This window comes from Cohnella kolymensis, from assembly GCF_000829465.1.
In the GTDB taxonomy this organism is placed as follows: domain Bacteria; phylum Bacillota; class Bacilli; order Paenibacillales; family Paenibacillaceae; genus Cohnella; species Cohnella kolymensis.
In genome coordinates, this window is sequence record NZ_JXAL01000021.1 from 57672 (window position 1) to 105220 (window position 47549).

General features: G+C 50.6%; 44 protein-coding genes, 4 pseudogenes and 1 riboswitch (1 of these 49 only partly in view). Of the genes and pseudogenes, 24 read left to right on the plus strand and 24 right to left on the minus strand.

All coding sequences use genetic code 11. The features are described 5' to 3' along the window. From SD71_RS13310 to SD71_RS26255, 12 genes and pseudogenes are all read left to right on the plus strand, one after another. Positions 1–363: the 3' portion of an ABC transporter permease gene (locus SD71_RS13310; protein ID WP_407637548.1), read on the plus strand. 636 nt of this gene lie to the left of the window's left edge; only the last 363 of its 999 coding nucleotides appear in the window; the start codon falls outside the window, past its left edge; its stop codon occupies positions 361–363. Between the two features lie 84 nt (positions 364–447). Beyond that, entirely contained in the window at positions 448–1458 is a 1011-nt protein-coding gene (locus SD71_RS13315) for a substrate-binding domain-containing protein (protein ID WP_052476239.1), read from the plus strand. A gap of 125 nt (positions 1459–1583) precedes the next feature. Then, positions 1584–3818 (plus strand): glycoside hydrolase family 20 zincin-like fold domain-containing protein, encoded by a 2235-nt coding sequence (locus tag SD71_RS13320; protein WP_041063973.1) that lies wholly within the window; start codon positions 1584–1586, stop codon positions 3816–3818. 16 nt (positions 3819–3834) lie between these two features. Beyond that, positions 3835–4380: a M20 family metallopeptidase gene (locus SD71_RS22305; protein WP_052476240.1), complete on the plus strand. Its 546-nt coding sequence runs from the start codon at positions 3835–3837 to the stop codon at positions 4378–4380. Next, the gene (locus SD71_RS23645) at positions 4377–4982 is read left to right on the plus strand and encodes a M20 family metallopeptidase (RefSeq protein WP_152619457.1); all 606 of its coding nucleotides are present in this window, start codon (positions 4377–4379) and stop codon (positions 4980–4982) included. The genes SD71_RS22305 and SD71_RS23645 overlap by 4 nt, the downstream gene beginning before the upstream one ends. Before the next feature lie 34 nt (positions 4983–5016). After that, positions 5017–5418 carry a RidA family protein gene (locus tag SD71_RS13330; protein WP_041063975.1) on the plus strand — a complete coding sequence of 134 codons (402 nt, stop codon included), beginning with the start codon at positions 5017–5019 and terminating at the stop codon, positions 5416–5418. Next, complete coding sequence (locus SD71_RS13335; RefSeq protein ID WP_041063977.1) at positions 5418–6155, plus strand: MBL fold metallo-hydrolase; 738 nt, start codon at positions 5418–5420, stop codon at positions 6153–6155. The genes SD71_RS13330 and SD71_RS13335 overlap by 1 nt, the downstream gene beginning before the upstream one ends. 40 nt (positions 6156–6195) lie before the next feature. Beyond that, positions 6196–7341 carry an aminotransferase class V-fold PLP-dependent enzyme gene (locus SD71_RS13340; protein WP_041063979.1) on the plus strand — a complete coding sequence of 382 codons (1146 nt, stop codon included), beginning with the start codon at positions 6196–6198 and terminating at the stop codon, positions 7339–7341. Positions 7342–7343: 2 nt separating this feature from the next. Beyond that, on the plus strand, positions 7344–8363 hold the full coding sequence (locus tag SD71_RS13345) for a galactitol-1-phosphate 5-dehydrogenase (protein WP_041063982.1): 1020 nt from the start codon (positions 7344–7346) through the stop codon (positions 8361–8363). Between the two features lie 12 nt (positions 8364–8375). Next, positions 8376–9377, plus strand: a complete 1002-nt coding sequence (locus SD71_RS13350) for a Gfo/Idh/MocA family protein (protein WP_041063984.1) — start codon at positions 8376–8378, stop codon at positions 9375–9377. A 19-nt stretch (positions 9378–9396) separates the two neighbouring features. Beyond that, positions 9397–10260 carry a fumarylacetoacetate hydrolase family protein gene (locus tag SD71_RS13355; protein WP_041063986.1) on the plus strand — a complete coding sequence of 288 codons (864 nt, stop codon included), beginning with the start codon at positions 9397–9399 and terminating at the stop codon, positions 10258–10260. Between the two features lie 69 nt (positions 10261–10329). Beyond that, positions 10330–10425 (plus strand): annotated as a pseudogene (locus SD71_RS26255) (hypothetical protein); the annotation flags it as partial. A gap of 274 nt (positions 10426–10699) precedes the next feature. On the opposite strand, the gene SD71_RS22315 reads toward SD71_RS26255, so the two are convergent. Next, positions 10700–11398, minus strand: coding sequence for a DUF3105 domain-containing protein (locus tag SD71_RS22315; RefSeq protein WP_052476242.1), 699 nt, complete (start codon positions 11396–11398; stop codon positions 10700–10702). Between the two features lie 405 nt (positions 11399–11803). Between SD71_RS22315 and SD71_RS13365 the strand changes: the two genes are divergently transcribed. Then, positions 11804–12316 (plus strand): C40 family peptidase, encoded by a 513-nt coding sequence (locus SD71_RS13365; protein WP_052476243.1) that lies wholly within the window; start codon positions 11804–11806, stop codon positions 12314–12316. Between the two features lie 42 nt (positions 12317–12358). Here the strand turns inward: SD71_RS13365 and SD71_RS24010 are convergent, their stop codons facing one another. Continuing rightward, positions 12359–12529: a hypothetical protein gene (locus SD71_RS24010; RefSeq protein WP_161793391.1), complete on the minus strand. Its 171-nt coding sequence runs from the start codon at positions 12527–12529 to the stop codon at positions 12359–12361. Between the two features lie 112 nt (positions 12530–12641). Continuing rightward, a riboswitch (cyclic di-AMP (ydaO/yuaA leader) is annotated at positions 12642–12782 on the minus strand. 187 nt (positions 12783–12969) lie between these two features. Between SD71_RS24010 and map the strand changes: the two genes are divergently transcribed. From map to SD71_RS13380, 3 genes are all read left to right on the plus strand, one after another. After that, positions 12970–13716, plus strand: coding sequence for a type I methionyl aminopeptidase (gene map, locus SD71_RS13370; protein ID WP_041063988.1), 747 nt, complete (start codon positions 12970–12972; stop codon positions 13714–13716). Positions 13717–13823: 107 nt separating this feature from the next. Beyond that, the gene (locus SD71_RS13375; RefSeq protein WP_041063990.1) at positions 13824–14843 is read left to right on the plus strand and encodes a Bug family tripartite tricarboxylate transporter substrate binding protein; all 1020 of its coding nucleotides are present in this window, start codon (positions 13824–13826) and stop codon (positions 14841–14843) included. Positions 14844–14862: 19 nt separating this feature from the next. After that, complete coding sequence (locus SD71_RS13380) at positions 14863–15639, plus strand: class I SAM-dependent methyltransferase (protein WP_041063992.1); 777 nt, start codon at positions 14863–14865, stop codon at positions 15637–15639. Positions 15640–15691: 52 nt separating this feature from the next. On the opposite strand, the gene SD71_RS13385 is transcribed toward SD71_RS13380, so the two are convergent. The 7 genes from SD71_RS13385 to SD71_RS13415 all read right to left on the minus strand — a co-directional run bounded on the left by SD71_RS13385 (position 15692) and on the right by SD71_RS13415 (position 24874). Next, entirely contained in the window at positions 15692–16396 is a 705-nt protein-coding gene (locus tag SD71_RS13385) for a response regulator (RefSeq protein ID WP_041063994.1), read from the minus strand. Beyond that, the gene (locus SD71_RS13390; protein ID WP_326998748.1) at positions 16393–17976 is read right to left on the minus strand and encodes a sensor histidine kinase; all 1584 of its coding nucleotides are present in this window, start codon (positions 17974–17976) and stop codon (positions 16393–16395) included. Before SD71_RS13390 ends, SD71_RS13385 begins: the two co-directional genes overlap by 4 nt. 166 nt (positions 17977–18142) lie before the next feature. Further along, positions 18143–20809, minus strand: coding sequence for an aconitate hydratase AcnA (gene acnA, locus SD71_RS13395; protein ID WP_326998749.1), 2667 nt, complete (start codon positions 20807–20809; stop codon positions 18143–18145). 30 nt (positions 20810–20839) lie between these two features. After that, positions 20840–21742: a methylisocitrate lyase gene (prpB, locus tag SD71_RS13400; protein WP_041064000.1), complete on the minus strand. Its 903-nt coding sequence runs from the start codon at positions 21740–21742 to the stop codon at positions 20840–20842. Between the two features lie 24 nt (positions 21743–21766). Next, positions 21767–23152, minus strand: coding sequence for an MmgE/PrpD family protein (locus SD71_RS13405; protein ID WP_041064002.1), 1386 nt, complete (start codon positions 23150–23152; stop codon positions 21767–21769). A 24-nt stretch (positions 23153–23176) separates the two neighbouring features. Then, positions 23177–24319 carry a PrpF domain-containing protein gene (locus SD71_RS13410; RefSeq protein WP_200889601.1) on the minus strand — a complete coding sequence of 381 codons (1143 nt, stop codon included), beginning with the start codon at positions 24317–24319 and terminating at the stop codon, positions 23177–23179. Positions 24320–24385: 66 nt separating this feature from the next. Next, on the minus strand, positions 24386–24874 hold the full coding sequence (locus SD71_RS13415; protein ID WP_235427110.1) for an arsinothricin resistance N-acetyltransferase ArsN1 family A: 489 nt from the start codon (positions 24872–24874) through the stop codon (positions 24386–24388). A gap of 208 nt (positions 24875–25082) precedes the next feature. Between SD71_RS13415 and SD71_RS25610 the strand changes: the two genes are divergently transcribed. From SD71_RS25610 to SD71_RS13425, 3 genes are all read left to right on the plus strand, one after another. Beyond that, entirely contained in the window at positions 25083–26081 is a 999-nt protein-coding gene (locus SD71_RS25610) for a S8 family serine peptidase (protein ID WP_268747743.1), read from the plus strand. Next, positions 26002–27558, plus strand: a complete 1557-nt coding sequence (locus tag SD71_RS24995) for a S8 family peptidase (protein ID WP_268747744.1) — start codon at positions 26002–26004, stop codon at positions 27556–27558. The genes SD71_RS25610 and SD71_RS24995 overlap by 80 nt, the downstream gene beginning before the upstream one ends. A 156-nt stretch (positions 27559–27714) precedes the next feature. Further along, on the plus strand, positions 27715–28350 hold the full coding sequence (locus SD71_RS13425; protein WP_041064005.1) for an FMN-dependent NADH-azoreductase: 636 nt from the start codon (positions 27715–27717) through the stop codon (positions 28348–28350). 79 nt (positions 28351–28429) lie between these two features. Here SD71_RS13425 and SD71_RS24015 read toward each other — a convergent pair whose 3' ends face one another. Continuing rightward, entirely contained in the window at positions 28430–28591 is a 162-nt protein-coding gene (locus SD71_RS24015) for a hypothetical protein (protein WP_161793392.1), read from the minus strand. 79 nt (positions 28592–28670) lie between these two features. Next, complete coding sequence (locus SD71_RS13430; RefSeq protein ID WP_052476244.1) at positions 28671–30170, minus strand: outer membrane protein assembly factor BamB family protein; 1500 nt, start codon at positions 30168–30170, stop codon at positions 28671–28673. A 116-nt stretch (positions 30171–30286) separates the two neighbouring features. Here SD71_RS13430 and SD71_RS13435 point away from each other — a divergent pair, with 116 nt between their 5' ends. After that, positions 30287–31708 carry a sigma-54 interaction domain-containing protein gene (locus SD71_RS13435; RefSeq protein WP_052476245.1) on the plus strand — a complete coding sequence of 474 codons (1422 nt, stop codon included), beginning with the start codon at positions 30287–30289 and terminating at the stop codon, positions 31706–31708. Positions 31709–31840: 132 nt separating this feature from the next. Beyond that, positions 31841–33250, plus strand: a complete 1410-nt coding sequence (gene kamA / locus SD71_RS13440) for a lysine 2,3-aminomutase (RefSeq protein ID WP_041064007.1) — start codon at positions 31841–31843, stop codon at positions 33248–33250. Between the two features lie 110 nt (positions 33251–33360). Here kamA and SD71_RS13445 read toward each other — a convergent pair. From SD71_RS13445 to SD71_RS13460, 4 genes and pseudogenes are all read right to left on the minus strand, one after another. Then, positions 33361–34604, minus strand: a pseudogene (locus SD71_RS13445) (peptidase). Positions 34605–34617: 13 nt separating this feature from the next. Continuing rightward, a pseudogene (locus SD71_RS13450) lies at positions 34618–35309 on the minus strand (3-oxoacid CoA-transferase subunit B). Next, positions 35249–35971, minus strand: a complete 723-nt coding sequence (locus tag SD71_RS13455) for a CoA transferase subunit A (protein WP_052476246.1) — start codon at positions 35969–35971, stop codon at positions 35249–35251. Before SD71_RS13455 ends, SD71_RS13450 begins: the two are co-directional and overlap by 61 nt. After that, positions 35968–37302 (minus strand): aspartate aminotransferase family protein, encoded by a 1335-nt coding sequence (locus SD71_RS13460; RefSeq protein WP_041064009.1) that lies wholly within the window; start codon positions 37300–37302, stop codon positions 35968–35970. Before SD71_RS13460 ends, SD71_RS13455 begins: the two co-directional genes overlap by 4 nt. Positions 37303–37403: 101 nt before the next feature. Between SD71_RS13460 and ablB the strand changes: the two genes are divergently transcribed. Then, positions 37404–38270, plus strand: a complete 867-nt coding sequence (ablB, locus tag SD71_RS13465) for a putative beta-lysine N-acetyltransferase (RefSeq protein WP_041064011.1) — start codon at positions 37404–37406, stop codon at positions 38268–38270. On the opposite strand, the gene rpoN is transcribed toward ablB, so the two are convergent. After that, the gene (gene rpoN, locus SD71_RS13470; protein WP_041064013.1) at positions 38254–39537 is read right to left on the minus strand and encodes an RNA polymerase factor sigma-54; all 1284 of its coding nucleotides are present in this window, start codon (positions 39535–39537) and stop codon (positions 38254–38256) included. The genes ablB and rpoN overlap by 17 nt on opposite strands. A 175-nt stretch (positions 39538–39712) precedes the next feature. On the opposite strand from rpoN, the gene SD71_RS23655 reads away from it, so the two are divergent. Beyond that, on the plus strand, positions 39713–39826 hold the full coding sequence (locus SD71_RS23655) for a YjcZ family sporulation protein (RefSeq protein WP_152619458.1): 114 nt from the start codon (positions 39713–39715) through the stop codon (positions 39824–39826). Positions 39827–39946: 120 nt separating this feature from the next. Here the strand turns inward: SD71_RS23655 and SD71_RS13475 are convergent, their stop codons facing one another. The 8 genes from SD71_RS13475 to SD71_RS13510 all read right to left on the minus strand — a co-directional run bounded on the left by SD71_RS13475 (position 39947) and on the right by SD71_RS13510 (position 46811). Next, positions 39947–40558 (minus strand): alpha/beta hydrolase, encoded by a 612-nt coding sequence (locus SD71_RS13475; RefSeq protein WP_041064015.1) that lies wholly within the window; start codon positions 40556–40558, stop codon positions 39947–39949. Continuing rightward, positions 40555–41505: a ring-cleaving dioxygenase gene (locus SD71_RS13480; RefSeq protein WP_041064017.1), complete on the minus strand. Its 951-nt coding sequence runs from the start codon at positions 41503–41505 to the stop codon at positions 40555–40557. The genes SD71_RS13475 and SD71_RS13480 overlap by 4 nt, the downstream gene beginning before the upstream one ends. An 11-nt stretch (positions 41506–41516) precedes the next feature. Continuing rightward, positions 41517–41744, minus strand: a complete 228-nt coding sequence (locus tag SD71_RS13485) for a LexA family protein (protein ID WP_041064018.1) — start codon at positions 41742–41744, stop codon at positions 41517–41519. Positions 41745–41799: 55 nt separating this feature from the next. Next, positions 41800–43161, minus strand: a complete 1362-nt coding sequence (locus tag SD71_RS13490) for an MFS transporter (protein ID WP_041064020.1) — start codon at positions 43159–43161, stop codon at positions 41800–41802. 32 nt (positions 43162–43193) lie between these two features. Further along, the gene (locus tag SD71_RS22320) at positions 43194–44672 is read right to left on the minus strand and encodes a PAS domain-containing sensor histidine kinase (RefSeq protein ID WP_052476247.1); all 1479 of its coding nucleotides are present in this window, start codon (positions 44670–44672) and stop codon (positions 43194–43196) included. A gap of 85 nt (positions 44673–44757) precedes the next feature. Then, complete coding sequence (locus SD71_RS13500) at positions 44758–45450, minus strand: LrgB family protein (protein WP_041064023.1); 693 nt, start codon at positions 45448–45450, stop codon at positions 44758–44760. Beyond that, a complete protein-coding gene (locus SD71_RS13505) occupies positions 45438–45791 on the minus strand; it encodes a CidA/LrgA family protein (RefSeq protein WP_041064076.1) in 354 nt (117 codons plus the stop codon). The genes SD71_RS13500 and SD71_RS13505 overlap by 13 nt, the downstream gene beginning before the upstream one ends. A 195-nt stretch (positions 45792–45986) precedes the next feature. After that, a complete protein-coding gene (locus SD71_RS13510) occupies positions 45987–46811 on the minus strand; it encodes a carbohydrate ABC transporter permease (protein WP_041064026.1) in 825 nt (274 codons plus the stop codon). A 407-nt stretch (positions 46812–47218) separates the two neighbouring features. Here SD71_RS13510 and SD71_RS26365 point away from each other — a divergent pair. Beyond that, positions 47219–47549 (plus strand): annotated as a pseudogene (locus SD71_RS26365) (IS110 family transposase); the annotation flags it as partial.

Below are 47549 nucleotides of genomic sequence, written 5' to 3' on the forward strand. Positions count from 1 at the left end.
GGAGGAAATGAAAGCGCGGCCAAGGCGTCTGGAGTTAATGTTAACAGGGTTAAAATCGGCGTTTATCTGATCAATGGTTTATTGGCGGGTCTTGCCGGTGTTCTGCTCGCTTCCCGAATCAGCTCCGGACAGCCCAACAGCGGCATGGGTTATGAGCTTGATGCTATTGCGGCTGTCGTCATTGGTGGCACAAGCCTTTTCGGTGGTGTCGGCACCATTACCGGAACGATCGTAGGTGTTCTGATTATCGGAGTTATTAATAACGGACTCAATCTATTGGACGTTTCTTCTTATTATCAGCAGATCATCAAAGGACTGATCATCGCCATAGCAGTCATTCTGGATCAACGCTCAAAAAGGTGAGACAGCCGTTCTCAAAATCGGTATACCGCCCGAATGAGGGCCGCGTATATACAACCATTTCAGAAAGGGGTTTTTGCAGTGTCAATGAGAAGACCGCATCACAATTTATTTAAGGCGTCACTCCTAGTTCTCTTACTCGCTCTGATTGTAGGTTGTTCCAGCAAGAACGGAAACAATGCCGGCTCCACTAACAACGGGGATGCCGCTTCGCCGGTAGCAGCGGCTGCAACGAAGTCAGGTTCCTCGGAGAAATACAAAATCGGCGTAGCGGCGCAAGGCTTATCCCACGAATTTATCAAAGCTCTCATTGAGTCGATGCAGTCCAAAGCTGACGAGCTCGCAGTCGAGCTGGTTGTCATGGACAGTCAGGACAAAATCGAAACACAGCTTAGTCAAGTAGACACACTCGTAGCTCAGAAAGTAGACGCGCTAATTCTCAACTCCGTTGATTTCGTCGGATCCGGACCTGCCGTGGACAAAGCGAAAGAAGCGGGCATTCCCGTCGTCGAAGTCATCACTTTCACGAAAAACGAGAATTACGACGTGTTCGTCGGTACCGATCCGAAACAGTCCGGAATCATGATGGGCGAGTTCCTTGCTAAAGCTCTGAATGGAAAAGGTAACGTAGCCCTGCTGCAGGGGCAAATCGGGCACTCCGCTGAGATTACCCGGGGAGCCGGACTTAAAGAATCGCTTTTCGACAAGTATTCGGACGTGAAGCTGGTCACCGAGCAGACGGCAAACTGGAACCGTGATGAAGCTCTTCGCATAACCGAAGACTGGCTCCAGCGTTTCCCTGAACTGAATGCCATAGCAGCGCAAAACGATGAAATGGCGATGGGAGCTCTGCAAGCGGTGGAAGCTGCGGGGCGGAAGGATGTCATTGTAGCAGGAATTGACGGGATCCCTGATGCTCTGAATGCGGTCAAAGACGGCCGGCTTGGCTCCACCATACTGGACAACGTTACGGCAGAAGGGAAACGTGCCGTAGAAGTGGCCGTCGGACTCATAAAGGGTGAAAAATTCGACAAAAAAGAATTGGTAGACTATGTCCCAATCGATAAGAGCAATGTTGACCAGTATTTGGGCAAATAATCCCTAAAAACATAGAATCTTTCAACAGACATGCCGAAATCGTGCATCCCGCTAGTTTAAGGCGCCATCGGCGGCATGTCTGTTGGTAATAAAAACAGGTTCAGAACTTTACAGGGAGGATAAATATGAAAACTCCTGAAACACTTTACCCTTTCCCTCTTCTACCTACTGCAAAAAACTTAAGTTTGACGGGAATCACTCGAACAATTAACCGTTCATCTTTGAAAGTCCGTCTAGAAGAACCGTTCCTCTCGATTCAAAAAGTTGTAGTTGAAGAGCTGCAGAAGCTTCAATTTTCATCAATTGTATGCGACACCTCAGGACCGAACTCCTCATCACAGCTGATTTTCCTGGCAAGTGAATCTCTTGATCCGGAAGACCGGCTCTCACTTCAGCAAGAGAATGTTCCCGAGCAGTCCTATGTGCTTGAAATTAATGAACGTCAAATCCGCATCGGAGCATTAACAGCCCATGGCGCTCTTTACGGATTAGCCACTCTGGCGCAAATGCTCAGCTATGACTCGAATTCGCAAATCCCTTGTTTGAAAATCATTGATGGCCCCGATGTTCCGGAGCGGGTCATTTCTCCTACTTTGACTTGGTATGCCGGATTTGCCCGTATAGGGTTCGGCATGCAGCTGTGGGACGGCGAACGCTGGAAGCGTTTCGTTGACTGGTGCTTCATCCACAAAATAAATTCCTTAAACATCGTGATGTACGGGTTTTGGCCGTTTGAATTTCCGGAGTACCCGGAGACGGTACTGAGGAACATATCGGTTAAAACATGGTCCAAAGAAACCCGGGATTGGCTCGACGTTTCGTTCACGCACCCCAATTTGATTAAGCCTTTTCTTAGCGACATTATAAATTACGCCAATCGGCGGGGCATTTCGATGTATGCCTATATTGGGCTGAATTCGTACAGCGGAGGATACCCGGTCGTCCATCCGGAAAGCAGGGCCGTTCTTTCGGATGAGTTGCAAAGCAAAGGCCATGTCAACAGTTATGACTCGATGTGCCCTTCTCGGCCGGAGGTGCGTGAGTATCTGATCAACAATGTCAAAAGGATCGAGGAGCTGGGCTTTAACGGCCTCGTATTCGAGGAAAGCGAAGAAGTGCAGTGGTTTTGCCAGTGTGAAGAATGTCAGTTGAAGTATGGGCATCTTGCCCCGAACGACGCAAAGCACACGGTTTCCGTCGAACTGCTTCAGGAATATTCCAAGGTTCTTAGCCCAGTTACACTCATGGGCGTACGTTGGCTGCGGGAGCCTCCTATTGTGAAGTCGGAAAGCTATTTGCAAGATTGGGCGAACAAGCTGCCGAAACACGTGAAACTGTTCTGGGCTCCCGGCCTCGAAGACGACGACCGGGAATTTCTAAAATGGATCGGAATCTTCGGCAAGGACCGTATTTATTCCCGCAACTGCGAAGGCAGCGGCTTTGCGGCAAGTTTGGGCCGAATCCCCTACCTGATTCCCGATACTTTCCCGGATACGCTCAAGAACTATGCTTTCCAGCATTTATGGAACGACATCTCCCAATTTCAAGGGGCCGTAAACCAGAACTGTACGGGCATTAACGGATACGGGTTCGAGTGGTATGGGCATGAGCACTATTTTATGGCGGCGGCTCAATACGGTTGGGACTGCTGGAGGTTCGGACACGACGACTATCTCACCCACGGCTCCCGTCACCTGTTCGGCGAGGAAAACGGGGCACGGTATGAAAGAATCGTACGAAACATTCCTTGCATTCACGAGACGCAAATTTGCGAGAAGCTGCCGTCATTTCCTTTTATGCCTAATAAGTACGTCGGCGATGAAGGTTCCGCCTATCTCGGCTTAATGGCGGATCAAGCGGAACTGGTACTCACTGACTTGCAGGCCATACTCCAAACCCCGGGGCTTACCGACATTCAGTCTGAATGCGCTGAAGCTACTCTGCTAATGGCCAAACGAATGCAAGCGGTGATCCGAGCCGGGCTTTACTATAACCACTTCCTGACTGCGATGAAGAATGGGACCCGCGACTTAACAATTCTCCGTCATTACGCGAAAAAGTCGCTTCATTACGCTGAGGAGAATTACAGCATCATTAAGGAAAACTACTTCGATTCTCATGATCATACTTGGACTGGAGTCGCAATCGGCGAATATTACATTCCGCTCGTTATCAATGAATATAAAAAGGTATTTTCGAGCGTGCTCGGGGACGAGTTCGCACCTGATCCTTCTATAGCACCGATCGTCGGCGGGGAAAGCCTGCCTTGGGAGTGGCTGCTTGAGTGGGGGCCGAGAATTGCCAAAGCAAAGCCGACTGCCGCTATTCGTGAAGGCAACGTATCCATTAGGGTGCCATAAGGAGGCTGCTAAACCGGTGAAACCGCTAGTACTCGGCATTCTGGAAGACCTGATTCGAATCGAGAGCGTGAATCCCCATTATGAAGAAGGTGCTCAAGGCGAAACCGAGGTAACCCGCTACATTGAGCATTTTTGCATAAACGCCGGACTTCCGTGCTATCGGCAGCCGGTATTGCCGGGACGCGACAATCTGATCGTCGAATTGACAACCGGTCACCCCGATCGTGTGCTGCTCTTTGAAGCCCATATGGATACCGTATCCGTCGGCAGCATGACTGACCCGTTTGCGCCCCGTTACGATGGCAACCGTCTGTATGGACGCGGATCTTGCGATACGAAAGGTTCCTTGTCCGCCATGCTGGCTGCCCTTGAATTCTGTGCCCGTAATAGAGACCGGTTCGGCTGCGATATCGTACTGTGTGCCTCTGTAGACGAAGAATATGCCTATCGGGGACTGACGGCCTTTATGGATTTGAATATGAACATTCATGGAGCGGTTGTCGGCGAGCGACTAATCTCGATATCGTCGTCGCTCATAAAGGCTGCGCGCGGTTTGCCGTGACAACTCATGGGAAAGCGGCCCATAGCTCCGTGCCCGGCGAGGGTATCAACGCCATCGTCCATATGACGGCCGTTATCGACTATATTCATCGCTCAATTGAACCGGAGCTGGCTAAGGTTTCCCACCCGCTGTGCGGTGCCTCTACCATCTCCATCGGAAAGATCAGCGGCGGTAAACAGATTAATATCGTTCCCGAATCTTGTGTTATCGAGGTCGACCGGAGAATTATTCCCGGCGAGGATCCGTATCAAGTCATGGACGCTATTACACGACAACTCAACACCCAGATTAGTAGACTCGGTATTGAGCATCAGATTGACACACTACTTCTCGACTGGGCTCTCAACACACCGATTGATGCCCGGATCGTACGGAGCGCGCAAGAAGCCGCGCGAAGGCTGGGATTGAATGCAGCGCCAGCCGGAGCAACCTATGGCAGCGATGCCAGCAAGCTGCAGGCTCTTAAAGGGATCCCGAGCATCGTACTCGGACCTGGTTCAATTAACCAAGCCCATACCGTCAACGAGTGGGTGCCTGTTTCCGAAGTGGAACAAGCCGTGGACTTCTATATTGGAATTGCGGAAAGTTTCGGAGAACAGTGAACCGAAGATACGAGCCGAAGGAGAGAATGGAAGAATGGTAGAAAAGGCTGGCAAAACGATTATCCGCACAGATAAAGCGCCGGTACCTTCCGGAAGTTACTCGCAGGCGGTCAAATACGGAGACCTGGTCTATGTCGCCGGAACCTGTCCCTTTGAACTTGGAACAGGTAAGCTTCTGCATCCTGAGAACATGGAAGAGCAAACCCGACTTGTTCTTCAATACATGTCGGAAATATTGGCGGCGGCCGGAAGTTCCTTAGAACAGGTCGTCAAAGTCACCTCGTACATTAACGACTTGGATCGTTTCCGGGAATACGATACGGCATATAGAGAGTTTTTCCCGGTAGCCCCTCCTGCAAGAAGCACGGTAGAAATCGGCAAATTTCCGCCGGGAATGTGCGTCGAAATTGAATGCATCGCCGGAGTGACGGACTGATGAAACTGTCGGATCGCGTTTACTTGGTCGGAAGCGGAAAATTCGGAATGGAAATGAGCCATTCCATGGACTGTAATGTGTACTTGTTGGATTGCGGCGAGGAATACGCCCTGATCGATGCAGGAAGCGGACTGGAGCCGGAAAGAATTGTCCGGAATATCGAGAACAACGGGATTTCTATGGATCGTGTCACCCATTTGCTGCTTACGCATATTCACGGCGATCACGCGGCGGGAACTGCCTATTGGAGAGAGCGCTTCGGGTTAAAGGTCGCCGTATCGAAGGAAGCCGCCCCTTGGTTGGCAAATGGCGATAGGGACAAGACGAGCCTGAATCACGCCATTAAAGGCGGCGTGTACCCGCCCGATTTCCAGTATCCGGCTTGCCAGGTTGACATTGCGCTGGAGGATGATTGCACTTTGACCATTGGACAGTTATCGCTCTCTGCGCTGGCGACACCCGGGCATTCCCGCGGACACCTTTCCTTCTATTGGGAGGAAAATGGCGATAAGTGCTTGTTCTCTGGAGACGCCGTTTTTGCCGCTGGAAAAGTGGTCATTCAGTACATCTGGGACTGCATCATCGAAGAGTATGCGGCGACAGTCGACAAACTCAATCGACTGAGCATCGACTCATTGTATCCCGGCCATGGCCCGTTCCTTTGCTCTAATGCACGAAACCACATCGAAGCAGCGCACCGTTATTTCAGCAAACTCGAGGTGCCGCCGAACTTATAATCGGCAGCCGGCGATGATGTCAAAAGGAGTGAGGCCTGAAATGAAAGCATTATTACCAAAAGACCAGTTTATCGGGTTGGATAGGTGCACCTGGTTATTCAGCGGAGCGGAAACTCCCTCGCATCGGGGCAGCTTGGAAGCTATGACAGAGTATATGCATTATCGCAGCCTCGGTCCGAAGGGACGCGAGCGAAACGCTGTTATAGAAGCCGAGTGCAAACAAAATCTTGCCGCCTTAATGCAAGGTCAAGCGGAGGATATCGCGTTGTTATCCAATTCCTCCGAGGCGATTTCGATGATTGCTCGCGCAATGGATTTCAAGCCGGGCGACAACGTTATTATCCATACTTTGGAATTCCCCTCTGGCGTTCTTCCTTGGCTCGCATTACAGCAGCAGGGTGTAGAAATTCGCGTTATTTCCCATCAGAATTGGCAAGTCGAACCTGCCGATTTGTTAAGCCGAATGGATGATCGAACCCGTTTGGTTATGACCAGCCATGTCAGCTATTTAACCGGATCACGTATCGATTACAAAGCATTATATCGTGAGATCAAGAAAACCGACGCTTTACTGATGTTGGATGTCACCCAATCACTAGGCGTCGTACCGGTCGAGATGTACGATGCCGACTTTGTTGTATGCAGCTCTTATAAATGGCTTTTATCGGTTCATGGCGTTGGAATTCTCGGCATTAACCCAAGGAGGACATCCTCCATTCTCCCCAAATATGTCGGGTGGCGCAGCGTTAAAGAAACAATCGGTTCCAAGCGATTCGAATCATTTGATTTTCAAGACGACGCTCGAAGGTTCGAGCTCGGATATCCGAGCTACTCAACCATCTACGCCCTCAACTTTTCTAGCGCGTTGCTGCTGGATATAGGCATTGAAAATATAGAAAGTCACGTCCTCTCCCTCGGCAGCCGCTTGATCAGTGATCTGCGCAATTTGGGATTTGATGTAATGACACCCGAGGAGCCGGTCCGAAGAGCAGGCAACATTTGTGTAAAATGGGACGCAGCTGAGGATGTTGCGCAAAAGCTGATGGATGAACAAGTCTATATAATGGGCAGCGACGGGAGGATTCGCGCTTCCATCCATTTATTTAATGACGCCGGCGATGTTGGAAGACTTATCGAGCTTCTTCCTGCCTGCACCGGCATGCGCCTGCGCGAAGGAGGACGTTGATTATGAAAGCCTTAGTATGGACGGCACCGGAGAAGATGGACTATGAGGAAATTGACCAGCCTGACATCCTTCCGGACGAAGTGCTGCTCAAGGTAGAGACGGTCGGTATATGCGGATCGGAAATCGAAGGCTATCTCGGGCATAACAGCCTGCGAATTCCCCCGCTTGTCATGGGACACGAGTTTTCCGGCACGGTTGAGGATGTAGGCGGCAATGTGGATTCTATACCTCTTGGGCAAAAGGCAGTGGTAAATCCCCTTCTCTATTGCGGCATTTGCGCTTCCTGCCGAAAGGGGCTCACCAATCTGTGCAGCAGCAGACGAATCATCGGCATTCACCGGTCCGGAGCGTTCGCCGAATGGGTCGCCGTGCCCGCTAAAGCGATGGTATCGATACCGCCGCATATGGATTCGCGGAGAGCCGCTTTGGCGGAGCCGCTGGCATGCTCCCTTCGGGCTACCCGGCGTGTCATGCAGCGGCATCCATTCGCAAACGTACTCATCTTCGGCGCCGGCGGGATCGGGCTCTTATGCGCCAAAATTGCGAAGCTGCTCGGCGCTTACTCCGTTATTCTAGCGGATACCAACCCCGAAAGGTTAAGCGTCGCAATTCAGTGCGGTGCCGACCAAACCGTCAATCCGAAAGAGGAATCGCTGCCGGAAATGATCCAAACCTACGCGGGCAACAAAGGAATTGATGTCGTCATCGATGCAGCAGGCTTTCAGCCGACGCGGGAAATGTCGCTCAGCCTAATTAATCCGGGAGGCACGTTTATGAACATCGGTCTCGGCATCGACGATACCTCATTACGGATCAATCATCTGATCCGAAGCGAAATCGAGATACTCGGTTCTTTCTGCTACACCGCCCAAGATTTCCACGATGCCGTTCAGTTACTTGCGGCCGGCACCGTAACGGAAGAAGGATGGACGGAAACACGCAGCTTGAAAGACGGCTGGCAGGCTTTCGCCGAGTTGACTGCAGGCAAAGTAACGTCCGGCAAAATATTTCTGACACCCTAGGAGGCGTTCGGCATGAAAAGACTCAAAGCTGGCATTCTCGGCCTCGGCAGCTGGGGGGAATGCCATTTGGAAGCCTGCATGTCGCTGCCTCACATCGAAGTCTCTGCAATATGCGATTTGCGTGAGGATCGTGTGCGGTACTTAGGTGATCGATATTCCATTCAGGGTCAGTACACCGATGAGGATGATTTAATTACACGTGAGGATCTTGATTTGATTATCGTAGTGACTTTTGAAAAGGAGCACCTCCGCCCGACTTTAAAAGCACTTCAGGCAGGCAAGCATGTTCTGGTAGAAAAACCGGTGACGACATCCATAGAAGAAGCGGAAATGATGCAAAAAGCTGCGGAAGCAGCCGGACGACATGTCATTCCAGGCCATTTGCTCCGCTTCGAACCGAAATATGCGGAGACGCACCGGGCCATTCTGGATGGACGTATAGGTCCTCCCTTATCAATGTACTTCAAACGCTCCCGGCAGCACTCGTTGTTTGCGACCTATCAAAGGACGCATACGGTTTATGAATTAATGATTCACGATTTGGATTTGGCTCTCTGGTACGCGGGAAGCCGGGTAAGCAAGGTGCGTGCTTATGGCTTGTCGCCATCCGGTGCCGCAACCCCTGAGATATTGTGGGCTTGTCTTCAGTTCGAGACCGGTGCTTTGGCCATGCTGCAGAGCAACTGGATGACACCGGATGAAGCGGGAATTGTCATACATGATTCGGCTGAAATTATCGGAACCAACGGCCTGGCCCGCTTCGACACCGAGCCCGCGGGTTTACAAGTCCTAAGCAGTTCCGGCCGTATCACAACGGACTTCTCCGTTCATCACCGTTTGAACGGACAGGCAGCGGGAGCATTGAGGGATCAGCTTGATTATGTCGCTCGATGCCTCATAACCGGTAATCCTCCGGATCGAATTTCCTTCACCGACGCCGTCCAAGGAGTTAAAGTAGCCGATGCCATCGTCCGTTCGGCATCCACCGGACAGGAAATCGAACTGCTGTCATAGATAAAGGAGGACATAAACTTTGAAACTAGTACAGTTTCGTGAGAAAACAGGCTTGGATACTTCGCTGCGATTAGGAGCGCTTGTGTCACACGATCGCATTTGCGAACTGAAATTCCAGGGCACGATGAAGGATTTGATAGACGCGTGGGAAAAGGATGCCGAGTACAAATCAAGGGTGGAACGGGACATTGCCGGGGCAGTCACAACGAGGACAGTTAGTGAAGTTCAATTGTGCGCTCCGCTTACCGATCCGGAAAAGCTCATCTTTGTCGGCTTAAATTATGTGGACCATGCTGCGGAATCGAACATGAGCGTTCCGGAGAAGCCGGTGCTATTCACGAAGTTTAACAACTCAATCATCGGTTCCGACGAATCGGTCATTATCCCAAGTGAGGTCAAGCAATGTGATTATGAAGTGGAACTTGCAGTCGTCATAGGCAGAACCGCAAAGTGTGTATCTGAAGACAATGCGCTGGATTACGTTTTCGGTTATACGGTGATCAACGATGTAAGCGCCCGTGATATCCAATTGACCGAAGGGCAATGGACCCGCGGTAAAGCCATTGATACCTTCGCTCCGCTCGGACCCCATATCGTTACTGCCGATGAGATAAGCGATGTTCACAACCTTGACATTCGGCTTACCTTGAACGGGGAAATCATGCAGAACGCCAATACCAAAGATTTGATTTTTAATGTTCCTTATCTGGTGTCGTTTCTGTCACGGACGATTACTTTGAAGCCCGGCGACGTGATTAGCACCGGCACTCCTCCCGGTGTGGGATTGGGCAGGACACCGCCCGTCTGGTTGAAGGACGGAGACGTTACCGAAGCAAACATTCAAGGAATCGGCACCTTGCGTAATCGATTCAAAGGTGAATAGTGGATTGCAACGGCCCTTGATCGATCAAGGGCCGTTTAACGGCTATAAAGAACTGATTATCCAACAAGACGAAAAATTTTACAAATGTTAGCCGAAAAGGTGTACACGCAATCGGAGATTGTTAAACAGTTCGGCGATGTCAAGGGCAAGCTATGCTTCTCGTGAGTACACAATCACTCATCAAAGACCTACTGTATCCAAGTGATATCATAACTGAAAGTAACGGAACTGCCATAAGAAGCTACGAGGATTTTGTAAATCAGGTCTCGTAAAAGTCTCCAGGGGATACTCTAACGTTGCATATTTATCGTAATAGGGAGCAAATTTCGGTCGAGGTGCAAGTTGCCGCCAATCCTGTGCCTTATTAATCTTGCATAAACAAAGGCCATCCACTAATACCAGGAGTGAGATGGCCATTTTCTTTAAGCTTGTAACTCCGTTACATCGTCCCTCCGCCTCGGCGGACGTTAGCCGGGATCTTTTCCGGACCTTGATTGATATATTCGTAAATAAATTTACCGGCTTTTTGCACGTCGAAGCTGTCAAGCTCCATCGTTTTCGTCCATGCCGTCAGCACGACATCTTTACCCTCGGGAACATTCTCATTCGGCACGGCCAGTACGCCCGCTCCCGCCTTTCGGAAATGGCTCAAATATTTAATGACATCCAGCTTACTCGACTCTAAGTCCGGACGATAGTGAATAATGATATCTCCATGCTCCAAATTATGAACCAGTGTTTCTAAGCCGGGTCTCTCCGTGTAATATCCGAATTTCAAATCATGTGGACTGTGAATACCGGAGGTTGGGATCTTCATCTCATATTGAACGGGATCATCCGTATGACCGGCGCCATAGTTCTTATCATCCGTGACGTCGATGGTTACGTTATAATTCAACGACTCGATATCATACTTATTCTCCGATAATTGAACGAAGAAGATAACAGCCAGCAATATGGCAACGACCATCAGAGTATGAGCGAGAAAGCGGAATGCGCCGCCCTTCTTTTTCAGTGCGGCCTTTTGCTCTTTTTTTAGACGGCTGGTATTTTCCTTGTTCAGCTTTGAAGCGTACCAATAGCCCAACAATGACACAACAAATAAAACAACGCTGATGTATAGCAAGATATAAGCCATATAAAGATTAGTCCTCCTGACTTCGTATCAAACAATATTAAGCCAACCCGTTAGTTCTCATCGTCACTTGTTGCAGTGGGATTGTCAAGAAGATTACTGAAATTGGGGTAATCGGGCGGAAAACAAAATGACCGTGACTATGAGAAGAGGCGCGGTTTATTGTTAATTTTTTCTCATTCAATTTTCATATACCGGTATTTACCGCGTCCTTATAGGCTTTAATTTTTAAATGGTAAATATTGTCATGTTTAATAATGGTATATTAGGGTTCAAGTTTTGGCTTATTAACAAAAGATGGAGGGAATATCAATTTTACTGAGTACCAGACAAAGCATCCGTAAAGTCATCAGTTTAAGTCTATTCGCTTCTATATGTTGTACTGCTCTGTTCGGGCATGCGCAGGCAGTGAGCGCTGACGAACCGTTTACTTTTCCACCGGCAGTAACAGAGGAACAGTCTCCGGCTCCCGAACCTTTCGCCGAGCAGCCGAGTCCTTTTCAAGAAGAGATCGATCAAGAGCCAACGCCAACGCAAGCAGAGAAGATTATCAGCACGGGTACCCATTTTTTGGGAGTTAAATATCGTTTCGGGGCACCTTCGGGCATTACATATGCGTTCGATTGCTCCTCCTTTACTCAATATATTTTTAAAAAGAATGGAATTGTGTTGCCTCGGACGTCCAGTCAGCAATCTACTAAAGGCGTTAAGATAGCAAAAAAAGACTTGGCAATCGGTGACCTCGTTTTCTTCAAAGATCCAGGTCGCTCGGGCAAAATCGGGCATGTTGCCGTTTATGCGGGTAACAATAAGATTTTGCATACCGGCGGCAAGGGCGGCGTCAAGTTTTCCACATTGAGCTCTCCTTACTACACCAAACATTACGTCACGGCACGCCGTGTTGTGATATCGAACAGCTAAATTAAAAAGGGACCGAATCCGGTCCCTTTTTTCATTCTTATTTTAGTCACCGACTATAAAATGACCTTTGCTTTTTCGCGGCACCTTGCGCACAACATTCAAGTCGGAGCTTTCATTCACATGAATCTCAGCAGCATTGTCTTCCGACTTGTTCACCGGACCATGTTCAGGAAGATCTCCGTCGTTAGCGATAATATCTTTTGACTGTTTCATGTGCCATCCTCCTCGATATCGTTACTCGGATCTGAAGGGCCTTCTGAAAACAGAAAAGACCCGCAAACGGGTCCAAAGACAAGCAGATTCCAATTCCTCTGCCGGAACTTTATATGACCCACCCAAAGCTGACGAGGTTAGCTGACGGACTCGGGATAGATGGTTCCCTACGGTCGATTAAGCGGACCGATTCGCCCCGGAAAAATGGTTCCCCCGCTTTCCGGCATCGCCGGAAACTAAGCTGTGAGATATAGATGAAAAAAGGTAATAACAACGACTAACCGAGTAACTGAGTTAATGAAACTATAACAGACCTGATTGTCACTGACAACCGGGTTTCTATATATATTGTCTGTGAAAGTTTTATAATAAATGAAATTCTTTCTCAGGGGTATAATAAGGTTTTGCATATATTTAACGACAGGAGACAATGAGCCGAAATGATCACGATTAAAACGGAAGAGCAAATTTCTAAAATGCATAAAGCCGGACAAATCCTTGCGGCCTGCCACAGGCAGATTGCCGGCATCATTCGTCCGGGAATTACAACATTGGAAATCGACCGCTTTGTGGAGCAGTTTCTGTCTGAACGCGATGCTTATCCCGAACAAAAAGGGTATCAAGGCTATCCGTTTGCCACCTGCGCATCGGTAAATGATGTCATTTGTCACGGGTTTCCTAGTAAAGAGCCGTTGAAGGACGGAGACATCGTAACGATCGATATGGTCGTGAATCTCGATGGATGGCTGGCCGATTCCGCCTGGTCGTATGCCGTCGGCAACGTGTCCGATGAAGCGGAAAAGCTTTTAGATACCACTAAGCAGTCGCTCTATATAGGGATACAGCAGGCAGTCATCGGCAACAGAATCGGAGACATTTCTCACGCCATCCAGACGTATGCCGAATCACATGGTTATTCCGTCGTCAGACAGTTCATCGGTCATGCGATCGGACAACACATGCATGAAGATCCTCAGGTTCCCCATTATGGCCCGCCGCACCGTGGACCCCGGCTTAAGGAGGGAATGGTGATCACTATTGAACCGATGCTGAATATAGGCACTTATCATTGTACAATCGATCCGGATGGCTGGACAGCCAGAACAGCCGACGGGAAATTATCGGCACAATACGAGCACACGATTGCAATTACAAAGGACGGACCCCTCATTCTTACCGAACAATGAAAATAATGCGAAATATTCTTTTTATGACCGTTAACATTGTGAGCTTGAGAAGCAATGTTATGATCTCCGAGAAAGCGATTTCATTCTTTCTCAGGGGGTTACATAAGATGAAACATGTTTCACAGACAAAAAAGTTGTTGACCGTGCTGATGGGCGGCTGTTTAGTTTTGAGCTTGGCGGCATGCGGATCCAAAGGGGGGAATGCGGCCGATTCTTACCCGGATAAGTCTATCGTCATCACTGCACCGTCAGGTGCCGGCGGCGGCCTGGACTTGACGGCGCGAGCATTATCGAAGTCATTAGCGGAAACAAAGCTCGCTGCTCATACCATAACCGTAGAGAACAAGCCGGGCGGCGGTCAAGCGGTGGGTTTGGCGGATTTTGTATCCCAAGATCCCAAAGATGCGTACCGGCTCTTTCTTCCTTCGGCGCCTCTGATCATTAACAATCTCAAGAAAGAAGGGAACAGCCCTCAATCCTTTAGAGACTTGACTCCTCTTGCGCAGCTGACGGAGGATTACGGCGCGATTGTTGTCCGCATCGATTCCAAATATAAAGATTTGCCCAGCTTGTTCGCAGATATGAAAGCGGATCCTCAAAGCATTATCCTTGCAGGAGGCTCAGCCCCGGGCTCCCAAGATCACCTGGTCGCAATGCTCCCGGCAGTAAAAGCAGGCGTGGATGCGAAGAGCATCAAATTCGTTTCCTATGATGGAGGCGGCGAAGCGATGACCGCATTGCTCGGCGGTAACGCGGACGTTCTCGCGACCGATATATCCGGCACCAGCGAATATTTGAAGGCCGGCAAGGTAAGAGTGCTCGGCGTATCGTCTACAGAACGTTTGTCCGGAGACTACAAGGATATCCCGACTTACAAAGAGCAGGGCATCGATGCGCAATTCACGATTTGGCGGGGCTTGTTCGGACCGAAGGAAATGCCTGATTATGCTGTAAAGTACTGGCAGGAGACATTGAAGAAGCTTTCCGAAAGCGAAGAATGGAAAAAATCCCTCGAAGCCAACGGCTGGGAGAACGGTTTTAAATCTGGAGACGATTTTACTCACTTCTTGGAAGATCAGGAAAAGTTGATTCAAGAGATTCTTACTTCGCTTGGAATGGCCAAGTAATCGATTAGGAGCACTCCTTATGGCAGATCAGGACATCAAAAAGAAGGTAAAAGAGCAATTCGGAAAAAATGCGGAGAAGTATGTTGCCAGCGTCTCTCACGCCAATGCTTCGGACCTTGCGGCGCTTGTCGAATGGCTGAAGCCTGAACAGAGCTGGTCGGTGCTTGATGTGGCCACCGGAGGCGGACATGTCAGCAAAGCGTTGTCGCCTCATGTCAGCCATGTCACCTCCACGGATCTGACACTGCAAATGTTGTCGGCCGCACGAAAGCATGTCTCGGAAAGCTGCAGCAACGTATCGTACGTCGTTGCCGATGCCGAAGCTCTGCCGTTCTTGAATGATACGTTCGATGCGGCGGCCTGCCGGATCGCGGCGCATCATTTTCCGAATCCCGCGCAGTTCGTACATGAAGTAAGCCGAATTCTGAAGCCGGGCGGCAAGTTCCTATTGATCGATAATGTATCACCCGAAGATAAATCTCTAGACAGGTTCGTAAACACAATGGAAAAGCTGCGGGATGAAAGTCATGGCCGCTGTTACTCGGTGGAGGAATGGCAGCAATGGTTTGCACAAGAAGGCCTTGCCGTGCGGCACTCGGAGCTGCGCAAGAAGAAATTTGATTTTCCGGTCTGGGTTAGGCGTACAGCTCAGTCTGAGGAACAAGTGATGTCGGTGGTCAACCACATTCTTTCCGCGGATGAACCGACGGCCCGTTACTTCTCCGTTGAAAAAGATGCGGGGCAAATCGTTTCGATTCAAATCGACGAGTGGATGGTTATGGCGGAGAAAGTATAGTAGAACAAAATAACAACAGCAGCCGGACATCATGTCGGGCTGCTGTTGTTATTTAATGTTGCTTGCGCTTGTAACGACGCTCAGGACGTCCGATGGAGCCGTAGATCATGTCTATTTCAAGTTCATTATTGGTGACCAAGTATTCCAGATATCTTCTTACAGTGGAATGGCTTGTACCTACCCGTTCAGCCAGCTCATCGGCATTAATGCTTGCCGATTCTTGAAGCAGCTTCTCTCTTACCAATCTTAGAGTGTGTTTATCGATACCTTTGGGCAGCATCTTTTTTGCCGCCGTCTCCGGCGCAGCAGCCTTGCGGTCGTTACGGAACAAAGAGTCCACTTCATGCTGTTCAACTACACGGTTCGTGCTCAGTTGCTGCCTTGCAGCCGCAAAGCGCTCAAGTACCGATATGAACTTTTCAACGATAATCGGTTTGATGGTGTAGCTGAATGCCCCGCCTCGTATCGCTTCGCTCACGGTCTCCGTATCATTGGCGGCCGTGATCATAATGAAATCGATTCCCCTGTGCCGCCTCCGTATTTCCCAGAGCAGCTCGATGCCGTTCATGTCCGGCAGGTACACATCCAAGAGGATAAGATCGGGTGTAAAGACATTGAGCAATTCTAATGCTTGTTTTCCTGTCTGAGCCGACGCAACTACCCGATATCCGTCCACTTTGTGTATGAATTGCTCGTATATTTTAGCGGCCAATTCGTCGTCTTCTACAATCATGACGGTCAGAGGTTGTCGGTTCATCCCGTATATCTGCTCCTTTGTGCTGATTTTGGCACAACTACTGTAAATCTTGCACCGCCCATCTCGCTTTGTGAGATTTGGATATTCCCTTGCAGCACATTCAATGAGCTTTGCACGATCGCCAGCCCGATACCCCGATTTTCCCCTTCTTTTGTGCTGAAGCCATCAATGAATATGACGGATTCTTTATCCTGGGGGACCCCTGGTCCATTATCGTCAATGTCGAAGATGAGGTCAGGTCCCAGATCCGTGAACGAAACTTTCACCAAGCCGCCATCGCCTTGCTTTTCTCTCGATGCATCTATGGCATTATCAATGAGATTGCCGAGAACCGTCACGATCAGCTCGGTATCCATGCCCGCCGGAATTGCGGACAGATTGCTCTCCATATCAATAATTAATTGTGTTTTCCGCTCTTTCGCCCGATTTATTTTGCCGAGCAAACAAGCCGCAATTAACGGATCTTTCACTGAGGAAATCAGAAAGGCAATAATATCTTGCCGTTCCTTGACTTCGCTTGAGATGATCTCCAACGCCTTATCATATTGATTCAAGCTTATTAATCCGTATATGGTATTCAATTTGTTCAGATATTCATGGTTTTGGGCTCTCATATGCTCCGAATAGGCTGTGATTTTGGTCACTTCATCGGTTAATTGTTCGATCTCGGACATTGTTCTGATTGTGATAACCATGCCGATCACCTTATCTTGATTCATAATCGGCGAAAGATCCATAACGTACATCTTATGCCCTACCGGAATGTTCTGATTGGACCTGCCCGTCTTCGTTCGAATGACTTCTTGCAGAATACTGCGGATCCTGTCATTGTTAATCGTCTTTCCGCTCTCTACCTGCTGATCTTGAAGGATTTCGCGAGCACGTTTGTTCATGGAAATTACCCGGTTATGCAAATCGACCGCAACGATCGCATCGCGGATGGACTCTATCGTTGCTTCTTTCTCTTTGAAAAGAAATGCGATCTCCTCGGGTTCCAGCCCAAAGATCAGCTTTTTTACACGTCTTGCGATCAGCACGGCTCCGGCGCAGCCGAGGACAAACAGAAGCATGGACAATTTCATGACTTCCGATTTGTACTGGGCTATCCGCGCTTCGATGTCATTTAACAAAAATCCTACCGAGGAAACCCCGACGATTTCTCCATTTTTATTGTAAATGGGTGTCTTCGCTTTCACTGCAGGACCCGATACGCCGACTCCTTCGTAGATCACGGAATCTTTGTGGGAAAATACGGCATCGTTGCTGGTACCCATGGGTTTACCGATATTAGCAGTGTTGTGGTGCGAGTAACGAATCCCTTCCCTGTTCCCGATTACAACATAGCTTGCTCCCGTGATTTTGCGGATGTTCTCTGCAGCCGGTTGTATGGTCTCTGACGGATTTTCTTTTAGAAACCCCTCAATTATCGTCGGATCCTCGGCTGCCAGCTTGGCAACCGTCATGGCCTGCTGCCCCGCCGATTCTTTCATAATGTCCTGAATCATGCCGGTAAAGTGAGCGCTTACAAGCAAAATGCTAATAAACAGCATGACTGTGATCAGCAAAATAATTTGTGCCAATAAGCTGATCCTAAAGCGCTTTAGGGGAAAAGTCATTGATGCTCCGCCTTATGGTAATAGTATAGCTACTAGAATAGCCCAGATTAGAAGCGGAGTAAATGATAAAAGCCTAATCCTGACAGGATTAGACTTTCGAATGTTGCTGCCTATGACTTGCCGATTCATTCTAATTCATGAACTGGCGGATTACCGTCTGCAGAATTCCACCGTTCAAGTAATATTCCACATCCACCAGACTATCCAGGCGCACCGTGACCTGAAATTCGGTTGCGGTATTGTCCTCTTTCACCGCCCGAATCCGAACGGAAATTCCCGGTGTGATCCCGTTCTCCAAATCCAGAATACCGAATACTTCCGTCCCGTCGAGCTGAATGGTTTCGGCATTTTCCCCGTCTTTAAATTGCAGAGGCAGAACGCCCATGCCGACCAAGTTGCTGCGATGAATCCGTTCGAAGCTTTCAGCCAGCACAGCCTTTACACCCAGCAGATTCGTTCCTTTCGCGGCCCAATCTCTGGAGCTCCCGGTGCCGTATTCCTTGCCGGCGATGATTAACAGAGCCTGATTGTCGTCCTTATATTTCATCGCCGCATCATACACGGACAAGACTTCACCGGTCGGCAAATATGTCGTGTATCCGCCTTCTTTGCCACCGGCCAACTTGTTCCGAATGCGTATATTCGCGAATGTGCCCCTCATCATGACATGATGATTGCCGCGCCTCGTGCCGTACGAATTGAAGTCTTGGCGCGGAACGCCTTGGGATGTAAGCAGCAACCCCGCAGGACTGTCAGCGCCGATACTGCCGGCTGGTGAAATATGATCCGTGGTTATCGAATCTCCCAGCAGCAGCAGCGCTCTCAAGCTGCTGAGCTGTCGGCTTTCATCATTCGGCGCGAATTCTTTTTTAAAATATGGGGCTTCTTGAATATAGGTGGAATCCGGATCCCATTCATAGATGGTGCCTTCAGGCGCATCGATCGCTGCCCATGTTTCATTGTCGAACACATGCTCATACTGATCGCGGAACAATTGCGGTTTTATGGCAGATGCGATGACCTGTTGAATTTCCTCCGCTGACGGCCATAACTCTCTCAAGTATACGGCTCGACCGCCGGCAGCCACACCGACAGGTTCGGCGTGCACATCGAAATTTACCGTGCCCGCTAAGGCATAGGCTACGACAAGCGGCGGCGATGCCAAATAATTCGCCTTCACCAACGGATGAATCCGGCCCTCAAAGTTACGATTGCCGCTTAGGATTGACGCTACGAGCATCTGATTTTCCTTGATCGCCTCTTCCGTTTCCGGGGACAGGGCGCCGCTGTTGCCGCAGCAGACGGCACAGCCGTACCCGTCGACAAAAAATCCTAACTGCTCCAAAGCATCCAACAATCCGGCCGCTTTGAGATATTCGGTTACGACGGTAGAACCCGGAGTTAAAGAGGCTTTCACATAGGACGGCTTGCTGAGACCGCGCGACACCGCTTTTTTGGCAAGTAGGCCGGCAGCGATCATGACGGAAGGATTGGACGTGTTGGTGCAGCTTGTAATTGCGGCAAGCACGATAGAACCGGTTGCCAGCAGCTCACCGGTCGGCAGTACGACCTTCTTCTCCAGCTCTGCAGGAGGCATTCCGTACCCCCGGTCGGCCACAGCGTTAACGACACTATTCCGGAACGATGACTTCATATCGGCAAGCGGAACACGATCCTGCGGACGTTTGGGCCCCGCTACTGTGGGCTCTATCGTCGACAAGTCCAACTCGAATATTTCCGTAAATTCCGGATCGGCAGTTGTATCGGTACGGAAAAGCCCCTGCGCTTTATAATAAGCTTCAGCCAAAGGCACAACATCGTCTCTGCCTGTGAATCTCAAATATTCCATTGTAATGTCGTCCGTCGGGAAGAAGCCCATTGTCGCACCGTATTCAGGAGCCATATTGGCGATCGTTGCCCTGTCGGCCAATGGGATGTGCTTCAGACCCGGACCGAAAAATTCCACAAACTTGCCGACGACCGATTTTTTGCGCAGAAGATGGGTGATCGTTAAGGCCAGATCCGTTGCCGTCGTGCCTTCCGGCATGCTGCCTGTAAGCTTGATGCCCACAACTTCGGGAATGACAAAGTAAAGCGGCTGCCCCAGCATAGCCGCTTCAGCCTCTATGCCGCCAACTCCCCAGCCGGCTGTACCCAATCCGTTGATCATGGGCGTGTGAGAATCCGTCCCGACCAGGGAATCGGGATAAACTTCAATGCTCCCGCCGTTTTCTTTGGTCATGACCGAGCTCGCCAACCGCTCCAGGTTCACTTGATGCACGATGCCCGACGCCGGAGGCACGACACGGAAATTATCGAATGCTTGCTGAGCCCAGCGAATAAACCGGTAACGTTCAAGATTCCGTTCATATTCCAATTTAAGATTATTGGAGAATGAGCTGCTATTCCCGGAATCTTCGATAATGACGGAGTGGTCGATGACCAAATCGACCGGGATCAGCGGATTGATCCGCGCAGGATCCCCGCCCGCTTCTCTGACCGCATCCCTCATGGCCGCGAGATCCACAATAGCGGGAATGCCGGTAAAATCCTGGAACACGATTCGCGCCGGCTTAAAAGGGATCTCTTTCTTCCCCCATTGCGATGTCTTCCAATTGGCCAGCTGTTCGACATGCCGGTCGGTGATATGTTTGCCGTCGCATTGCCGGACAGCCGCTTCCAACAATATTTTGATAGAAAAGGGGAGCGCAGAAATATTCCCCGCACCGGCGCGCTCAAGAGCCGGCAGCGAGTAGTAAACATATTGTTTGCCGTCGACGTGAAGCGTTTCCTTCATTCCGTACGCCTCCATGGCCCTCAGCCAGAGTTATTCGGGATCCAGAACGGTTTTCGCAATCCTGTTATCCAAGTCTTCGTAATCGTAATACTTAATCGTTTCATATAACTCCTTGCGAGTCTGCATATCCTGAAGAGCATCTCTCTGTGTTCCGGTATCGCGAATCAACCGGTATACATTTTCAATCGCTTTTGCCGCCACTCGAAGGGAAGTCACCGGGTAGATGACCATTTTGTACCCCCACTCTTGGAACTGCTCAGCGCTGTAATACGGCGTCTTGCCGAATTCCGTCATGTTAGCCAGCAGCGGAACCTGCACCTCTTGGGCGAATCTCTTGAATTCATCTTCCGTCTGCAGCGCTTCCGGGAATATGGCGTCCGCGCCCGCCCTGACATAGTCCCGGGCCCTGTCGATCGCCGCGTCCATGCCTTCGTCCGCCTTGGCGTCGGTTCTGGCCACGATGACAATCCGGTCGCTTGCCTTCCTGGCCGCTTGGATTTTCTGCATCATCTCTTGTTTGGGCACCAGCTTTTTTCCGTTCAAATGTCCGCACTTCTTCGGCAGATCCTGATCCTCCATCTGGATGGCCGCCGCTCCTGCTTCTTCAATATCGCGCACGGTGCGTGTCACATTCAGCACGCTGCCGTATCCCGTATCGATGTCCACCAACAGAGGCAAGCCGGCCGCCCGCGTAATTTCACGGGTGCGTGCCGCAAGCTCCGTTAACGTAATCAAGCCTAGATCGGGCAGGCCCAAGCTTGCCGAGAAAGCGGCTCCGGACAGGTACATGGCCTCAAATCCCGCTTCTTTAGCCAGCAGTGCAGCCATCGCATCATGCGCTCCGGGCATCTGAATGATTCCCTCGTCCGATCCCAGTCTCCTGCGAAGACGGGATACAGGATCCTCTTCAGCATTTCGAACTAACCAGCTCATTTGTTTGCTCCCCTCTCCCAAGATTTAAGAGTTTATTTGAAAATGTTTGAATAACGCGGAATAGTCCGATTGATTCTCGAGCGACCAAATATGTTGGAGCCCTTGTTTCTGCTGCTCTTCTGTCAGGTAACCGTCCGTCAATCTCAAAAACTTCTTCTCGATTTGCTCATTCGACATCGGATTGCCGCTGTGACCCGCAGGGTGTTTGACAAGCTTCTTCAGCTTGCTGCCGTCGCGAAGGCTAATGGTAATTCGATTCGGATTGCCGTCCGGATAACCTGCGTTCATCTCGTCGGTTACTACCACCGTAATGATCGTCTTCAGCCGCTCCAGCGTTCGACTGTCAGCAAGACGCGCTGCCGAGAACGTCTCCAGATCGATTTTGTTATCTTCCAGCGCCGCCATTACGATGTAAGGTAAGGAGTGGTCAGCGGTTTCTCTCGTTTTCGGTTCCCACTTCTGCTTGTCTTTGGCAAGCACATCATAAGCCAATTGGAACGTCTCAATATGGATCTGCTCGACATCGGACAAATCCTTAATCTGTTCGCGCAGCGCAAGCGCCGCTTCAATGGCGCTCTGGGTCATATACTCAACCGCCCAGTTTTTCACATAGGTGATGGTAATCCGGTCTGGGCTGTCATTGTCTGCCAGCTTCGCCACAACGCTCTCCGGGTTCAGCTTTTGATTCAGCATCAGATAATTGACGCCCATCGTCCCTTCAAAAGGCTCATACGGCCCTTTCATTCCGCACTCGGCGAGCTGCAACGCAAAAACAGCGTTCCGCGCCGCATTGGCCGCCGCCGCTCCTTTCCACATGGAAATCTCCCCGTTGCGCGTCTGGCGCATGGCTGCGTGCGGTACAATGGCTAACGCCAAAGCCTGCTCCGTCTCATCGACGGAAAGACCGAGCAGATTGGCGCCCCCGACGACTGTGGCAACGGTGATGTAGTTGACATGATCCCATCCGTTGGATTTGAGGCTCGCTTCATCGCAGAAAATTACACCGATCTCATATGCTGCGGCTATGGCGGCGATCAATCGCTTGGTTGAGATTCCCCGTTCCTCGGCCAGCGCGATCAAAGGGGCGATGACGTCGCTCGGGTGAAGCGGTTCTATCGATAAATAGGTATCGTTATAATCCAGATACCGGATGGCCGTGCCGTTGGCGAATGCGGCGATATCGGCCGGGGCTTTTCGGCCTGAACCGATGATGGTCGCTCCCTTGTCGTTGATGTAACGGTCCGCAAGTTTTCTTGCGGCTGCGGAGGCATCCTCGTCATAGCCTGAGATCAAGCAGCCGATCGTGTCGATCACCCTGCGTTTGACCTCCGAGATGGTTCGTTCGGTTAGAGTGTCATAACTTACCCGCGCTGCAAATTGTGCCAAAGCTTTCGTGATTCGATCCGACATTCGAAGGCCTCCCCATCGTATAAGTTAATCCGGAACATACAAATCGCCTTTCATGATTCTGCGTGCCGTCCTTTCCAATCCGACAAAAGCCACATCGTTTCCTTCGTCAACAAGCGCCGCCCGCACTTCGGCCACTCCATCCGGATGGCCGATTCGAACGATACGTTCCCTGCAGCCCGGCTCGATCGAAGTCAGCTGATTCGGAATGGTGCCCGGCAGAAGCACGGCGGCGGCAAGATTATATAAACCGCTTCCTGCAAAGGTGCGGTGGAACCGTCCCATGGACACCATCTTGGCGACAATATCCACCTCGTCCCGCCGAATCGTTTGTCCTGACGAAGTGATATAATCTTGCGGTTCCGCTACGATGGCAACCTTAGGAACAGCCGGCGCCAGTCTTGCGGTCTCGAGAGTCGCTTCCATTCCGGAGCGAACCGCCATTTCCCTGCGCATGGATTCAAGTTGATCCAACAAAAGTTTGTTCTCTGACAGCACACTGTTAGGTTCCGTTCCGGTGAGACCGAGCGACGCAGCCGACACATATACGAACGGGTTCACAACATCTACAAAAGAAAGCTCAATCGTGTCCGAGTCTGCCGTCATAGACAATCTCGATCCCAGCGGCAGTGTTGCCCCTGTTTTACCGCCGCCCGGAGTGAGAATGTCGACGGTATATTTCGCTCCAGTCGTAACGAGGCCGGGCATCAGATAGTCACCGGCCACTCTCGCCTTACCGCCGGTAACGGGCACCTGCAGCTTGATCATTTTTCCGATATTCGTATTAAAAGCGGTAACCTGTGCAAATTGGTTTACAGAGTCGACCTCAACCAACCCTTCATCCACGGCGAATGCCCCGACTGCAGCCATCAGATTGCCGCAGGTACCTTTGTCATCCGCTACTTTTTCACCGATTCCGATCTGATAGAACGTATAATCCACATCTGCCCCGGCTGCAGAAGGCGGGGAAATGACGACCACTTTGCTCGTATGGGATGTCCCGCTCCCCAATCCATTGATTTGGCTCGGATTAGAGGCGTCGATCCCCTCAAAAAATACTATATTCCGCTCATGGATGTCTTCCGGCAGATCTTTCTTGTGAAAAAAAAATTCCCCGGCTGGTGCCCCCGCGATAGATCGCACAAGGTATGGAACGCTGCGAAATAGCAATCTCCTCCTCAGTATATAGTAAAGAAACCTTCTGTTGACAGCGCTTTCGTTAAGTCTCCAATCCTGTCACGGCAAAAGCTTTTCCATAATCATAACATCAACGTAATTCCCGTCCAGGATCCCTTGGTTCACAAACGTCCCGACCTCCCGGTAACCGGCTTTTCTGTATAGCCCCTGGCCCAGTGAGTTGAATGGGAAAGTAAAAAGGACAAGTTTATAGAAGTTGTACTGTTTAGCTGTGTCTTCTAAATACCGGAGCAGTTTGTGTCCGATGCCCCTTCCCCGGAAATCCCTGTGTATGTAAACCGATACGTCGCCGACCCCGTCATACGCGCGGCGTGCGGAATAGGGATTAATCGAAGCCCAACCTTTGATCTCACCGCCCTCTTCAGCTGCAATCACAGCATATCTTTCTTGGCGACTGTTAAACCAGTTAGACATGTATTCCTCTGTTTTTCGATCCTGTTCCAGAGTGGCGATCCGATCCTCGATTCCCTGATTATAAATCTCTTGTATCGCCTTTATATCGGCCTCTGTTGCTCTGCGGACGTTCAAAAGCATTCTCCTTTCGTACGTAACTGCAACTGCACATATACAAACTTTACCACCATTTTAGCGCGAACGGTCCATAAATTTAGGACTTTTAGAATTGATAGGAATATGTTGCCAATGGGTATTAAATTCGTAAGGTGGTTGGTTACTTGCTTCAGCTATGTGATCAATCGCCCTTTTTCTTTGATTTCAGTTCATAGGGAGGAAAACAATGAAGATCAAATCACTGTTGCTTGCTGTCATTCTCATCATCTCAACAATTGCCGGATCAGTGTCATCCGCAGGCGCGGTTACGGACAGCGTCACAGCCAAAATCGATGCCAAACTCACTGAAGCCCTCAGCAAAGCTGCAGGACCGGTTGAGGCAATTGTTACATTCAGAGGCAGCGGCGCACCGGCCAAAGAGCAGGTGGACTTACTCAAGCAAGCTGGAATCCAGTCGGGCATGACTTTACAATCATTGCCGATGGCCGGTGTGATTGTCACAGCCGACCAGGTGGAGCAGCTGTCGAAACAGCCTCAAGTGCGTTCTATCTATTTGAACAAAAAATTAGAGTACTACAACTATGACGCTACAGCGCTGACAGGCGTTGACCGGGTGCGCGCAGACGCGGCCATGACCAAGCAGAATAACGGCTTGCCTGTATCCGGTAAAGGTGTAACCGTAGTTGTGAATGACAGCGGCGTTGACGGTACACATAGAGATATCGAATATGGAAAGCACTTGGTGGAAAATGCCACCGGAGCGACGAATCTTCACGCTCTAAGCGACCTGCTGCCGATCACCTACTTGGAAGGTGTACCGAATACGGACAGCAACTCGGGTCATGGTACACATGTTGCCGGAACCGTAGGCGGAACGGGAGCCATGTCGGCAGGAAAATATGAGGGTGTTGCGCCGGGGGCCGATCTTGTAGGATACGGCTCGGGAGCCGCTCTATTGATTTTGGATGCCGTCGGCGGATTTGATTACGCACTGACGAATCAGAACCGTTTCGGAGTCCGAGTGATCACTAATTCTTGGGGGTCTTCAGGCGGCTTTGATCCCGAGGATCCGGTGAACGTCGCAAGCAAGCTGGCGTATGACCGCGGCATTGTCGTAACGTTCGCGGCCGGGAATGAGGGGCCCGGTGAAGATACTCATAACCCATATGCCAGCGCCTTGGGTAATCTCGGTGGCTGCAGGAGACAAACAAGGGAAATTGGCTGATTTCTCATCTCGCGGCGTAAAAAATGGCGGTGGCACATTCACGATGGATGGCGAAACCTGGACTTGGGAGGATCGGCCTACGATTACAGCTCCCGGTGTAGATATCATCTCCACTCGTGTTCTCGCTCCTGTCTCTTCGTTAGCCGTTGCCGATGATGTGAATCAGATCGAGCCTGCGTACCTTCCTTTCTATACCTTGATGAGCGGAACGTCCATGGCAACCCCGCATCTAGCCGGGATTGTCGCTTTGATGCTGGAAGCAAATCCGGCTCTGTCTCCTGCGGAAGTGAAACGCATTCTGCAAGATACGGCTACGAATATGCCTGGAATGGAGCCTTGGGAAGCCGGCGCGGGTTATGTGAACGCTTATGCTGCCGTGGATCGCGCTTTCCACGAACAAAGCTATGGGAAGACGGTTAATCTTTTCAGAACCTTTAACAGCAATGCTGCCGTCTCGGCAACACGGACACCCTTCACGGTCAATTATAGTCCTGTCACCTTAACCTCTAACAGCTATCCTTTTACCGTCCCATCCGGATTAACCGAGCTGGCTGCAAGGGTGGACGCGGCCGGCATATTGGACTCGGGAAATCCCGTAAACTTGGTGCTGATCGCTCCGGACGGAACCGAGTACAGCTCCGGTGTGAATCTGCTGTTTCCCCTTTACTATGATCGTACGGTTTCAGTAACCTCGCCTATTCCGGGCAGCTGGACGGCAGAAATTCGCGGTTTGCGGGGGGATGAGCTGAATCCGACTACTGGAGCCGGTTTGCCGGAAGACATTCCCGGAACGCTAACCTTCAAGACCGCAGGTGATTTCACAGGACTGGACGATATTCAGGGCAACCCGGCGGAAGCCGCGATCAAGCTGGCTGTGAACGAACGTCTGGTAGATGGCTACTCGGATAGAAGCTTTAAGCCGGGCCAAATCATTACCCGTAAAGAACTGGCCAATTACCTGGTCATGGGTGCGGAAATCCGGCAATTCTTACCGAGGGACGGTACTGCGAGCTTTAGCGACGTAAGCGCAGAGGATCTTCCTTTTGTGGAAGCGGTCACCGCCAAAGGATCTGCAATGAGAGACGGCCGGCAAATCCAAAAAGGGGTAATGACACCCTCGGCAGCCGGGGTTTTTGCTCCTGACGCTGCGGTGCGGCGCGTAGACCTGGCCTACTCTTTGGTACAAAGTCTTGGCCTGCAGCAGCAGGCATTAGACAAAAACTCCTCCGATGTTACCGTACAATACGGCGATCAGCGAATCGCGATTGAGGATGCCGGTGACATTCCCGCCGAATTAAGAGGATATGTACAGTTGGCGTTGGATCTAAATATTTTGAACGCGTATTTCAAAGTTACACAGGGTCCATATGATCTAAAACCCACCGTACACGCCGCTTTCAAGCCGAACCAGAAGGTGACCCGAGGCGATTACGCAGTGGCGGCAACACGCTTCTACACGGCTTATCTAATGCCGTAGCTAAGCAAATTAAAAACGAACTAGGTCATCGGCCTAGTTCGTTTTCATTTATTACAATTTCAGGATATTCTCCTTGTAATTACTATTGTATATATACTTACAAAAAGTTATTATACATACTGTCACAATACAAGCACAAAAGGAGACTTACACATCATGGCAACAGTCTTGTACATTACCGCACATCCTCACGACCATGAGGCTTCATACAGTATGGCAGTAGGCAAAGAGTTTATCGACGCCTATCGTGCATCCCATCCCTCAGATGAGGTCAAAGTGCTCGATCTTTATAAAATGGATTTGCCGCAGATCGACGCCGACGTATTCAGCGGCTGGGGCAAATTGCGCTCGGGTTCTTCTTTTGATGAGCTTTCCGAATCCGAGAAAGCCAAAGTGGTCCGGCTGGGCGAAATCGTTGACCAATATGTGGCGGCGGACAAATACGTATATGTATCGCCCATGTGGAACTTCTCTTTTCCACCCGTATTGAAAGCTTATATCGATGCGATCTGCGTCGCCGGCAAAACGTTCAAATACACCGAGCAAGGCGCCGTCGGATTGCTTTCCGATAAAAAAGCGATTCACATCCAGGCGAGGGGCGGCATTTACTCCGAAGGACCTGCTGCCGGATTCGAAAGCGGCCACAGCTATCTGCAAAAAATCATGCAGTTTCACGGCGTGCCGTCTTTCAAAGGTATCTTTGTAGAAGGCATGGCGGCCATGCCTGATCAAGCGGCATCCATTAAGGAAAAGGCCATCGCGCAAGCGCGTGAGGCTGCAAAAAACTTCTAAACCGAACAGGTGCCGAGTGAGATAAGTAAAGGGCAGTCCCCAAGGTCGTTTGACGACTCTCGGGACTGCCCTGTTTTCATTAATCTTGACTGCCAAATGGATTGAATCCGATATAACGGCGCCATTCTTCCGAGGCAGACGGTGCTTGTTCTTCTACGCTTTCAACCGATTGCTCTGCTGCTGCGGCCATGTGCTTGGAACCATCGTAATACATAGGAGCCTCCGAATTCTGTCCCTCCATTGCTAATCCTCCCTGTTGTTCCTATGCATTTGAATACGTTTACATTATATAATGAATTGCAAAATATGAAAATATATGATTACTTCAGCTTTAACCCAAAAATCTTTCCGCCGCGCGAAGCCACGACGACATAATTATTGAACACGGCCGGTGAAGCTTCGACATTCGAGCCGACGTTCACGCTGCCCTTCACTTTGCCGCTTTTGGCATCGATCAGATAAACGTTACCTGCGGAATCCGCCTGAACGATATGAGCGTTGCCGGCTTTGTCGTACACGTCGACAGGCGAGGACCACGCATAATTCTTCATCGGAAGCTTCCACATTTCGCGGCCGGTTTGTTTGTCAAGCGCCACCATCAGACCGGCGTTAAAACTGCCGTAACGTGCGATTGTGAAAATGACCATATTGCCGATCGTTTGTTTCCCGAGTACCGGTGTTGCCAATATGCCGCCGTTCACAGGGTGATCCCCAAGCAGCGAATAGCACATATACTGTTTCTGCCAAACGACCTTGCCGGTCGAGCCGTTAATTTTGCGTATTAACGCCATTCCCTTAGATCCCTGCTTATCGACTTCGGTACCCGTGTATAGATACGGTACCCCTTCTTCTTGTTCTACAACGATCGTAGCGTCCGTATCATCGGATGATGGGAGCGACCAGACGGGTGAATGTGTGCTTAAATTCATCGCTTGAAGGCTGCCACCGTTATCCGCAAAAAAAGCGAGATCATCGAGTGCCGCAACCGAATTTTCGATTCCCTGATGCTTATTGCCTGCAATCTGATAGCGGTACTTGCTGACTACCGGGCGGATGGATATCGTTTTGCTGCTTTTATTGAACTTCGTGTTCAGCTTAATGTTATAGAACATGCCGTTCTCCCCGCCTACGACCAGCGAATCGTCCATGCGATTGAACAAAGCGGAACCGTCGAATGCGCCCCACCCGCGAGCGGCAAAAGAATCACGCCCTTTTATATACAAAAGCTTCTTCTGATCTGTTAAGCTGTAAATGTTAAATCCGATCGTTCCGTTCTCCGGGATGCCCTCTCCGACATACAGCAGCGGATATCCGCGGGCATCTACCGACACGCTTCCTTTGATAGGATTGCCGACCCGAATAGGGCTCCGAGTCTCTTCGCCCGTTTCCAGATCAAGAAAGTACACATTCCCATCGAGCGAAGCATAGATCACCTCGGTGAAATCTCGTTTTTTAAGAAACTTCTCTTTCACATTCATCGTCTTCAGCACATCAGGACTCCATTTCACAATAGCCGGCTGCCCTGTCCATCCTGCGCCGCCTCCCCAAGAGCTGACGGAGGTCGCCTTCTGCCACATCTTAACCGGACGATAAAGCGTCATCTCTGCGGTCCCGTACGCCGGAGCGTTGCGCTGGCTGGAGCCTCGAAAGGTCAGCACGCCTTCCACCTCGCTGTACTTCTCGGGAAACAATTGCGCCTGTGGCTTTTCATTCCATTTATGTGAGATGGCCGCGCTCTCTGCTCGAGCAGCTTCCGGCAATAAAATGCTGCAGGATAACAGCAATAGAATGATACTCTTTTTGCCCAAATTTTGTGTCATAAATTTCCTCCTTATATGAAATTCTCCTAATTTCATCCATTTCCTGTCAGTATAAAATAAATAGCTCGGTCTTTTTCCCTTTGACCGGCGATATACGAATGGAAGCAGGTGTTTCGATGTCCGGCCAACACGATTTGGGGGCACAATTTTTCGAGAAAATTTTGAGTATCGTGGATGTGGGCGTGCATCTCGTCGATCAAGAGGGAATTACCGTTTTTTATAACGATAAGATGGCGGAGATCGATGGCTTAGACCGGGCGCAGGTGCTGGGCAAAAGCATTCTTGACCTTTACCCGTCGTTGACCCATGAAACGAGCACTCTCGCAAAAGTTGTGCAAACCGGCAAAGAGTGGCCCGAAAAAATACAAACCTATGTAAATCTGACAGGGAAAAGAATTACAACGATTAACCGAACTTATCCGCTGATGGATAACGGCCGAATCATCGGCGCCGTGGAAGTGGCCAAGGATATTACCGGCATCGTCAATTTGCACGACCAAATCTTGGACCTGCGGCATCAACTGTACCAGTCCAAGCAGCGGGACAACAAAATCAAAGGGGCTGCACGCTACGATTTCAGCGATTTGATCGGACAGAGCAAGCCGTTTGTGGATGCGCTTTCACTGGCCAAAAAGACCTCGCGCACCAGCTCTCCCGTTATGATCAGCGGACCGACCGGCACAGGTAAAGAACTGTTTGCCCAGAGTATTCACAATGCCGGTGTCCGCCGAAACCGCCCGTTCATCGCGCAAAATTGCGCCGCCGTGCCTGCGGAGCTGATGGAAGGAATCATGTTTGGAACCAGCAGAGGCGCGTTTACTGGAGCGATAGATCGTGCGGGATTGTTCGAACAAGCCGGCGGAGGCACGCTTTTTTTGGATGAGTTAAACAGTCTGGATTTATTTCTGCAGGCCAAGCTGCTTCGTGTTTTGGAAGACGGCATTGTGCGCCGGATCGGCGGGATGACGGAGCTGCAGACGGACGTACGCATTATCACTGCGATGAATATAGACCCGAAAGAGGCGTTGGAGAAGGGCTTACTTAGATACGACCTGTATTTTCGGCTGAATGTTGTGAATGTGAATCTCCCGCCTCTGCAGCAGAGGAAAGAGGACATTCACCTTCTGGCATATCATTTTATCGAGAAATTCAATCCGCTGTTCGACATGAAAGTCACCGGTGTTTCGCCATCGGCCCAGAATCGGCTTATGTACTACCCTTGGCCCGGCAACGTACGTGAATTGAGCCATGCGATCGAGTCCGCTTTCAATATGATGGAAATAGAAGATGACATTATTGAAGAACATCACCTGCCGGCAAATTTAAGAGAGGCGGGATCGCAAAATGCGCACATGCTTATTCCCTCTGCCGACACCTTAACGGATCGGATCAAGCAGTTGGAGCGAGAAGCAATTGTCGATGCGCTGCAAAAAAATCACTACAATATCACCCTTGCCGCGCAGGCTTTAGGAGTGAAACGACAAGCTTTACAGTACAAGATCAACCGTTACGGCATCGCGAAAAAGGATAATCAATAGGCTGTATGCTGCGAGCATGGGATGGGAGAACGGGATAGGAGTCCGGAATGGGGCCTATTATTTCGGAAGCAGTCTGAGTTGGCACGGTTTTTGCATGTTAACCAAGGTGAATTCCTCGGGAGGTGTGCAAAAATGAGTGATCTCGCTATACCGCTGAGCAGTAAAAGACATTGGAAGCAGGTCGAGCTTTGGAAGGACGTAACGGATGAGCAGTGGGACGACTGGATATGGCAGCTGACTCATACAATCAAGACTTTAGACGACCTGAAAAAGGTCGTGAATTTGACCCCGGATGAGGAAGAAGGGGTCCGCATCTCGACTCAGACAATTCCGCTGAATATTACCCCGTATTACGCATCCCTGATGCATCCGGATGACCCTCGCTGCCCGATCCGACTGCAGTCCGTTCCCATATCCGCGGAATTGCTGAAAACGAAATATGATTTGGAGGATCCGCTATTCGAAGACGAGGATTCCCCAACGCCGGGCCTCACGCACCGCTATCCGGACCGGGTGCTGTTCCTGGTGACCAATCAATGCTCGATGTACTGCCGATACTGTACCCGACGGCGCTTCTCCGGACAGGTGGGAATGGGAGTTCCCAAAAAACAAATGGACGACGCCATCGAATATATCCGCAATACGCCTGAAGTACGTGATGTTCTGCTGTCCGGCGGCGATGGGCTGCTGATCAACGACAACATTTTAGAATATATATTGAAAAATTTGCGGGCGATCCCCCATGTCGAGATTATTCGGATCGGGACGCGCGCTCCCGTTGTATTTCCACAGCGCATTACGGAAAATTTATGCAGCATTCTGAGGAAATATCATCCGGTGTGGCTCAACACACATTTTAATCATCCGTTGGAAATTACGGCTGAAGCGAAGAAGTCTTGCGAAATGTTGGCCGACGCCGGAGTTCCTTTGGGGAATCAATCGGTTATTTTAGCAGGCATTAACGACAGTACCCATATTATGAAACGGCTCATGCATGAATTGGTGAAAATACGCGTACGTCCCTACTATATTTATCAATGCGACTTGTCTGAAGGCATCGGCCATTTTCGCGCTCCGGTGTCCAAAGGACTCGAAATCATCGAATCGCTGCGCGGCCACACCAGCGGCTATGCCGTGCCGACATTCGTCGTCGACGCTCCTGGGGGCGGCGGAAAAATTTCGCTGCAGCCTAACTATTTGGTCTCGCAAAGCCAGGATAAAGTCATTCTGCGAAACTATGAAGGCGTAATTGTCGGGTATCCTGAGCCGAAGAATTATACACCCGGCAGGGCCGACGAATATTACAATGAAATGTACGGGATCGAGCGGCAGCCGGAAAGCACAGGTGTGATTGCACTGATGAAAGACGAAAAATTTAATCTGGTGCCAGAAAATTTGCGGCGGATCGGCAGGAGAAAGTCGTATGAGGAAGCGCCGGAGCACTCATCACTGAAGGACCGCCGGCAGAAGAGGGACGAAATGAAGGGGAAATTGATGAGGGCCGTGCAGCAGAAGGACGCTCAGCCAGAGCCCGCTGACTAAAAAACGCCGAGATAGCGGAACTCAGTTCCGCTATCTCGTTTATTGTCGCAGCGATAGCAAAAGGCTGTTCCCGGGCTCATGTTGCCCGGAACAGCCTCTACCAAAAAGCGTTATGCCGGCGCAGTTTCCGTGCCGCACCAATGGATCACGGTCAGTGCAATAATTTCTGCAGCCCGGAAAACATCGTCCATTACAATATACTCATCCGGATAATGGGCGGTCTGCGTTTGGCCGGGACCGAAAACAATGCATGGGGTCTCGCCTAACTTGGTCAGCAGTCCCCCATCCGTCCCCCACGGCGATGCTCGATAACAGCTTCCTTCGACAGAACTTCTTGGTATTGCTCCCTTACAACCTGGATCAATGCATGCTCCGGTTCTACACTGCCTGGGACCCATCTAGCGCCGAACCACTCCACCGTGGCAGGAGCATCTGCAAACCACGGATCTTTTTCCTTCAGGAGCTCCATCCACCTAACCATTTCCGCTTTTGCATGTTCGATCTCCTCGTCGGGAGCAACTCCCATTCTTCCTTCCAGCTTGACGGTGTCCGGCACGGAAGAAGGCCAATTGCCGCCTTGGATGACGCCGATGTTGATCGGGATCGGAATCGGATTATCGGCATACAACGGATCGGAAATCGCCGCATTCCGTTTCTGCTCGAGCTCGCGAATATGCTGCAGCACAATCATGCTTTTCTCGATCGCACTAACCCCTTCGTACCGTGTCCCGCCGTGCGCGGAACGCCCCTTCACGGCAATCCGGAACCACAAGGAGCCCTGCTGCTTCGGGAAAATTCTCATATTGGTAGGTTCGGGGATCAGCGCTGCGTCGGCTTTATAGCCTTTCACAATCGCCGCGAGTGTTCCTGCTCCGCCGCTCTCCTCCTCTATCACACTTTGAAAAATGACATCGCCCTTAAGCCGGATACCAAGCTCACGGATCGCCTGGATCGCGAGCAGCAGTGACACGATACCGCCCTTCATATCGGACGTGCCTCGACCGTACATTTTGCCATCAATGATTTCACCGCCATACGGATCGTGCTGCCATTGCTCCGGATCTCCTTCCGGGACGACATCCATATGTCCGTTAAGAATGATGGACCGCCCGCCTCCGGTTCCCCTTAACAGGCCGATTACATTCGGACTGCCTGCAAAACGGTTTCTGGGTGAGTAGAAGTATGGATGCTTTTCAAGCGCAGCGCCGTCCGGTTCCCACAGGTCGACCTCCAGCTTTAATTCATATAGCTTACTGGCCGCAAGAACCTGCGCTTCCCGCTCCTGGCCTTGCCTGCTGGGACTTCGAACAAGCTTCTGCAGGAAATTCGTCCCTTCTTCACGATGGCTGTTCATCCAGTTCCGAATTTCAGGTTTCCAGCTCAAGATTCCGTTCCCCTCCTATGTATGAAATGTGCTCCGGTATCCGCAAATCGGCTTCCGTATAGCGCACAACATCCTCCAACGTGTATGGAGACATAATTTCTTTTAAAACAAGCCCTTGCGAAGTGACCTCCAGCACTGCCATATCGGTGATAATCAAATCCACGCATTCACGCGCTGTCAGCGGCAATGCACATTCTTTTCTAATCTTCGATTCGCCGAGGCGATTGACGTGATTCATCAGAACAACCACTTTCTTCGCTTTCTGCGCAAGCTCCATGGCCCCTCCGATACCGGCCGCGCGTTTGCCCGGCACAATCCAATTGGCGAGATCACCCCTTTCGCTCACCTCAAGCGCTCCGAGAACGGTAATATCAATGCATCCCCGGCGAATCATCGCGAAAGCATGGCACTATCGCAGTAAGAGGCTCCTTGAACGACCGTTACGGGATAACCGCCGGCATTGCAAAGAAAACCGTCCTCTTCCCCCGGCAGCGGACTTGGACCTGCGCCCAAAATTCCATTTTCAGCATGGAAAATCACGTCGATTCCCTCCGGAATAAAATCCGCCACGCGAGTGGGGATCCCGATACCGAGATTCACGACCATGCCATCTTTTAATTCTTGGGCTGCACGCTGAGCGATCCTGTCCCGGATTGCATCTTCTCCCACACCCATTGCCAATTCACCCCTTTGCCCGGAATAACCGCATTCACAAAAATGCCCGGCGTAACGATATTTTCAGGGTCAAGACTTCCGACAGGCACGATTTCGTCGGCTTCCGCTATCGTAAATTGTCCGGCCATCGCCACCAAGGGATTGAAGTTTCGGCCGGTTTTATCGTATACAAGGTTGCCGAGCGGGTCGGCCTGCCGCGCATGTACGATGGCAACGTCTGCCGTCAACGCCGGTTCCGCCAAATACGTACGGCCGTCAATGACGACCGTTTCTTTCCCTGCCGCCATACTCGTGCCGACACCCACGTCCACCAATATCCCACCGAGACCGACACCGCCAGCCCGGATTTTTTCGGCCAATGTTCCTTGAGGATAGAAAACGACTTCCATCGTGCCTTCCTCCATCCTTTGCCCGGCAAAGGGATTGGAGCCGATATGCGAGGTAATCGCCTTCTTTACCCGTCCTTCAGTAACTAACCGGCCGATGCCGATCCACGGAAACCCGGTGTCATTGCCGATAATCGTTAAATCCTTTACCCCTTTTGCCATCATGCCTTCGATAATGGTCGGAGGCGTACCGATGCCGCCAAATCCGCCGTACATGAGGGTGCAGCCATCCGTAATGCGCTCGAGCGCTTGCTCCAAGGTCATTAATTTGCTCATCCCATCACCTCCAGCATCACTTCATGAACCGTCTGTTCGAAGGTATTTACCAGCAAGTCGATTTCGTCCAGCGTAATAACCAAAGGCGGCGCCAGGATCACCGCATCGCCCTCTCCATCTACTCCTCCTGAAGCCGGGTAAACCAGCAATCCTTTGTCAAAGGCTTTGTTAATAATCCGGGACGTCACGCCGTTAGCGGATGGAAACGGAAGCTTGCCGGCTCGGTCCGAGACAAATTCCACAGCCAGCAGCAGCCCTTTGCCCCGCACATCACCGATCATCCCGCACCGGTCAGACAATTCCTTCAACCGTGAGAGTAAGTAAGCGCCCTTGTCCTCCGCTGCTTTGGCAAGATCATGTTTCTCGATGTAATCGAGGACTGCAAGAGATACAGCCGCCGATTGCGGATTGGCACTGAACGTATGACCGGCCATGACGAGTTTGGAGCCTTGCAGAATGGGCTCCATCACGTGATCTTTCACCATTGCGGCAGCAATCGGGGTGTAGCCGGCACTCATACCTTTGCCGAGGGCAATCAGGTCCGGCTCAACGCCCCAGTGCTCCATGCCGAACATTGCGCCCGTACGCGCAATGCCGGTCATCACCTCATCGGCGATAAATAAAATTTCATTACGCTCGCAAATTTCTTTAATTTTTTGATAATAGCCTTCCGGAGGGACGACAGCGCCTCCGGCAGCGCCCACAATCGGCTCGGCAATAAACCCGGCGATATGCTCAGCACCGATCCGCTTGACGGCGGTTTCCAGATCATCCGCGCAAGCGATCCCGCACTCCGGGTAGGTCATATGAAAAGGACAGCGGTAACAATAGGGCGGCGCCACCACCGGAAAATCCTCCAACAGAGGAATAAACCGCCGTCTTCTTCCGACATGGCCGGACATGGATAAAGCGCCCAAGGTGATCCCGTGATAACTCATCCTCCGCGACAGCACCTTGATTTTCCCGTGCCGTCCCTTCTCCTGCCAATGTTGAATGGCAATTTTCATGGCCGTTTCCGTTGCTTCCGAACCGCTGTTCACGAAAAAAGTCCAATAGTCGTTACCGGCAGCCAAATCGCTCAGCTTCTTCGCCAGCCGTTCCGCCGGCTCATTCGTAAACTGCGAGCGGTATACGAAAGAAACCTTGTTCGCCTGCTCGATCATCGCATCGATAATTTCCTGAACGCCATGTCCGATGCTCGCCGTTACCGCGCCGGAAGACGCATCCAAATACGCTTTTCCGTGCTCATCATACAAAAAAACGCCTTTCCCGTATTGAACGGTCGCATAACGTTGATTCAACAACGGCTTGATGAGATGCTCCCTCTCCATCCCGCGCCCCTCGCCTTCGTGATGATCTTTTTACTAGCAAATTCGATGCCAACCTGTCATAAATATAGAAAAGAGCGCTCGTGCGAAAAGGAGGAAACAAAATGCCGGAGGAAAACGCCTACTACACGAACCGGATCGAAAAAGAAGACGATTTTGAAGCATACCTTTGCGTAGATTACTTTAACAAGCGGCTGAGAGTGGATGACTATCGGGGAGATTTGCATTCCTTGTGTTTGCGAATTTCCGAAATTGCCAAAGAGAATGCCCTGACGAAAATATTTATTAAATCGCGGGAGAATGACTGGCAAACTCTATTATCCAAAGGCTATATGCTGGAGGGAATATATAAGGGGTATTTTAACGGCTCCGACGCGTTTTGCATGGCGCTTTACTTTGATCTCGAACGCCGGACAAGCGATTATTGGATGGAGGAGGACCGCATTCTGAACGATGTGCTGCTGCTTCCCCTGAAGAGGGAGCGAACCCCGGTACCTGAGAACTTTACTCTGCGCCTCGCCTCCGAACAGGATGCCGGGCAGCTCGCCTCTCTGTACAAAGCGGTTTTTCAAACTTACCCAACCCCCATGACAAATCCTTCGTACATTGAAAAGGTAATGCGGGAAGGCACGATTTTTTATCTGTTTGAGGTGTCAGGTGTCACTGTAAGCGCCGCGTCAGTCGAAATGAATACGGTATACGGCAATGCGGAAATTACCGACTGCGCAACCCTTCCGGCTTTCCGCAAGCACGGATTGCTGCGGCTTCTCATTCACGCTTTAGAAGATAACTTGCTTGAGCGGAACATCACCTGCGGTTATTCGCTGGCCAGAGCCCTGTCTTTCGGGATGAATGCCGCTTTATTTCAGTTGGGATACAGGTATTACGGCCGGCTTACAAAAAATTGCGAAATCTACGATAAATTCGAGGATATGAATCTATGGGTGAAACCGATCAGCGCTTCCTCTTAACCGATGAACCGATTCCAAGCTCTTCCCGGTATTTCGCCACGGTTCTTCGGGAAATCCGGGTACCTTCCCCTTGCAGCATTTCAGCCAATTGTCGATCCGAGTAAGGCTTGCTGCCGTCTTCTTGAAGAATGCGTTTCCTGATGCTTTGCTTCACGTTCTCCGCGGAGACCCTATGCTCTATATCACTATGAATCCCGGATGAAAAGAAGAAGGCGAGCTCGAAAATTCCCCACGGAGTTTGCGCATATTTACCGGCGGCCGCCCGGCTTACGGTTGATTCGTGCACGCTCAATTTGTCCGCTATTTGCCTTAATATCATCGGCTTAAGACCGGCCGCCGGACCCTCACGGAAAAATTCAACCTGCTCCTCGACCATTGCTCTGGCGACCCGCAGTAATGTTGATCTCCGCTGCTCCAAGCATTTTATGAAAAACCCGGCCGAACTCACTCGTTCACGAAGAAACTGCCTCGCCTCTTTGCTCTCGATTTCCTTCGCCATTCGTTGATAATGTGCATTGATGGAAAGACGGGGCAAAGCCGCTTCATGGATGGACACGACAAAATGCTCCCCATCCTTGGCGACGATGACATCAGGAATAACATAGGGAGTCACAGCCGGCTGATAGATTGCGCCCGGGCGTGGATTCAGCCCTTGGATGTGCTCAATGGCTTGCTTCACCGCTTCTTGAGAGACTTTCATTGCTGCCGACAACTTATGAATGCGATAATTCGCCACATCTTCGAGATAATTCGTAATTAATAGTGGTACGATCCGAGGATATTGCGGCAGCGCTTCGGTCTGAAGGAGCAAACATTCCCTTAGGTTTCTCGCCCCGACTCCTGCCGGTTCAAAGCTGTGAAGGATCGCCAACGCGCGCTCCGCTTGTTCCAGGTCGACGGCAAGGTCGTTTACGATTTCGCCGAGCGATAATTCAAGATAACCGTTGCTGTCCAGGTTCCCGATCATATATAAGATGATTTTCCTGATCGGATCAGGAATGTCTGGAGTAAACGTCAGTTGTTCCGTTAAATGTGTTTCCAGAGTTGAATTGCGGCTTTGAGCATGAAGCAGCGGATCATAGCTCTGATCATGCGAATATCCCCGCATCGCACCGGATTCCAGCAGCGGATTGTCTTGAAGCTCCTCCCGCACATGCTCCCACAACTCAGCCGTTGAAAGCTGCAGAATTCGGATCGCCTGCCTTAATCGCGGCGTCATATGCATTTTTGCGGTCTGCTGTTGGCGCATCCCGTATCCGGAGCTCATTGCTGATCACCCGTTCCAGTCGATTGATATATGTTATTCATTTGACGCGCTTGTTTTGACTGATTGGGTTGATGCGGATTATTCAGGAAATGTGCTAACGTACTGACCGTATACCCGACTACACAATAGAATGACAAGGTGATGAGCATCCATCACAATCAAACAAACGGTGGTGATGAATGTGGGTTACCCAGGTGGTTTCAGCTGTGCCGGGTACGGCAGCACGGCTGCGTTCGCGCTCGTTCTCTTCATACTTCTGGTCATCATTTTGAGAGCTGGAATTTGGTAATCAACGGATGAAAAGTTCTGGTCCCCCATTATACCCGTAACGGGTATAATGGGTATTTTTTTTTGCAGCATAAAAAAGCCATGCTCCTTGAGCATGACTGTTGCCGTTGATCGGCTGCCGTCACAGCCAGCCCTGTTCCCTGAACCACACCGACGCCGCTTGCGCCTCGGAAGGCGTCAGCTGGTGACCGTAATGCTCCCAGTGAACGGACACGGATGCACCTGCTTCCCGAAGCAGCTGCCCCAACTCTTCCGTTTCCTTAGTGGAACAGATCGGATCATTGCTGCCTGCCCCGATAAATATCGGCATGGCAGTCATGTCCGGAAGCTCGATGCCTCTGCGCGGAACCATCGGATGATGAAGAATGGCGCCTCTCAAAACTTTGGGATAGTGAAAAAGCAAGCTGCAGGCAATGTTCGCCCCATTCGAATAACCGACGGCGACCGCATTCTCACGGTCAAAATCGTATTGACCGGCGGCCTGATCCAGAAAGTCACCGACTTCTTTAGTGCGGGCGATAAGGTCATCTTCATCGAAAACGCCTTCCGACAGCCGCCTGAAAAAGCGCTGCATGCCGTTCTCCAGCACATTGCCTCTAAGACCGAGCACAGACGATTCAGGTGAAATGATGCCCGCTAAAGGCAGCAGATCATGCTCGGTGCCTCCTGTCCCATGAAAAAGCACCAACGTCGGCGCTTTCGGATCGCGGCCTTGTTCGAAAATATGCCTCATGACTCCCCCTCTTGCAAAACCCGCACCTGGATCGGCAGCAAATTCGCCTCGATCTCGGCGCGCTTCGGTTCAAACCACTCCGGCAGCATTAATTTTTCCCCCAGCTTGTCAGGGCTTTCATCGTTCGCAAAACCCGGCGGGTCTGTCGCGATTTCAAACAAAATGCCGCCTTCTTCCCGGAAATAAACCGCATTGAAGTATTGGCGGTCAATAATAGGTGTCGGCTTGAAGCCGCTGTCCGCAACGCTGCGCCGCCATTGTTCGTGCTCTTCGAAATCTTTGGCGCGCCATGCGATATGGTGGATCGTTCCCGCTCCGCCGGCGCCCCATCCCATACTCGCGATCGGCACATCAATCCGATTACCGAGCTCTCCGGCCGCCTGGAAACGCGCATAGCCGGCGTCTTCCCCCGCTTTTTTCATACCCAATACCTGCTCAAGCACCTGCATCGTTCTCACCGGATTGAAGCTGAACAGCACGGCGCCTCCAAAGCCTTTGATCGCTTTCCCGGTGGGGATTCCCCCGAACGACCAGCGACTGTTCTCTCCCTCCCGCCTTTCGACAAGCTCAAGGCGGAGCCCTTCATGATCCGAGAACCGGATATATTCCTCACCGAACCTTGCCTCTTTCACGACCGAAATCCCGAACGCTTGCAACCGCTCTTCCCAGAAACCTAATGAGCCCGGAGGGACGGCATACGTCGTAATCCCTACTTGACCGCCCCCGATTCTGCCTTTACGCGAGCCGGGCCAAGGGAAGAAAGTGATGATCGTTCCGGGACTGCCCGCCTCGTTGCCGAAGTAAAGATGATACACCTCAGGAGCGTCGAAATTGATCGTTTTTTTAACCAGACGCAAACCGAGCACGCCTGCGTAAAAGTCTACATTTTGCTGGGGATCTCCGGCGAAAGCGGTAATGTGATGGATTCCCGCGGTTTGTAAGGTCATCTGATTCACTCCTATTTGCGTACCTTAATTTCCCACCCTTGTATGACTTTCAATTCATGATGGCGATTCGGCTGCCATTCAATGAATCCTTCTACAGCCAGCACGCGCAGAGTCATCTTGACCTGGCCGATTGTTCTGCCGGTTTTACGAGCCAGCTCTTGAATGGTCGGAGGCCTGCCGTTCAAGCTGCTGAAGTTTTGCAGGATGCGGAGAAGCTTCCGGCTAGGATCATTAAGCATTGCACATCACCCCAATATATTGTGAAGCTATTATAAGGGAATGTACGTTCGCATTTCAAGCCCCCGGCATGAGAGAGCGACGCCGGCCCGGAAGCCGTATGGTCAAAAGCAGCACGACAATACCGATACCAGCGCACACCCATGCCATGCTATGCAGATGCCCGGTCGTAATATGTTTGCCGAACAGCGCTGCAAGCAGACTGGAAGACAGGATTGTGCCGATAAAACGCGAGGTCATGAATAACCCTGTGGCGACCCCGGTTTCCTCCCTCGTAACAAAATCATAAAGCGCAGTCTGCATGGCCAGATTGTTGAAACCATAGCTGATCCCCATTACAGACAAGATGACAAAGATCATTGCCGCATGAGTATGTCCCTGGATGAGAAGAAACAGAAGCATTCCGACAACGACACCCGCTCCTCCGAGAAGCAAAGCCGGCTTGGAGCCGCTGCGGTCTATCCAACGGCCTGCGATAGGTGTAACGAGGACACTGAATCCCGCAATCGACAACATCACAAAACCTGTCTGCTGCGGGTCCAGCTGCTGCACACTCTGCAGATACGACGGCATTCCGAACATAACGGAATAGAACACAAGATTCATCAAAATAAATTGTACATAAATGAGCGTGACGGTCATGTTCTTTCGTAGAAATCCGACGTCGATGAACGGCCTGTCTTTTCCAAGCTCAAATTTGTAAAAAAGAAACGACAGCAGTACACTGCCCGCCAGCATCCAGACGCTATAGCTTTCTTGGATCCGCATGAAAGAAAACAGCCACATGAAGATCGTAATCGAAAAAAACAGCACACCCGCCCAATCCATATCTGCCGGGCTGCCGGTTCGTGCGGGATCCCTGGGAAAGATTTTCCACGCCAGCAGCAAAGATGCCAATATAAACGGGAAGTTGATCAGAAAGATCATCGGCCAATCTCCATAGTGCAGCAATAATCCGCCCAGTGTCGGACCGAATGCCGCTGAAACGCCGGAAAACACGGATAATATTCCTAACGCTTTTGCTTGATTGGACGTGATTTGATTACGGATCATGCCCATACCCGCTGGGTACAGCGCGGAGCTGCCGACGGCCTGTATAATTCGAAAACCGATCAACCACCCAAAGCTGGGGGAAAACGGAGCCAAACAAGAGGAGAGCGCCACGAGTAACAACCCCGTAATGAATACCCGTTTGCGTCCGAACAAATCGCTCCATTTCCCCATAACAGGCTGTCCGATCGCACTTGCGAGATAATAGGTGGAAATGATCCATGATAAATCGGCAAACGTGAGCTGAAAATCCTGTTGGAGCCTGGTCAAAGCAACCGAGATCATCGTCGTATTCAGCGGATTTAACATAATGCCCAAAGCGACGGCGGTAATGAGATAAAATTCTTTGTTTTTCAATGATAGCGGCAATTTCAACGAACCCCCTGTCTGTGGCGGACTTATTATGTTTTCTGCTTGCAAAGGGGGAACCTTAGCGTAACGAGTGTGCCGGAAGAATCCGAAGAGATATGAATATCCCCGTCCATATCCTTGACGATCTGCCTGGATATGAATAATCCCAGCCCATTCCCCGTAGGTTTCGTCGTAAAGAAAGGAGTAAAAATCTTATCCTCCAGATTGTCGGGAATCCCCGGTCCGGTATCCTTGATCAGGATGGACATGTCGTGCTCGCTGTACGACTCGCTGATATGAAGGCTTCCCCCGTTGTCCATGGCTTCGATCCCGTTCTTGCATATGTTAAGGATCACTTGTTTTAGAAGGTCCAGATTCGCTTCAATGCTGGGAGAATTTGAATTCACCTGAAGCGATACTTGAATACTTTTCATATTCGCTTCAACATATACAAGCGGAAGAACCTCTTGCAGCAGCTTCGAAACGTTCACAGTTTCATATACACTTTCTTTCGGCTTGCGAAGCCACAGCATTTCACTGACAAGATGATTGATCCGGGCCAGCTCGGACAAAATCATCTCAACATAGTCCCGGCCTTTATCTATATTATTCTTCTTAAGAATCTCTCCGATCAGCTGCACGAATCCTCTTATTGCGGTAAGAGGGTTTCTGATCTCATGAGCTGCGCCGGCCGCAAGCTGACCCAGTACGGCATTGAGCTCCGATACTTGCAGCAGCTTCTCAAGCTTTTTTCTCTCCGTGATATCGATGGCCGACCCCACCACACCGGTGATGATGTCGTTCTCATAATAAGGTGCCAACGATTTAATCAACACCCGATCGCCCACCTCGACCTCAAAGCTCGTCGTTTCCCCGGCAAGAGCGATGTTGATATGGGGCTCGAAAAGCTCTAAAAGTTCGGGCGGAAACAGTTCGTTAATGGTTTTGCCGAAGCTGACTTCGGTGGTGAACCCCAGACTTTGAGCAATCTTACCTTCCGAGAGCGCAAACGTGAGCCTTCCATCCTGCCCTATCGTCAATTTGCAAACCATGTTGTCGACGGCTTTGATGGTTTGGCGCAGGTCGTTCTTTAAAGCGGCATGCAGCTGTTCCTCGAGCTGGCGCCTCCTTGTAATATCCCATCCGACCGTAATAATGCATTCCCTGCCGAATAGGTTTATTGTTTGAACCTTGAGAAGATAGGAAACGATTTCTCCGTTATCCCCTCTGAAGTTGACTTCTTTCTCAAGAACGTCATCATCCGTCAGCTTGGCTTTCACTTCATCTCTTTTTTCAGGATCTACATACAGATTTAATTGGTGCACCGTACGGCCTATGATATCTTCCTTTTTCCATCCGACCACTTTCAGAAAAGCATCGTTAAGAAAGATCAGCTTGCCTTCCTTAAACGTGGTGATCGAAACGAACTCTGAATTTAAATTGAGGATACGGCTGAGAATCAAGTCCAGTATTTCCGGGTTTTTATTTTCATAGAATTCTCGCTCGAACCGGCCGATTAACTCATCCATATCTGTTCCCCCGCTGATCGTCTGGAATCATGTAAATAACAGATTCTACATTCTCCGCCTATAGTCCTGTAAAGGTGTGTAAACGTCAGCGCAGAAAATATATCGGAATACACAGAATAGGCGTTATGATGCAGGACAACCCCATCGCAAAGCCGCTGATACCTCCCTGAAGCTCCGAGTCCCTGAGGATTCTCGCGGTTCCTATCCCATGAGCGGCGGTTCCCATTGATGTCCCGATCGCGATATCGCTGTGAACCCCTGTTTTATTTAACAGCCAGGGACCTGCAATGCTTCCGAACAAGCCTGTCAACACCGCGAATACACCGCCAAGCTCCGGGATGCCGCCAATCTGACGGGCGACTTCTATAGCTACCGGTGAGGTGACGGATTTCGGCAGCATGGACAGTAAAATATCCCGCGACCCATGGAGCGACCATACCAGCAGACAGGCCGATAACAATCCGGTTATACACCCGATCACAGAACCGAGCACAATTGCACGCAGCCGGCCTTTCATTTTCCGAGCGGATTTGTAGAGCGGTACCGCTAACGCAACGGTTGCAGGGCCAAGGAAAAAGGTAACGACGTCTCCGCCGACCTTGTAGTCTTCGTAAGGAATATCGCAGATAAGGAGCAATACAATTAAGCCTCCGGCCGCAACCAGCAAGGGATTAAGCCAATTCAGCCTTTTGTTCAAACGCAAAGCCGCAGCATACAACATAACCGTTATCGCAATTCCAAACAAAGGCTGTCGATAGAACTCTTCTACTCCCGGCATTGTGATCTCTCCCTTTCCGCTAACCAGGCGGTTGACCAGCCCGTTATGAGTAGGACGGCCAAAGTGCCTCCCGCCAGACTTAAGGAGATCGAAACCCATTCGGCGGCGATTGTCGGAAAGAAAACAATTGTCCCCACAATCGTTGGCGCAAAGAAAACCATCATATGCTTGAGAAGAAACTGCGCGGACCGTTCTATCCATTCCAGCTTGATCCATCCGCAAAACAAAGACACGACCAGTAAAATCAGGCCGATTACATTCGCGGGGAGCGGGATGTGCAGAAACTGGCGGGCAATGTAACCGAGGAACTGAAATCCGAGAAGTATGGCCAACCCCTGCATTTGTTCTGTCTCCTTTCTAATGCCGATATCCTTATTTATACCAAAATAAAAAGCCTGCATGAAGCGCAGGCGACGGACTGCTATGTCTCTCCTTAATTTGTATCCCCAGGCATACAGATTTATGTGAGTTGAAAAACAAATAGCAGGCCTGCGGCCCGCTATTTGCTTGAATCATTTTTATGGATGGAAATCCCGCTACTTAACCGCACCTGAAGTTAATCCTTCCATGAATTGCTTCGAAGCCAGCATGAACAGCAGAATCATCGGCAAGGAAGACAAAGCCAGCCCCGCGAACAAGACGCTCCAATCCGCGGAATACTCGCTGAACAGCGTAAGCATGCCTACGGGGATCGTTTTCCTCGTTTCTTCCTGGATGAAGATGAGCGGGAAGAAGAAGTCGTTCCATACCTGGATGAAGTTGATGATCATGACTGTCCCGAGAGCCGGCCTCATCAGAGGAATAATGACGCGCCATAGAATGCCGAAATCGGAGCAGCCGTCGATTCGCGCCGCCTCTTCCAGCGCCGAAGGCACCGTACGGAAAAAACCGGTCAGGATCAGAACTGAAATGGGGATTCCGATCGCAGTATAAATGCAAATGAGCGACCCTACGGAATTCAGCAAATTGAGCGACCTCATCAGCATAAACAGAGGAACGATTCCCAGCTTGATCGGGATCATCATCCCGAGCAGGAAAAAGAAAAACAAGAAGCCGTTCCACTTGAAATTGAACCGAGCAATGTAAAAAGAAGCCATCGCGCCGACAACGAGGATAATCGCCACGGAGACAACAGTGACAAAAACACTGTTGTACACATATTCGAAATAGGGAAGCTGATCGAACAGCTTATGGTATGAATCCAGGTTAATCGACTTTGGAAGCGAAATCGGATTTTTAAAAATATCGATATTCGTTTTTAACGAAGACAGCAGCATCAATAGGACGGGGTACAGCCCGATGAATGCAAACACGGTGAATACCGCGTACTGCCACACTCTTGTGCCGACGCCGATTTTCATGCTGACCCCTCCTCGTATAGTATCTATTGAAAACATATTTCAGTGTATTTCCAGTCCTCTGGGGCACTGGGTGCAAGCTACAAAATTTCCAATTGCTCATTGAAAATTTCATTAGGGGACTGGACTTTCCGGCATGCCTCTGGACAATGGAACTTAGGGTCCATTCGGGGCAATTCTCTCGCCTCCTGTAGCATCGTCTACTTCCTAAGTCTGTTTCTCCGGTACTCGCTCGAACTTCTTACCGCTGGCTGTTCCCTTCGGCAGCCCATGCCCGGCTATAGCAGTATCGGGGCAGCTCATGGACCGAAGTGAGTTCTCATATGCGAGGGTGACTGAGCGGCGAGTGCGCCGGAGGCATCCCGGAGAGTCTATTCCCCTGGATTCCCTAAAGAAAGGAGGAACTCTACTTGAAGTTGTTTGTCGGTATTGACGTCAGTTCACAAGAACTGGAAGCGTGTTTTATGAACTCGGATGGCGACAAGCTTGAGACGCTCAAAGTAAAGAATGATTTGGCGCATCCCACTTGCGAGACCGTATCGTCGCTTTGGCGGACAAGCATCATCTGAAATCCATATCGGGCTTGAGGCCACCTCGGTATACAGCTGGCATCCTGCCATGTATATGCACGAGGATCCGGCACTCAAAGCGCGTAAAGCCAAGGTGTTTACCATCAATCCGAAACTTGTGAGCAAGTTCAGGGAAGCGTACCCCGATCTGGACAAGACCGACCGCTTGGAC

Coding starts and splice junctions, on each gene's coding strand:
- SD71_RS13315 (WP_052476239.1), top strand. CDS start 448: ATGAGAAGACCGCATCACAATTTATTTAAGGCGTCACTCCTAGTTCTC.
- SD71_RS13320 (WP_041063973.1), top strand. CDS start 1,584: ATGAAAACTCCTGAAACACTTTACCCTTTCCCTCTTCTACCTACTGCA.
- SD71_RS13330 (WP_041063975.1), top strand. CDS start 5,017: ATGGTAGAAAAGGCTGGCAAAACGATTATCCGCACAGATAAAGCGCCG.
- SD71_RS13335 (WP_041063977.1), top strand. CDS start 5,418: ATGAAACTGTCGGATCGCGTTTACTTGGTCGGAAGCGGAAAATTCGGA.
- SD71_RS13340 (WP_041063979.1), top strand. CDS start 6,196: ATGAAAGCATTATTACCAAAAGACCAGTTTATCGGGTTGGATAGGTGC.
- SD71_RS13345 (WP_041063982.1), top strand. CDS start 7,344: ATGAAAGCCTTAGTATGGACGGCACCGGAGAAGATGGACTATGAGGAA.
- SD71_RS13350 (WP_041063984.1), top strand. CDS start 8,376: ATGAAAAGACTCAAAGCTGGCATTCTCGGCCTCGGCAGCTGGGGGGAA.
- SD71_RS22315 (WP_052476242.1), bottom strand. CDS start 11,398: ATGGCTTATATCTTGCTATACATCAGCGTTGTTTTATTTGTTGTGTCA.
- SD71_RS24010 (WP_161793391.1), bottom strand. CDS start 12,529: ATGAAACAGTCAAAAGATATTATCGCTAACGACGGAGATCTTCCTGAA.
- map (WP_041063988.1), top strand. CDS start 12,970: ATGATCACGATTAAAACGGAAGAGCAAATTTCTAAAATGCATAAAGCC.
- SD71_RS13375 (WP_041063990.1), top strand. CDS start 13,824: ATGAAACATGTTTCACAGACAAAAAAGTTGTTGACCGTGCTGATGGGC.
- SD71_RS13380 (WP_041063992.1), top strand. CDS start 14,863: ATGGCAGATCAGGACATCAAAAAGAAGGTAAAAGAGCAATTCGGAAAA.
- SD71_RS13385 (WP_041063994.1), bottom strand. CDS start 16,396: ATGAACCGACAACCTCTGACCGTCATGATTGTAGAAGACGACGAATTG.
- acnA (WP_326998749.1), bottom strand. CDS start 20,809: ATGAAGGAAACGCTTCACGTCGACGGCAAACAATATGTTTACTACTCG.
- prpB (WP_041064000.1), bottom strand. CDS start 21,742: ATGAGCTGGTTAGTTCGAAATGCTGAAGAGGATCCTGTATCCCGTCTT.
- SD71_RS13405 (WP_041064002.1), bottom strand. CDS start 23,152: ATGTCGGATCGAATCACGAAAGCTTTGGCACAATTTGCAGCGCGGGTA.
- SD71_RS25610 (WP_268747743.1), top strand. CDS start 25,083: ATGAAGATCAAATCACTGTTGCTTGCTGTCATTCTCATCATCTCAACA.
- SD71_RS13425 (WP_041064005.1), top strand. CDS start 27,715: ATGGCAACAGTCTTGTACATTACCGCACATCCTCACGACCATGAGGCT.
- SD71_RS24015 (WP_161793392.1), bottom strand. CDS start 28,591: ATGGAGGGACAGAATTCGGAGGCTCCTATGTATTACGATGGTTCCAAG.
- SD71_RS13430 (WP_052476244.1), bottom strand. CDS start 30,170: ATGACACAAAATTTGGGCAAAAAGAGTATCATTCTATTGCTGTTATCC.
- SD71_RS13435 (WP_052476245.1), top strand. CDS start 30,287: ATGTCCGGCCAACACGATTTGGGGGCACAATTTTTCGAGAAAATTTTG.
- kamA (WP_041064007.1), top strand. CDS start 31,841: ATGAGTGATCTCGCTATACCGCTGAGCAGTAAAAGACATTGGAAGCAG.
- SD71_RS13455 (WP_052476246.1), bottom strand. CDS start 35,971: ATGAGCAAATTAATGACCTTGGAGCAAGCGCTCGAGCGCATTACGGAT.
- SD71_RS13460 (WP_041064009.1), bottom strand. CDS start 37,302: ATGGAGAGGGAGCATCTCATCAAGCCGTTGTTGAATCAACGTTATGCG.
- ablB (WP_041064011.1), top strand. CDS start 37,404: ATGCCGGAGGAAAACGCCTACTACACGAACCGGATCGAAAAAGAAGAC.
- rpoN (WP_041064013.1), bottom strand. CDS start 39,537: ATGAGCTCCGGATACGGGATGCGCCAACAGCAGACCGCAAAAATGCAT.
- SD71_RS23655 (WP_152619458.1), top strand. CDS start 39,713: ATGAATGTGGGTTACCCAGGTGGTTTCAGCTGTGCCGGGTACGGCAGC.
- SD71_RS13475 (WP_041064015.1), bottom strand. CDS start 40,558: ATGAGGCATATTTTCGAACAAGGCCGCGATCCGAAAGCGCCGACGTTG.
- SD71_RS13480 (WP_041064017.1), bottom strand. CDS start 41,505: ATGACCTTACAAACCGCGGGAATCCATCACATTACCGCTTTCGCCGGA.
- SD71_RS13485 (WP_041064018.1), bottom strand. CDS start 41,744: ATGCTTAATGATCCTAGCCGGAAGCTTCTCCGCATCCTGCAAAACTTC.
- SD71_RS22320 (WP_052476247.1), bottom strand. CDS start 44,672: ATGGATGAGTTAATCGGCCGGTTCGAGCGAGAATTCTATGAAAATAAA.
- SD71_RS13500 (WP_041064023.1), bottom strand. CDS start 45,450: ATGCCGGGAGTAGAAGAGTTCTATCGACAGCCTTTGTTTGGAATTGCG.
- SD71_RS13505 (WP_041064076.1), bottom strand. CDS start 45,791: ATGCAGGGGTTGGCCATACTTCTCGGATTTCAGTTCCTCGGTTACATT.
- SD71_RS13510 (WP_041064026.1), bottom strand. CDS start 46,811: ATGAAAATCGGCGTCGGCACAAGAGTGTGGCAGTACGCGGTATTCACC.